This is a genomic window from Flavobacterium sp. GNP010 (genome assembly GCF_056428945.1).
This window is the reverse complement of sequence record NZ_JBWJVK010000009.1, coordinates 57,672-115,342: the sequence shown is the minus strand read 5'-3', so window position 1 is coordinate 115,342 and position 57,671 is coordinate 57,672. Positions and strand designations below refer to the sequence as shown.

The following is a 57,671-nucleotide window of genomic DNA, read 5'->3' as shown; positions in this document are numbered from 1 at the left end:
TGACAAATGTCTCTCCTCTTCGTGGAGATTCATGGTTGAATAAAATTCCATTACAGGCAAACATTCCGTAAGCTTCACGATAATTTTTGGTAATCCAAAATCCATAGATTTTTGCTGCACCATAAGGTGAACGTGGATAGAAAGGTGAGTTTTCATCATAGAAACCTGCAGCATTTTTATTTTCTGGCATACCACCATACAATTCAGATGTTGATGCCTGATAAATTCTTGTTTTCTTCTCAAGTCTCAAAATTCTTACTGCTTCAAGAATTCTCAATGTTCCTATTCCATCTACATTTGCCACATATTCAGGAGAATCAAAAGAAACTTTTACATGACTCATGGCTCCCAGATTGTATATTTCATCGGGCTGTACTTCCTGAATGATTCGAATAATATTAGTAGAATCGGTAAGATCACCATAATGCAATTTAAAATTGACATGTGCTTCATGCTGGTCTTGATAAATATGATCAATACGTTGCGTATTGAAAGAAGAGGCGCGACGCTTTACACCATGAACCATATATCCTTTTTCTAATAATAATTCTGCTAAATAAGAACCATCTTGACCTGTAATTCCTGTAACTAAAGCTATTTTCATTTTATTGAATATTAATTTCTTTACAACCGTGCAGAAAATTTAATTGCACATCTCTTACTAAACTATGTTATAATTTAATTTCTTTATACTTCCCCTCATTTTCTAAAAACCAATTATAAGTTTTTTGAATTCCTTCTTGCAAAACTACTTGATGTTTCCACCCTAGAGTATGCATTTTTGATATGTCCATGAGTTTTCTTGGTGTACCATCCGGTTTTGATGCATCCCATATTATTTCTCCTTTGTGCCCAACAATACTCTGAATGGTTTCAGCTAAATGTTGTATAGTCAAATCTTCACCAGTACCAATATTGTATAAGTACTCTGGCAATTTATTTTCTAATGCAAAAACAACTGCTTCCGCCATATCATCTACGAAAAGAAACTCGCGCATTGGTTTTCCGCTTCCCCACAGAGTTACTGGAGCATGATTATTTTCCTTTGCTTCGTGAAATTTGCGCATCATCGCTGGTAAAACATGAGAGGAAGTCAAATCGAAGTTGTCATGGGTACCATATAAGTTTGTTGGCATTAGACTCACGTAATCCTTATTAAATTGCTTTCGAATTGCTTCACAGGCTTTAACCCCCGAAATTTTAGCGATGGCATACCATTCGTTGGTCGGTTCCAAAGGACCAGTAAGTAAATACTCTTCTTTTAGCGGTTGAGCTGCCATTTTTGGATAAATACATGAACTTCCTAGAAAAATAAATTTTTCGATACCTCCTTGTAATGCGGTATTGATTAAATTATTTTGGATTTGCATGTTCTCCATTATAAACTGATACGGATAGTTGTTGTTCGCTAATATGCCGCCTACTTTTGCTGCTGCATCAATAACTACTTCGGGTTTATGCTTTGCAAAAAACGAAGTCACATCATTTTGATTTCGCAAATCCATTTCTTTACTTGATGAACCAATTAGATTCGTATATCCATTAACAGACAATGTTCTCCAGATAGCACTACCTACCATGCCGTTGTGTCCTGCTATATAAATTTTAGCATCTTTATTCATATCCTTTCTAATTTAACAAATCTGGATTTTCTCTTTCCAACTGATTATACACACTCTTGACATCCTGAGAAAATTCTTTTTTCAAAATTAAATTAGCGGTATCGGTATGTACAAAAATAGTATCCTTGACCCCAACAAAAGCAGTGTAATTAGTAGTTCCAATGACCATATTTCCGTTTTCGTCTACCGGATGATCTATCTTAATCAAATAATCATATACCGATTCAAAAGATCCTAAATCAGACCACTCAAATTGAGACGACACTACTTTTATTTTTTTACTGCGTTCCATTACGGCATAGTCAATACTAATAGAAGGAATAGCCATAGAGAGCTCTAAATCTAAATTACCTGCCTGGTTGTTTTCCCAAGCTATTTTAGAGGTTTCGTATACTTCAGGGGCATACAATTTTAATTCCTCTAAAAACACCCCTGCTTTAAAGCAGAACATACCGCTGTTCCATAAAAAATTGCCTCTAGCTATAAATTCTCTGGCCATCACTTGATTTGGCTTTTCTCTAAAGGAAACCACGTCATCGCCTTTGCGTTCGATATACCCATAGCCTGTTTCAGGTTTTGTAGGAATGATTCCAAAAGTTACTATAAACCCATTAGCTGCTTTTGCAATAGCTTCTTGAATGGAGGCTTCGTACAACTCCATCCCGCCAATAATGTGATCTGATGGTGTAACAATTAAAATGTCATCTGGCCCCGATGCAAAAGCGGCAAAAGCGATAGCTGCAGCGGTGTTTCTTGGTGTAGACTCAATGATATCAATATAATGGGTACTTGACTTTTCTAATACTTGTTTACTCAAGTGGCAATTGTCGATATTACCCACAACCAAAATTGTATCGGCAATAGCGCGATTGCGGTCTACCGTCATTTCAAACAAAGACTTTCCATCAAAAATAGCAAGATATTGCTTGGGTTGACTTTTACGAGAAAGTGGCCATAACCTACTACCAACGCCTCCTGTGAGTATAACATGTTTTATTAAATGCTTTTTCATAAAATGTATTTATTAAACTATGATTTTGTTTTACAAGGACTACAGTCTACCATCTGCTACAGTGCCCAATACTCCTTTTACATCATACAACAAACTCGTTGGTTTTTGCAAAAGCGAATAATCCAATCCTAAAAACTGATCGTGCGCTACTCCAAGTATGACAGCATCAAATTGCTGTTTGGGCAATTCATTTTTGGTAACTAAGTTGTATTCTTTTTTTACTTCCAAGGGATTAGCAATAGGATCATAAGTAGTTACTGCAATACCATAATCGGTTAAGGCAGCAATTACATCCACTATTTTTGTATTGCGAACATCGGGACAGTTTTCCTTAAAGGTAATTCCTAGCATCAGAACAGTAGCACCATTTACCGAAATTCCTTTTTTGATCATCAGTTTCACCACTTGAGCGGCCACATATTCGCCCATGCTGTCATTCAATCGCCTTCCGGCTAATATAATCTCGGGATGATATCCAAATTCTTGTGCACGTTGTGCAAGATAATACGGATCAACTCCTATGCAATGCCCTCCTACCAAACCCGGTTTAAAGGGTAGAAAATTCCATTTGGTTCGAGCTGCTGCCAAGACGGCTTGCGTATCAATTTGCATTAAATTGAATATTTTAGCCAACTCGTTTACGAACGCAATATTAATATCACGCTGTGAATTCTCGATTACTTTGGCCGCTTCAGCCACTTTTATCGATGGTGCCAAATGCGTTCCCGCAGTAATAACCGATTGATATAATTCATTGACTAGACGACCTGTTTCTAGTGTAGAGCCCGATGTGATTTTCAAAATTTTTTCAACCGTATGTTCTTTGTCGCCCGGATTAATGCGTTCAGGAGAATAGCCTGCAAAGAAATCAACATTGAATTGCATTCCTGATACCCGCTCTAAGACGGGCACACATTCTTCCTCAGTAACGCCGGGATATACGGTAGATTCATAAATAACAATATCCCCTTTCTTTAAAACTCTACCAACGGTTTCACTCGATTTATATAAAGGCGTTAAATTGGGACGGTTGTTTTTATCAACCGGAGTAGGAACGGTTACAATATAATAGGTACATGCTGCAATAGCATTTACATCTGTGGTGCAATACAAACCTGCGGCATCAGTTGGGGCAGAAACTAAAACGTTTTGCAGTGTGACCGCATCGACTTCAAACGTACTATCTGAACCAGACTGTAGCGCAGCAACTCTAGTGTGGTTAATGTCATACCCAACCACAGCGTATTTTGTTGCGAATAATCGTGCCAATGGCAAACCAACATAACCCAAACCTATTACTGCTATTTTTATATTTGAATCCATTTTTGAATAATTAAAAGCAGCGTTTATTCACTTTATCCTACTGCTTCGCAATCCATACCCACATAAAAAGCAGCGTACAGAAAATTATAAGTGGGCAAAGATAGAAACATTATGCCATTTTTTGTTGTATAATTTACAGTTGATCGTCTAGCCATTTTTTCTCAAACAAAGTACACATTATAAACGATTGAAATTCACAAAGAAAGAGGCAGTAACTTGCTTTAATCTACAGTCAAATATCACCTAAATTAGTGATATAAAAATCTAAGAAGAGCAATTGAAAATGGTTTACCGTTGTATTTGTTTCAACCGAACCCGTACTCAATTTTGTCACATTGAGCGCAGTCGAGATGCTTACTAAATAGCATCCCATTAACATTAACTGTTTTCGTAAATTACTTGATTTTCATTTTTAAAACACATCCCAAAGACTCCAAAACGAGCACATAATGCGTATTTGTTACTTCTTGAACAATTGCTTTTTGACTTGAAAAAGGCCCGGATTCTAATTGTATGGCATCCCCTACTTGAAAAGAGTGTAGGCTTACATCATTGGCCTGAGCTGGATCCAACCATTTTTGTATGGTGTCAATTTCTTCGTCACGAACAATGGCAGGCTTACCCAACCAAAATAAATAACGCACCACTCCAACCGATTGAAAAACCATATTTCGTTGTGCTTCGGGCAACTGGACAAAAACATACGAATTAAATAGCGGCACTTCTACCTTTTTCTTTCGATCAGACCATTGCCGAACCTGCGTAACCAAGGGGCAATAGCAAGCGATCCCTTTATTTTTTAATTGTTCTGCAACTTTTTTCTCCCATTTGGGCTTTGTATACACTACATACCAATTCATCATTTTCTTTGTATTGAAATAACATCTTCTTGTTATTTCGTTATTTTATAAACTATCTATTTATTGTTCGCTAACTATTTTTAGCCACGAATTACACAAATCGGCACTAAATTATCTGTTAACGAAGCTACTTGACTCGCTTATACCCGTTTTAACCGCAAAGTATCACAGTACTATTTAAACTACTTTCAATAGCGATTGCGCTTTTAATATTCCAGTACGATTTTACTTTTTTAGGGCAATCACTTTTATTTAAGTGGTGTTCGCTACATCTTCAATTTGTCATGATCAAAAAAAATAAAAACGGAATGCATGGTAATACGAAGTAAAATACGTTGGCATAACAATAAAATGTTCCTTTTTTTACTATTATTTTTTGGGTATTAATTAATCTTCGATTTCACTGTCAGATCCCGATAGCTGCCTAACAAACAATGTCATTAAGTTAAGGAATAATCCCTACGATTGTGTCATTCCGACGAAGGAGGAATGGCAACAAACGTGCGCTACAAACAGAAATTCCTCCTTCGTCGGAATGACAAATAAACACTTAACTTAATGACATTGACCGAGCGCTTCGAGAAGTTTTTTATAAAATAGCCAAAGCATTTTTATAAAATGTATCGAGAATCGCTACCTGAAACTACTTTTAGTAGCTATCTAACGTGTACAAATCTATTTAATAAACAAACTCCTTTATTTCACTTAACCTCTCTCTCCTTCGGAGAGGGCTGGGGTTAGGATTTAAGAACCAATGGCCTGATAAACAAAGCCCATTTCTTGTAATGCAGGGCCATTCAACAAATTTCTTCCATCAAAAATAAAAGCTGGTTTTTGCATCGAATCGTATATTTTCTGCCAATCGTAGGTTACAAACTCATCCCATTCAGTAAGCACGGCGATGGCATGGGCATTTTGACAGGCCTCGTAGGGGTTTTCAAAAGAAAATACGCTACTGGCATTGGCTTCACTAGTTCTAGAATTCAGATAATTTAAATCATCTTGTATCTTTTTAAGGGATACTTTAGGATCGTAAACCGCTATTTGCGCATGTTCATTTACCAAATCATCCGCAATATAAATAGCTGCTGATTCTCTTGTATCATTAGTATCTTTTTTAAAAGCCCATCCTAAAAAAGTAATTTTTTTGTCGGACACTGTATTGTATAGTGTTTGGACAATACGGTTAGAAAAACGCCTTTTTTGATGATCGTTCATAATAATGACCTGCTCCCAATAATCCGCTACCTGATGTAATCCGTATGATTTTGCAATGTACACTAAATTCAGAATGTCTTTTTGGAAACAAGAACCACCAAAACCTACCGAAGCTTTCAGGAATTTAGATCCAATTCGGCTATCCATTCCTATTGCTTTTGCAACTTCATTTACATTTGCTCCTGTTTTTTCGCACAGTTCAGACATTGCATTTATAGATGAAATTCGTTGTGCTAGGAAGGCATTTGCGGTCAGCTTAGACAATTCTGAAGACCAAACATTAGTGGTCAATATTTTATCAACGGGAACCCAATTTGCGTACACATCAACCAACGCTTGTATTGCTTTTTGTCCGTCCTCAGAGGAATCTCCTCCAATCAATATTCGGTCAGGATGTAGTAAATCATCCACAGCAGTTCCCTCGGCTAAAAACTCTGGATTTGACAAAATTTGGAATTGCACGCCATTGCCCGTATTATCTAGAATGCTTTTGATAGCCTCAGCAGTGCGCACAGGAAGCGTCGATTTTTCGACTACTATTTTGTTGTCTTTGGCAACCTTTGCAATTTGTCTGGCACACAATTCAATATATTTCAAGTCAGCTGCCATTCCTTTTCCTTTTCCATAGGTTTTGGTTGGCGTATTCACCGAAATAAAAATGACTTGCGCTTCTTCTATTGCTTTTTCAACCTGGGTAGAAAAAAACAAGTTTCTTCCTCTCGCTTCGGCAACAATTTCGCTCAAACCAGGCTCATAAATAGGTATATTATTTACATCTTCATCATTCCAGGCCGCGATTCGCTCTTCATTTAAATCGACTACTGTGACTTGAATTTCTGGACATTTTTGCGCTATTACTGCCATGGTTGGACCTCCTACATATCCCGCTCCAATGCAACATATTTTTGTAATTTTCATTTCTAAATTTTCTATTTTATACTACTATTCTAATTTTCATTTACTACCCATTAATCACACTCATCACTTCTCACTATCCACTCCTCACTATTCACTTCTCACTCCTCACTCCTCACTTCTCACTTCTCACTCCTCACTATTCACTTCTGACTATTCACTTCTCACTATTCACTTCTCACTCATAACTACTCACTATTCACTCCTCACTTCAAATTATTCCAATACCACTCTACCGCTTCCTTTAATCCTTCCTGCATCGAATATTTTGGATCATAGTCCAATAGAATTTTTGCTTTATCTATACTTGCCAAAGAGTGTGGGATATCGCCCGCTCTGTTGGGTCCATAAACAATCGGAACAGCTCCAATTCTTTCATCGTATGCCGCGAGATACTCTTTCAGACACCCTACTAGATTGTTCAATGTATTCCGATCGCCATACGCAGTATTGTAAACCGTATTAATGGCTTGTGGATTTTGGGTTAGCATGGCCAAAGCATTCATCTGGATCACATTATCGATATAGGTAAAATCACGGGAATAATTTCCATCACCGTTTATTTTTGGACTTTCTAATTGCATCAACTGCATTACAAATTTAGGAATAACTGCAGCATAGGCACCGTTTGGATCTTGTTTTCGACCAAAAACATTAAAATACCGCAACCCAATCGTTTCTAAACCAAAGGTTCTACTAAATATATCCGCATACAATTCATTCACATATTTCGTAATGGCATAAGGCGAAAGCGGCTTTCCAATCACGTCTTCCACTTTTGGTAACGCTTCAGAATCACCGTAAGTCGACGAACTTGCCGCATACACAAACCGTTTTACTTTGGCATCCCTAGAGGCTACTAACATATTCAAAAAACCAGCAATATTAACATCATTGGTGGTAACAGGATCATTAATCGATCTGGGTACAGAACCTAAGGCGGCTTGGTGCAAGACATAATCTACTCCCTGCACTGCTTTATTGCATTCGCTAGCATTACGTATATCTCCTTCAATCAAATTGAAATTAGGATGATTGATAAAGTCTTTTAAATTATGCCTGTGACCTGTTGCAAAATTATCAAAACAAATCACTTTATAGCTTTGGGACAAAAAATACTCACACAGATTAGAACCTATAAATCCTGCGCCTCCTGTTATCAAAACCGTACTTTTGGTTGCTTCTTGCATGTGCTTTTTTTATAAAAAAATTACTTAATTTGCTTCTTTAGGATTTTCTCTCCAATTTTTTGATACCACTTTTTGGATCTCTCTTCTTCATAATATCCATTTGCATAGTTTCCATAGCCGTACCCATAGCCGTATCCTGTACCATATTTTGCTTTGTTTTCTAAACCATTCAAAATAATACTGGCATTTTGCAATTCGCCTCTTTTTACTCTATTGTTTAATAAAGTAATCATGTCTTTTTTAGTGAAATTCTGCCTTACGATATATAAGGTTACATCACAATATTGAACCAACTCTAAAGCGTCAGACACCAAACCTACCGGTGGTGTGTCTAGAATAATATAATCGTATTTTTTCTTCAGCTCTTCTATCAATTCGCCCATACCTTCGCTCAGGATCATCTCTGAGGGATTTGGCGGAATTGGTCCCGACAATATAACGTCCAGAAACGGAATATGCGTATGGTTTGTTATTTCCTCGATCGTTTTTTGTTTGATTAAATAATTGACTATCCCCACTTCATTAGACAAATTAAATTCGGCAAATAGCTTTGGTTTTCTTAGATCTAATCCTAATACAACCGTCTTTTTATCGCTCAAGGCAAAAACGGTAGCTATGTTTATAGCGCAAAATGTTTTTCCCTCCCCACTTACTGAAGAGGTGATCATTAGCGTTTTTGCACCGTCTAAATTTTGTTGCTTGTATAAAAATTGTAGCGAAGATCGAATGGCTCTAAAAGATTCTGATAACGCCGATTTTGGTCTGTCAAAAACAGCTAAGTCGGAGCTTTCCTTATTTAAACCAACAATTCCTATCAACGGAATTTTTGTCATTTTACTGACATCCTCTGCATTTTGAACAGCGTTATTGATAAAGAAAATAGTAAATACAAAAAGTAATGGAATCAATATTCCCAGAAACAAAGCCAAGATATAATTAACAGAAGTTTTGGGCCCGATAAGACCACCTCCTACATCCTTTGCCGGATCAATAAAATGTACATCTGATAAGTTGGCCGCTTTTACAATATCTGCTTCGCTTCTTTTTTGAAGGAACGTGCTGTAAATATTATCACTTAAATCATATTTCCGTTTGATTTTAATAAGTTCTTGCTGATCCTCGGGAAGTTGTTTTATCGTGCTTTCAGTTTCATTTATTTTACTGCTTATCATAGCCAAATCATATTGTAAAGCCGATTTGGCCGAAGCAATATTTTCTAACAAAACATTTTTAATGGCCTCCATTTGATTATCAAAATCCTTGAATATTTTATCGCTTTTTACAGCATAAGCCATTTCAGAACGTTGCGTAGATAAAGCGATTAACTTAGACACATTCACAACAATATTGGGATCGTCAATCCCTGCTACAGTCGGCGCAGGTAGTTTAGCATAGTTTACGCTACTTTTTAAGTATGCCTTCAACGAATTGTAATAGGCTATTTTACGATTTATCTCATCTTTCTGCACATCAAAGCCCAAAATCTTTTCAGAAAATTTAGAACCACCTTCCTCTATGTCGTAGATGTTTTTACCTTTTCTAAAGGATTTTAATTCGTTTCCCGTTTCCTTAAGCTGCGACTCCATGGCCACTAAAGTGCTATCAATAAAAGCTATCGTATTGGTAGCAAATTGGTTCTTACCATCCAACTGCCTTTTTATCAACATCTTGACGGTGGCATTCAAATATTCGACCATTCTGGCTTTATTTGGGCCTTGCATTGCTAAAGTGATTATCGAACTGCCTTTGTCATCTGATTTCACATTGATCCCTCTATAGGCACCAACGGTTGCGTCAAAATCATTAAACTGTACAAAATATTCATTTCCTTTATAAAAACCAGGATTTTCATTTATTTCTAACGTCCAATTCAAAAAAGGCAACGACACTTTTTCGCCTACTTTATATCGTTGAACAAAATCTTCTGCCGCTACTGCTGTAGTACTGTATGAATGATCAGCATACGTAATTAAAGAAGCACTCTGACTCTGAAATGGAATGTTAATTTCATACGTGTTTTCATTAATAAATTTAATCCCAATTAAAGTGCCTGATACTTGTCCTTTTGATTTATCTATGGTTACATGAAAGGGAAACGATCCATATCCATCTATTAAATTGTATTCTCCTTGTACCAGATAATTAATGTAGAATTGTAATTTATCGACCACCAGTTCATTATGAGATCTGGACTGCAAAGTAGTGGTAATGGTCTGAACTTGATCTGAAGTCCCACCCCAATTAAAGACCAAACTGGTATTGGATGTAAACAAAGGATTGCTTTCTTCTTTCACAGAAATAAGCGTATCCATGCCGTATATTTTTTCTTTACGAACATTCACCTGATACGCAATGGTAAAAGTAATGAGTAGACTTATCAAAAACCACTTCCAATAACTCCCGATTTTTATTAAGAACCCCTTAAAGTCAAAACTGACTTGGTTTTCAAAAATCGAAAAATCTTTTAAATCTAACATATTTAGGGCGCTGTTTTAATTTTTCAAAAGCAAAAAAGTAGTTGTTGCCAAAGACAACACGGTAATAATAGTTCCTAGAGATTCTATTCCGGTCTTTCCAGTCCCCCAAGATTTTTGCTTGAGTGGTTTTATGTAAATATAATCATTGGGCTGCAAATAATAAAAAGGAGATTTCATTGCATTAATATCTGTAAGGTCTATATCTTGCATAACAACTCCGGTAGGTGTTTTTCGCATCACGGTTACGGCTTTTCGATCGCCAGTAATGGTGATGTCACCAGCATTTGCAATAGCTTCCATGATAGTGACTTGCTCTTGAAATAGCGTTTTAGTACCTGGACTTCCTATTTCTCCGTTGATGGTAAATCTAAGACCTCCCAATTTAACGGTAACAAAAATATTAGCCTCTTTGTTAAAATAATCCGCTAGGAGTTGCTTTTCAATTCGTACTCGAATCTCTTCTAAGGTGTAACCAATAACATTTAGCTCCCCCAAAATAGGAATTCTAATAGCTCCATGATCATCAACTGTAAAACCATCAAAATAAAGTCCTGATTCTGATTTACCCTGCAAATTTCCCTCATTAGTAGGATTAAACATCGCAACTAATTTGGGATCTATAGCTTTGATAGTGATGCTTAGAATGTCATTGGTTTGCAATCTGTAGGGTTTTGACTCTACAGCCGAAATGGTATTCGCAACATCGGAATTGTTCTTATTTTGAAGGTAAATTAAATCCTGAGTTGGAATACAAGAAGTAAACAACAGACTAACTAACAACAAATAGAGTACGGATTTGCTCATTTTTTACTATTTTATAAACAAATATAGCTTTTCATTTAGTATTTAAAAAGCTTCGCTGCTCATTATCTGGATTAATTATTTTTGAACGATTTTTCGAAAGGTACTCTTTGCAAAATACTTCTTCCTAAGGTAACTTCATCAGCATATTCCAGTTCGTCTCCCACTGAAATTCCTCTAGCTATTGTAGACATGATTATGGCACTATCCCCAATTTGTTTGTAAATATAAAAATTAGTGGTATCACCCTCCATGGTGGAGCTCAGAGCAAAAATCACTTCAATCACACTACCTGATTTTACTTTTTCAACAAGCGTAGTGATGTTCAACTGACTGGGACCTACTCCGTCAATAGGAGATATTTTGCCACCTAAAACATGATAAATCCCTCTAAACTGTCCGGTGTTTTCAATGGCCATAACATCCCGAATATCTTCTACAATACAGATAATTTGGTGGTTCCTGCTTTGATTGGCACAAATCTCACACCGCTCACTATCTGAGATGTTATGACAGCTGTTGCAATACTTAATATCTTCCCGCATCGCAACCAAGGCTTGCGATAAAAAACCGGTTTGTTCCTTGGGTTGTTTTAATAAATGCAATACCAATCGCAGTGCTGTTCTCTTACCAATTCCTGGCAACTGAGACATTTCATTGACTGCTTTTTCTATGAGTTTTGAAGAGAATTCCATAACAACAAAAGTAGTTAATTAGTTTATTTGTTCCATTGGTTTTTGTTTAATAGAAGCTGTAAATTGATACTATTTCAAACAAACGAAATAACCAATAAACGAATTAACCAAAAAATCGTATTTTGGCTTCAAATAAAAACTGCAATGACTCCAAGCACCATTTTAACTCTCATAATCGTTTATTTTGGAATTTTATTCTTCATCTCCTACACCGTAAGCAAAAAAGACAACGGAAATGAAGCGTTTTTTAAAGCCAATAAAAACTCTAAATGGTACTTAGTCGCTTTTGGGATGATTGGAACAGCACTTTCGGGAGTGACTTTTATCTCTGTTCCAGGGGAAGTTGGTGCTCCAAATGGGGAACAATTTAAATATTTTCAATTTGTTTTAGGCAATGCCATTGGCTTTATTATCATTGCAAAAGTACTACTACCCTTGTATTACCGTATGAATTTGACTTCGATTTACGGATATATCGAGCAACGGCTAGGCATGTATTCTTATAAAACTGCGGCCACTATTTTCTTAATTAGCAGAACCATAGGATCGGCTTTCCGACTGTATCTAGTGGTGATTGTTTTACAACGTTTTGTTTTTGATTTCTATGGTATTCCTTTTGCCATGACGGTGCTCATTTCCTTGGCATTGATATTTGCCTATACCTATCGTGGCGGATTAAAAACGATCATTATCACCGATACTTTACAAACATTTTTTCTGGTTACTTCGGTTTTCTTGACGATTGTATTTATTTGCGACAGTTTAGATTTCTCTGCTATTGAAGCTTTTGAAGCGGTGAAAAATAGCAACTACTCTAAGGTATTCTTTTTTGAAGATTTCATTAGCAGTAAATTCCATTTTATAAAACAGATCGTGGGTGGAATATTTGTTACCATCGCCATGGTAGGTTTGGATCAGGATTTAATGCAGAAAAATTTAAGTTGTGCCACCATTGGCGAAGCCCAAAAAAACATGTTCACTTTTACAGGGATATTTGTCGTGATTAATATATTCTTTCTTAGCGTAGGGGCTTTACTTTATATTTATGCAGCTAAAAACGGAATTGAAGTACCAACAGATTTAGTTACTGGAAAGCCCAGAACCGATTTGCTTTTCCCTGAAATAGCTTTTAACCATTTGGCGCTAATTCCATCTATAATTTTCTTATTGGGTTTAACCGCAGCAACTTTTGCTACAACAGACTCTGCCTTAACGGCACTTACAACCTCGTTTTGTATTGATTTTTTAGGAATGGACAAAGAAGAGAATCGAAGCAAACCCAATGTGGTGCGTACGAGACATGTTGTTCACATCACTTTTTCGTTACTCATGTTTTTGGTCATTATTTTATTTAATGCGATCAACGATAGTTCTGTGGTGGGTATGATTTTTCGGGTTGCATCGTATACCTATGGTCCACTTTTAGGATTGTATTGCTTTGGATTATTAGTACAATCAAAAACAGTGAAAGATAAATTTGTCCCTTTAGTTTGTTTAGCATCACCAGCTATTACGTTCTTGATCAGCGAGAATTCAAAAACGTTATTATGGGGTTATGTATTCGATAATGAATTGATTCTTATAAACGGACTGATCACATTTCTGGGACTCCTGCTGATTAGTAAAAAAGCCACAATTGCAACTCGATTTTAAGTACGAGTTCATCGATGAAATTTGCTAGTAATTAAAAAATTCCTATTGGTAATTGTAATCTAGGCTTACTTTTAAGTTACTACATTCATTTAGAAATTTTCACTATCTCCTTCAGAAAACAGTACACTGAAAGAATTGTTTCTCTACTAATTGTGTTGCATACTTGAGCCCTAGCCCTGATAAAAATGGAAATCCTTTTGAATAAAACAGTTGTTTTTTCTCATAAAAAAAGAGCGACCAACGGAAGCTCCTTTATTTATATAGAAAAATACTGTTTTATCAAAAGATTGAAATGGATAGCAGGAAATAGCTTCGAAAAATTCTAATACTGATTGGTGGTTAACAAAACTAATGTACACGCAACTTCTACTTTTATGTCATTCAATTTCAATAATTGATAGAATTCTGGATTTTCAGTACCTGGATTGAAGATTACACGTTTGGGTTTGGCCTCTACGATATAATTGTAATAATCGCGCTGGCGAGTTGGGTTTAAATATAGGGTAACCGTATCGATGTTTTTTAATGGAATGGCTTTCGTCTGGATTTTGACACCTGCTACTTCGCCCGCATTTTGTCCCAATGCAAGCACTGAATGTCCTTTATCGACCAACATGCTTACCGCTTTGAAGGCGTAGCGTTCCGGTTTCGTTGTCGCTCCAAGTACTAGTGTTTTTTTATTCTTTGTCATTTTTAAGTAATATATTTGACAAAAGTAATCAAAAAGGTTTATTCGATTGGTAATTTTAAGGTTTAGTTGCTGCTGTAATAAAAACATTAGCCTAACATTAAAAAACAAAAAAAGAGTATTTTTACAATCTCAAATAACAATTATGGACCTATTTATTTATCTGTTCGTGGCTCTTTTCTCTGTTTTAAACCCAATAGGGACTGTGCCTATTTTTGTGGGCCTAACGCAAAATGATACCAAAAAAGAGCGTTCTAGAATTTCATTATGGACAGCTATAAATGTATTTATAATTCTAATTGTATCCTTTTTTATAGGACAATACGTCCTGCTTTTTTTCGGAATCAGTATTGATGCATTGCGTATTGCGGGCGGAATTATTATTGTAAGCTCGGGTTTTTCACTACTTTCAGGGAAATTTACTAAGAAACGAGGTATCAATAAAAAAGCCGAAACGGATGCACAACAACGAAATGATATTGCATTGACACCACTGGCAATACCCATGCTAGCTGGACCTGGATCAATCTCATTACTAATCGCATTTTATCAAGAACACAACACTACAATGGAAATTATTATTTCCTCGATTGCGATTCTTGCCATTGCAATTGCCATTTTTATCATTCTAAAAAGTGCTCATTATCTCGCTAAAATACTGGGAGCATCTGGGATCATAGCGATTTCAAGAATTGTAGGATTCATTGTAATTGCGATAGGAATACAATATATTGTGAGTGCAATTATCAATATTATAAAAGGGAATCTCTCGATATAGAAATAAAAAAAAGGCGGATAAGAATTAAATTCTTATCCGCCTTTTTTTATTATTTTCTTGGCAAGAAAATTTCAGCCATCATGCATCGGGCACTTCCTCCGCCACAGGCTTCAATGGTATCTAAACTAGAACTCAAAATTTCTGCGTGTTTTTCAAGCTGTTCGATCTGCTTGGGAGTTAATACTTGATGTGCCGCAGCACTCATAACCAAATAGCGTTTGTCATTTGCTCCACGAAGTTCCAACATGTTCCCAGCAAAATTATTCATTTGAGACTCGGTAATTAAAATGACTTCCTTCCCGTTTTCTTTTAGGTTATCCAGCACCATTTTACGTTCTTTCTTATCATCGATACAATCCGAACAAATTACGGCAAACGTTTCTCCCAAACACATCATGACGTTGGTATGATAAATCAATTTTCGTTCTGAATCTACAGTTTGAAACGCTTCAAAAATAACGGGTGCATAATCAAAATCTTCACAGAATTCAATAAACAATTCTTCGTCTGCTCGCGGTGAAAGAGCGCAATATGCTTTTGAATTTGTTCGGTCTAAGAGCAAACTTCCTGTTCCTTCTAAGAAAAAACCATCTTCCTCAGCACTTGTATAATCAACGATATTATTTATCACAAAACCTTTGTCTTCAAGCAGATCTAATATATCTTCACGACGTTCTGCTCGGCGATTCTCAGCAAACATTGGGTATAAGGCTACATCGCCATTTTCATGAAATGAAATCCAATTGTTCGGGAAAATACTGTCGGGAGTATCTATATCAAGGCTGTCATCAACAACCGTGACATCAACCCCAACAGCAGTCAATTTTTCTACAAAAGCATCAAATTCTTGTTGTGCTTTAGCATTTACTGTTGTTGGTAAAAGTCCATCTAGTACTTTTTGATAATAATTATTGACTGTAGTTTGCTCATTCATTCTAAACGCAACTGGGCGAATCATCAAAATAGAATTGGTAGTTTGTTTCATGATATTTTATTTTTTTTATTATTGTAGAGACGCACAAGTAGTGCGTGTCTACAAAATTATTCTCTAATTAAAGGCAAAGTAGTGCATCTCAGCAATCCTTCTTGTTTCGCAATTTCGGCATATGGAATTTCTTCGACCACAAAACCATTGTCACGCAACCAATTATTGAGTCGCGTAAAATTTCGTTCAGAAACCACAACATGGGTATCAATGGAGAAAATATTAGAATTCATATGGTACATTTCATCTCTCGTAATATGAAATAAGTTTTCTTTTCCAAAAAGACCAACTAGAAATAAGTAATCAGCCTCTTCCCGAAAACCATTTTTATAAATTATCCCTTTATCTTTTCCTACAGGTTGAAAACAACAATCTAAATGCAAGGCGTTGTCTCTAGCTTCAATTTTTGACTTTACGAGGTCAAATTCTTTAACAATTTTATGTGGAAATAAATCCTTGAGGTACTGCACACCTTGTAAATTGGTTCGTGCAGTAATGTATTCTTTATAGTCGCTTCCTTTATAAGTTCCCACGAAAATATAATTATTCCACAACATCACATCACCACCTTCTATATGAACCTCCTCTGGTGGACGAACCACTTTTTTTGGATTAATTGTTTCTATTAGATATTGAATAGCATCGAGTTCTCGTTCACGATCTGGCAAAATATTAGACTTTATAAAAATATCATCAATTACAAAACCGATGTCTCTGCTAAAGATTTGGTTGTAATTTTCAATCATTTCAGGTCGATACACCTTTACGTTATATTTTTTTAAAACAGCACTAAAAGCTTCCATTTCATCTACCATATCTTTCTCTATTGGATATGTACCTGCTATAATATGCTCTAATGATTTTGGATCGTACGCTTCTTCAACAGTCGGTGTCGGTCCATTATTATTTGCTAAACCTAGCACTACAGCTCGAAGCCGCGATGTTTCATTATGTACGTTTAACTCTAACATGTGTAATAGCTTTTGACAAATATAAAAAAAGCTTCACAAAATAGTGAAGCTTTTTAAAGTGAATTTATCTTTTGTCGGATGTTTTAAAATCCCTCAAAGGGTGTCCAGTATAAATCTGTCTTGGTCTTCCTATTGGTTCTTTATTTTCTCTCATTTCTTTCCATTGTGCAATCCAACCTGGTAAACGCCCAATAGCAAACATAACTGTAAACATATCAGTAGGAATTCCTAAAGCTCTGTAAATAATTCCAGAATAGAAATCCACGTTTGGATATAATTTTCTTGAAACAAAATACTCATCAACAAGTGCAGATTCTTCTAATTTTTTTGCAATAGCAAGAATTGGATCATCAACCCCTAAAGTAGACAACACTTCATCAGCTGCTTTTTTGATAATCTTTGCTCTTGGATCGAAGTTCTTGTAAACTCTGTGACCAAAGCCCATCAAACGGAATGGATCATTTTTGTCTTTGGCTTTGGCCAAATATTTATCTGCATCACCACCAGTTCTATGAATCTCTTCTAACATTTCCAGTACTGCTTGGTTCGCTCCACCGTGCAAAGGTCCCCAAAGTGCTGAAACTCCTGCTGAGATAGAAGCAAATAATCCTGCATGTGAGGATCCTACCATTCTTACTGTAGAGGTAGAACAGTTTTGTTCATGATCTGCGTGAAGAATAAATAATTTATCCAAAGCATCAATAACTACCGGATTTGGCGTGTAAGGTCCAGTAGGCAATTCAAACATTAATCGCATAAAGTTTTCTACATATCCTTTGGTATTGTCATAATAATTCAAAGGATAACCCATACTTTTTCTATAGGTCCAAGTTGCAATAACCAAGAATTTACCCATGGTTTTACACACTGCCTCATACATTTCCTTTTCATTCTCTACATTTACTGACTTTGGATTAAAAGCCGTTAATGCGCTTGTCAATGCAGACAAAACACCCATTGGATGTGCTGTTTTAGGAAAACCATCAATGATGCTTTTCATTTCCTCATTGACTAGAGTATATTTTCTGATGTTGGTTTCAAAATTTTCTAATTCCGCTGCAGTTGGCAACTCACCAAAAATAACTAAATAAGATACTTCTAGAAAATGTCCTTTTGCTGCTAAATCTTCTATTGAATATCCTCTGTAACGAAGAATTCCTAATTCACCGTCAAGAAAAGTAATTTCGCTAGTACAGGCACCTGAATTTTTGTATCCAGGATCAAGAGTGATCACTCCAGACAAATCACGTAATTTGTTAATATCAACGCCAACTTCATTTTCACTCCCTACAATAACAGGAAGTTCAAATTTTTGACCATCAATTTCTAATGTTGCTATTTTTGACATAATATAATTGGAAATAAACTTTTAAAATAATAATTTCCCAAATCTAAGGAATTAAACAATAATTAAAAAGAGAATACAACAATGAAACTGTTAAATATTACAAAAAAAAGCCACTCACGAGAAGTGAATGGCTTTCATCAAGAAATAATTAAAATTATTTTATCTTAAATGCATTTTTACCAGGGAAATAAGCAGAATTACCTAATTCTTCCTCAATTCTAAGCAATTGATTGTATTTTGCCATACGATCTGAACGAGATGCTGAACCTGTTTTTATTTGACCACAGTTTAGCGCTACCGCTAAATCAGCAATTGTATTATCCTCCGTTTCACCAGAACGATGAGACATAACAGAGGTATACCCAGCATTTTTAGCCATATTTACCGCAGCTATTGTTTCTGTTAAAGTTCCAATTTGATTCACTTTAATAAGGATGGAATTTGCGATTCCTTTATCGATTCCTGTTGACAAGCGTTCTACGTTTGTAACAAACAAATCATCTCCAACTAATTGTACTTTATCACCTATTCTTTCCGTAAGCATTTTCCACCCGTCCCAATCATTCTCATCCATTCCGTCTTCGATAGAAATAATTGGATATTTAGCTGCCAATTCGGCTAAATAATCTACTTGCTCTGCAGAAGATCTCACTTTGCCCGTTTCTCCTTCAAATTTAGAATAATCATATTTCCCATTTGAGTAAAACTCAGCAGCTGCACAATCTAAGGCAATCATAATTTCATCCCCAAAAGTATATCCTGCAGCTTCAACAGCTTTTTTAATCGTGTCTAAAGCGTCTTCTGTTCCTCCAGCTAAGTTTGGTGCAAAACCTCCCTCATCACCAACAGCCGTTGAAAGTCCTCTATCGTGCAAAACTTTTTTCAAGCTATGAAAAATTTCAGTACCCATTTGCATCGCGTGAGAAAATGAAGTCGCTTTTACAGGAAAAATCATAAATTCTTGAAAAGCAATTGGCGCATCAGAATGAGAGCCACCGTTGATAATGTTCATCATAGGCACTGGCAAAGTATTTGCAGAAACACCGCCAACATAACGATACAAAGGCAATCCTAATTCATTTGCAGCAGCTTTGGCTACAGCCAAAGAAACACCTAAAATGGCATTTGCTCCTAAGTTTGATTTGTTTGGAGTACCATCTAAATCAATCATCATCTGATCAATTTGATTTTGCTCAAAAACAGAAACACCTACAAGTTCCTCAGCGATAATCGTATTTACATTCTTCACCGCATTCAATACTCCTTTTCCGAGATATGCTTTTCCACCATCACGAAGCTCTACAGCTTCATGCTCGCCAGTTGATGCGCCCGAAGGTACTGCAGCTCTTCCTAAAACTCCGTTGTCTGTAATTACATCTACTTCAATAGTAGGATTTCCTCTTGAATCAAAAATTTGTCTTGCGTGAATTTTGATAATAATACTCATATACTAAATTTTAAAATATTTTACAAATACAAATATATTCTAACTTTTGGAATCATATTATGAAAATAATGAATGTTATTAACGAAAACGTTATAATTAGTCTACAAACAAATATTTAAATACTTTTTAAGTTAATTAAAAAAAATATGCTTCTGAATTAAAAAACAAAACCGAAAGAAATAATTAAAAACTACCAATAGAAACAAATAAAGTCACCACACAATAAAAAAAATAATTCAATTGAATTTAACTATCTAATTCTAATTCATACAAAAAGAAAAGAGTTCAATGACAGAAAAAACTTATAAATAAAAAAATATAAAAAAAAGAGATCGACTCAAATTCAAGTCAACCTCTTTTCTATCTATAAATTATAAAATATTAACCTTTCATATTCTCAATAAATTGATCAAACAAATACGATGAATCATGGGGTCCCGGACTTGCTTCTGGATGGAATTGTACCGAGAAACAATTCTTGTTTTTCATGCGCATTCCAGCAACCGTTCCATCATTGAGATGAAGATGTGTAATTTCTAAATCAGGATGATTATCCAATTCTTCTTTGTTAACAGCAAAACCGTGATTTTGAGAAGTAACTTCCCCTGTTCCCGTCAGTAAATTTTTTACAGGATGATTAATCCCTCTGTGCCCATTAAACATTTTGTAAGTTGAAATACCGTTGGCCAAACCAATTACTTGATGACCAAGACAAATTCCAAATAATGGCTTATTGTTGGCCAATATTTCCTTTGCAACTTGAATTGCACCCAAAAGCGGCTCAGGATCACCAGGTCCATTAGATAAGAAATAACCATCAGGATTAAACGCTTGTAAATCTTCAAAAGTAGCATCATAAGGAAAAACCTTAATATAACAGTCCCTTTTAGCTAAATTACGAAGTATATTTTTTTTAATCCCCAAGTCTAAAGCTGCGATTTTATATTTTGAATTTTCATCGCCATAAAAATATGGAATCTTAGAAGATACTTTAGAAGCCAGTTCAAGACCTTTCATGTCAGGAACTTTCGATAAGGCTAACTTAAGATCATCAACAGAAGTTCCATCTGTACATATTACAGCATTCATTGCACCATTATCTCTTATATAATTTACTAGAGCTCTAGTATCAACATCGGAAATACAAATTAGATTTTGTTTTTTAAAGTAAACTTCTAAACTTTCTGAAGCATCAGGGCGAGAATAATTAAAACTAAAATTTTTGCAAATTAAACCTGATATCTTAATAGAATCTGATTCAACTTCATTTTCATTAACACCGTAGTTACCAATATGTGCATTAGTAGTAACCATTAACTGTCCGTAATAAGAAGGATCGGTAAAAATCTCTTGATATCCAGTCATACCAGTATTAAAACAAACTTCTCCAAAAGAAGTTCCACTAATCCCGATTGATTTTCCATGAAAAATGGTTCCATCACTTAGTAAAAGAATAGCAGAATGTCGTGTAGTGTATTTCATTAGTGTTGTGTTTTCGTAGTGAACTAAAATTCAAAGGTGTTAAAAACTTGATTCCTTTAAAAAAAAACTTTAAGTACCTCTTTTAAAAAATTAAATATATAAGGATAAAAAAAAAGGATAAACTATAAATAGCTTATCCTTGATTTTTATTGAATGATTATTTTCATAATTACTCAGCAGACTCAGTAGTAGATTCTGTTTCAGCAACAGGAGCTTCAGTAGCTTCGTCAGCTTTTTTAGCTTTACCACCACGACGGCTTTTAGCTTTTTTCACTTCTTTTTTACCTCCATTGTAAAGTTCATTGAAATCTACTAATTCGATCATTGCCATATCAGCATTATCTCCTAAACGATTTCCAACTTTAATGATACGTGTGTATCCACCTGGACGATCTCCTACTTTTGCAGCAACATCTCTGAATAAATCAGTAACAGCATATTTACTACGCAAGTAAGCAAAAACGATACGACGATTGTGTGTAGTATCAGCTTTAGATTTTGTAATTAAAGGCTCAACAAATTGTTTAAGCGCTTTCGCCTTAGCAACTGTAGTATTAATACGTTTGTGCTCAATAAGAGAACAAGCCATATTAGCTAACATAGATTTTCTATGTGCAGTTTGTCTGCTAAGGTGATTGAATTTTTTTCCGTGTCTCATGACGTGTTTTTTTATACTTTCATCTTGATACTATCCACTCTGGAGATCAAAATATGAAGTAATTTATTCTTTATCTAGTTTGTATTTTGCTAAATCCATACCGAAGTTCAAATTTTTAACTGCAACAAGTTCATCAAGCTCAGTTAAAGATTTTTTACCGAAATTTCGGAATTTCATTAAATCATTTTTATTAAAAGATACTAAATCACCAAGTGTATCAACTTCAGCCGCCTTCAAACAATTTAATGCTCTTACAGAAAGATCCATATCAACTAGCTTAGTTTTAAGCAACTGTCTCATGTGTAATGACTCTTCATCATACGATTCCGTTTGTGCGATTTCGTCAGCCTCGAGTGTAATTCTTTCATCAGAAAACAACATGAAATGGTGAATTAAAACTTTTGCAGCTTCAGTAAGGGCATCTTTTGGATTGATCGAACCATCAGTTTTGATTTCAAAAACTAATTTTTCATAATCTGTTTTTTGCTCTACACGGAAGTTTTCAATAGCATATTTTACATTTTTTACTGGAGTAAAAATAGAATCAGTAAAAATAGTTCCAATTGCAGCGTTTTGTTTTTTGTTCTCTTCAGCAGGAACGTATCCTCTACCTTTTTCGATAGTTAAATCAAAATTAAGTTTGATTTTACTGTCAAGATTACAGATAACTAGTTCTGGATTCAAAACTTGGAAACCTGAAATAAACTTTTGAAAATCACCAGCTGTTAATTGGTCTTTACCTGAAACAGATATAGTTACTGATTCATTATCGATATCTTCAATTTGACGTTTAAAACGCACCTGTTTAAGATTAAGGATAATTTCAGTAACGTCTTCAACAACTCCTGAAATAGTAGAAAACTCATGATCTACACCTTCAATGCGAACAGATGTTATTGCATAACCTTCTAATGCTGAAAGCAAAACTCTTCTAAGTGCATTACCAACGGTCAATCCGTAACCAGGTTCTAAAGGTCTGAATTCAAACTTACCTTCAAAATCGGTTGAATCGATCATGATAACTTTATCGGGCTTCTGAAAATTAAATATTGCCATAAATTTCGACTAAGTCAATTATTATTTGTTGTACAACTCTACGATTAATTGTTCTTTAATGTTTTCTGGAATTTGAAGTCTCGCAGGTACAGAAACGAATGTTCCTTCTTTGATATCATTATTCCAAGTAATCCATTCATAAACATGACTTGAATTAGATAAAGAACGTTCGATAGCTTCTAATGACTTAGATTTTTCACGAACTGCAACTTTGTCACCAGGTCTAAGGTGGTAAGAAGGAATATTAACTACTTCACCGTTAACTGTGACGTGTCTGTGAGAAACGATCTGACGTGCACCTCTTCTAGAAGGAGCGATACCCATTCTAAAAACAACATTATCTAATCTAGCTTCACACAACTGTAATAAAACCTCACCAGTAACACCTTTCGTAGCTGATGCTTTTTTGAACAACCCTCTGAATTGTTTTTCTAAAATTCCGTAAGAATATTTAGCTTTTTGCTTTTCCATTAACTGAATAGCAAACTCAGATTTTTTTCCCCTTTTTTTAGCCATCCCGTGTTGCCCAGGAGGGTAATTTCTTTTTTCGAAAGCTTTATCGTCTCCGAAAATCGCCTCGCCAAATTTACGAGCGATTCTTGTACTAGGACCAGTATATCTTGCCATTTTAAATTGTTTAAGATTGAGATTATGAATTCAGGTCTGATCCTTCAATAATCGATATTCAATCTTGGTTATACTATATTTTTTTTTGAGTATTAAACTCTACGTCTTTTAGGAGGACGACATCCGTTGTGAGGCATTGGAGTAACATCAATAATTTCTGTAACTTCAATTCCACCATTATGTAAGGAACGAATAGCAGATTCACGTCCGTTTCCTGGTCCTTTTACATACACTTTTACTTTTTTCAATCCAGCTTCAAGAGCTACTTTACTACAATCTTCTGCTGCCATTTGGGCTGCATATGGAGTGTTCTTTTTAGAACCTCTAAAACCCATTTTTCCAGCTGAAGACCAAGAAATAACTTCACCTTTTTTATTAGTTAAAGAAATGATGATATTGTTAAAAGTAGCAGAAATATGAGCTTCTCCCGTTGATTCAACGATAACTTTACGTTTTTTTGCAGTTGCTTTAGCCATATTACTTATTATTTAGTTGCTTTTTTCTTGTTTGCAACAGTTTTTCTTTTACCTTTTCTAGTTCTAGAGTTGTTCTTAGTTCTTTGTCCTCTTAAAGGAAGACCAGTTCTATGACGAATACCTCTATAACAACCAATATCCATTAAACGTTTGATGTTTAAAGAAACTTCAGAACGTAATTCTCCTTCAATTTTAAAAGTAGATACCGCTTCACGAATTGCTCCGATCTCGTCATCATTCCAATCTTGAACTTTTTTATCTTGGCTAACTTGAGCTTTTTCTAAAATCTCAACAGCTCTACTTTTTCCTAATCCGAAGATATAGGTAAGTGCAATAACACCTCTCTTATTTTTTGGGATATCTACCCCTGCTATTCTTGCCATAATTATCCTTGTCTTTGTTTAAATCTAGGATTCTTTTTGTTTATTACGTACAATCTCCCTTTTCTTCGCACAATTTTGCACTCGGGACTTCTCTTTTTTACTGAAGCTCTAACTTTCATTTTGAATATCCTTTAATATCTATAAGTAATTCTTGCTTTTGACAAATCGTAAGGGCTCATTTCTAGTTTCACTTTATCACCAGGTAATAACTTGATATAATGCATACGCATTTTTCCAGAAATATGTGCGATCACAATATGTCCATTCTCTAACTCTACACGGAACATCGCATTTGATAATGCTTCGATGATGGATCCGTCTTGTTCTATTGCTGATTGTTTTGCCATAAATTAAGCTACTGCTTTTCTATTTTTACCACTTTTCATCAAACCATCATAATGCTTATTCAACAAGTATGAATTTATTTGCTGCATTGTGTCTATGGCAACACCAACCATAATTATTAATGAAGTACCTCCAAAAAACATTGCCCAAGATTGTTGAACATCCATAAGACTTACAACAATTGCTGGGAACACAGCTATTAAAGCAAGAAATAAAGATCCTGGAAAGGTTATCAATGACATCACTTTATCAAGATAATCTGAAGTTTCAACCCCTGGCCTGATGCCTGGAATAAAACCACCGCTTCTCTTTAAATCATCAGACATTTTATTAGTAGGAACCGTAATTGCAGTATAAAAGAAAGTAAATACAATTATTAAAGTTGCAAATACAAAATTATACCAAAACCCGAACATATTACTAAACGCACCAACAATTGATTGCGATGTATCTGATTTAGATAAACCTGCTAAGGCAGCTGGAATAAACATAATTGCTTGCGCAAAAATGATCGGCATAACTCCAGAAGCGTTAAGCTTCAAAGGAATCCATTGTCTGTTTCCACCCAGCATGTCTTGTTCAAAATCACCTGACGTTGTACGACGCGCATATTGAACAGGAATTTTCCTGATCGCCATAACCAATAGTACACAACAAATGATAACTAATAACCAAATGATAATTTCAATAACCAACAACATCGGACCACCATTATTATTGGTAACTCTTGTTGTAAACTCTTGAATAAAAGCTTGAGGTAATCTAGCTAAAATCCCAACCATGATTAACAAAGAAATACCATTCCCAATTCCTTTATCTGTAATCTTTTCTCCAAGCCACATAGCAAAAATAGTACCTGTAACCAGAATAACTACCGATGAAAATAAGAATTCAAATGAATTGAAACCCAATAAAAATGCATTACTAGGTAACGTTCTATATAAATTATAGATGTAAGTTGGGCCTTGAACTAAAGTAATTCCAATTGTCAACCAACGCGTAATTTGATTAATCTTTTTTCTACCGCTTTCCCCATCACTTTGTAGTTTTTGCAAATAAGGAATAGCAATTCCCATTAACTGAACAACAATAGAGGCCGAAATATAAGGCATAATTCCCAAAGCAAAAACAGAAGCTTGAGAGAATGCACCTCCAGTAAACATGTCAAGAATTGAACCAATTCCTTCTTTAGTTTGCCCAGCTAAATTACCTAACTGTGTAGCATCAATACCTGGAAGAGTAACTTGTGCACCAAAACGATACACTAATAGTAATCCCAATGTAATCAGGATTCTATTTTTTAATTCCTCAATTTTCCAAACATTGCTTATTGATTCAATAAATTTCTTCATATTAATTGAAAAATTACATTATTACAGCTTCTCCACCAGCAGCTTCAATAGCAGCTTTTGCAGTAGCAGTAAATTTGTGAGCGGTTACTTTTAATTTTGCTGTCAATTCACCTCTACCTAAAATCTTAACGATTTCATTTTTAGTAGCCAAACGATTAGCAACATAAACTGTCATATCAACAGTATCTTTAATAACACCATTATCAACCAAAAGTTGCAGTGTATCAAGATTGACACCTTCGTAATCTTTACGATTGATGTTTGTGAAACCAAACTTGGGTACACGTCTTTGAAGTGGCATTTGCCCTCCTTCAAAACCAATCTTTTTAGAATAACCAGAACGAGATTTTGCTCCTTTGTGACCTCTTGCAGAAGTACCACCTTTTCCAGAACCTTCTCCTCTACCTAATCTTTTATTTTGATTGTGTGTAGAACCTTCAGCAGGTTGTAAGTTACTTAAATTCATAACAGTATTTGTTATTTAGTTTCTTCAACAGAAACTAAGTGTTTAACTTTATTTATCATCCCAAGGATTGTAGGGTTTGAATCATGCTCTACAACTTGTCCCATTTTACGTAGACCTAAAGCTTCTAATCCTCTCTTTTGAGTAAGAGGACAGTTGATTTTGCTTCTAACTTGTTTTACTAATAATTTAGCCATAATTTCCTTGAATTAACCTTTAAAAACTTTTTCTAAAGAAACACCTCTTTGTTTTGCAACAGTATAAGCGCTTCTCATTTGTAATAAAGCATCAAAAGTTGCTTTCACTACGTTGTGAGGATTTGAAGATCCTTGAGATTTAGACAATACATCATGAATTCCTACTGACTCCAGAACTGAACGAACAGCTCCACCAGCAATAACCCCTGTACCATGAGAGGCAGGAATTAAGAATACACGTGCACCACCAAATTTACCTTTTTGTTCGTGAGGAACTGATTGACCATTCAAAGGAATTTTAACTAAATTTTTCTTAGCATCTTCTACTGCTTTCGCAATTGCTTCAGAAACATCTTTAGATTTTCCTAATCCGTGTCCAACCACTCCATTTTCATCACCTACAACTACAATAGCAGAAAAACCGAAAGCTCTACCACCCTTTGTAACCTTAGTAACACGATTAACACTTACCAAACGATCTTTTAATTCAAGACCACTTGGTTTTACTAACTCTACATTCTTGTATTTACTATTAGACATACTATATTAGAATTTAAGTCCAGCCGCTCTTGCGCCTTCCGCTAATGATTTAATACGTCCGTGATATAAATAACCTCCTCTATCGAAAGTTACTACGTCTATCCCAGCTTTTAAAGCTTTTTCAGCAACTAGTTTTCCAACCGCTGTAGCAACTTCAATATTCGTACCGTTACCTATTTCTTTTTCTCTTGAAGAAGCCGCCAACAAAGTAACTCCATTTACATCATCAATAAGTTGAGCATAAATTTCTTTGTTACTTCTAAATACAGATAGACGTGGATTAGTAGCAGTACCACTAATTGTTTTTCTAATTCTGAATCTAATACGTTGTCTTCTTTCAGGTTTTGTTAATGACATAATCTTATTTTTTAAGCTGATTTACCTGCTTTTCTTCTTAATACTTCACCTACAAATTTAACACCTTTTCCTTTGTACGGTTCAGGCTTACGGAAACCTCTGATTTTCGCAGCAACTTGACCTAAAAGTTGTTTGTCAAATGATGTTAATTTCACAATTGGGTTTTTCCCCTTTTCAGAAATCGTCTCTAACGTCACTTCTGGAGCAATGTCTAATACAATATTATGTGAAAAACCAAGTGCCAAATCTAATTTTTGTCCTTGATTGGAAGCTCTATAACCAACTCCAACTAACTCTAAAGATTTTGTAAAACCTTCGTTTACACCGATAATCATATTATTGATTAAAGATCTGTATAAACCATGCTTTGCTCTTTGATCTTTATGATCAGACGATCTTTCAACTTGAACTTGACCATCTTCAACTGTTACAGTAACGTCCGAGAACTCCTGTGTAAGCTGACCATTCTTTCCTTTAACTGTAATAATACCATTTGCAACTTCAACAGTTACACCAGCAGGGATTACAACCGGATTTTTACCTATTCTTGACATCTTCTACTATTTTAATGATTAGTAAACGTAGCAAATTACTTCACCACCAACATTTAACTGTCTGGCTTTTTTTCCTGTCATCAAACCTTTTGATGTGGAAACAATAGCAATTCCCAATCCGTTAAGAATTCTAGGGATTGATGAAGAACCTGAATACTTACGTAAACCCGGTTTACTAATTCTTTGGATATCTTTAATTACAGACTCTTTAGTATCTTTATCATACTTCAAAGCAATCTTGATTGAACCCTGTACAGCGTTGTCTTCAAATTTGTAACTCAAGATGTAACCTTGATCGAATAGGATCTTGGTTATTTCTTTTTTTAGATTAGATGCAGGAATTTCAACAACTTTGTGGTTTGCAGCCACAGCGTTACGAACTCTTGTCAAATAATCTGCAATAGGATCTGTATACATGTGCATTAATTTGCGGTTATGGTTTTCATAGGATACTCATCCTATGAACCTTTAACCAATTTATAAAAATGTTTTGTTAACGTAAATCAATTACGTCTACCAAGATGCTTTTTTAACACCTGGGATTAATCCGTTATTAGCCATCTCACGAAATGTAACACGTGAAATACCAAATTGACGCATATATCCTCTAGGTCTACCAGTTAATTTACAACGATTGTGCAAACGAACAGGCGAAGCGTTTTTCGGTAATTTTTGCAAACCTACGAAATCTCCAGCTTCTAACAAAGCTTTTCTTTTCTCAGCAAACTTTGCTACCGTTTTTTCTCTCTTAACCTCACGGGCTTTCATTGATTCTTTAGCCATATCTTAATTCTTTTTAAAAGGTAAACCTAATTCAGCCAATAATGATTTTGCTTCTTTATCTGTTTTTGCAGAAGTTACAAATGAAATATCCATTCCTGATATTTTGTTTACTTTGTCAATATCAATTTCCGGGAAAATGATTTGCTCCAAAACACCAAGATTATAATTTCCTCTTCCATCAAAACCAGTAGCTTTAATTCCGCTAAAATCTCTAACACGTGGTAAAGCAGAAGTAATAAGTCTATCTAAAAACTCATACATTCTTTCTCCACGCAAAGTAACTTTTGCTCCAATAGGCATTCCTTTTCTCAATTTGAATGACGCAACGTCTTTCTTTGAAATAGTAGATACTGCTTTCTGTCCAGTGATCTTTGTTAACTCTTCAACTGCATAGTCGATTAGTTTCTTATCAGATACAGCTGCACCAACTCCTTTACTTAAAACGATTTTTTCCAATTTTGGAACTTGCATTACGTTTACGTATCCGAATTCTTCTTTAAGAGCAGCAATTACTCTGCTCTTATATTCTTCTTTTAGTCTAGGTATATACGCCATTACTATAGTACTTGATTAGATTTTTTTGAAAATCTTACTTTCTTATCTCCTTCTACTCTAATTCCTACTCTAGTTGTTTCCTTAGTTTTAGGATCAATTAAAGAAATGTTAGATATTTGTATAGAAGCTTCTTTCTTTACAATACCACCTTGAGGGCTTTTTGCACTTGGTTTCGTATGTTTTGAAACCATGTTTACACCTTCAACAATCGCTTTGTTTTTCTCTTTGTACACACGTAAAACTTTACCTTCAGCACCTTTATGGTCCCCAGCAATTACTCTTACGGTGTCACCTGATTTTATTTTTAGCTTTATCATCTTAAAACGAATTAAAGCACTTCTGGTGCTAATGATACAATTTTCATGAATTGTTTTTCACGAAGTTCTCTTGCTACCGGACCAAAAACACGAGTTCCTCTCATTTCACCAGCAGCATTTAATAACACACATGCGTTGTCATCAAATCTAATGTATGAACCATCGGCTCTTCTTACTTCTTTTTTGGTACGTACAACAACTGCAGTTGAAACAGCTCCTTTTTTAACGCTTCCGTTAGGTGCTGTATCTTTGATAGAAACTACAATCTTGTCTCCAACAGAGGCATACCTTCTTTTGGTACCTCCTAAAACACGGATAGTTAAAACTTCCTTTGCTCCAGTGTTATCTGCTACTTTTAGTCTTGATTCTTGTTGTACCATAATTATTTAGCTCTTTCTAAGATTTCAACTAACCTCCAACATTTTGTTTTACTCAAAGGACGCGTTTCGCTAATCCTTACAGTATCTCCAATGTTACAGTCGTTCATTTCGTCGTGTGCATGATACTTTTTAGTTTTCAACACGAACTTACCGTATAATGGGTGTTTTACTTTACGCACTTCAGCAACTACGATAGATTTATCCATCTTGTCTGAAGTCACAACACCAACTCTTTCTTTTCTTAAATTTCTTTTTTCTTCCATCTTTCAGCAGATTACAATTATTGCAACTCTCTTTTAGTAAGTTCCGTAGCTAATCTTGCAACTGTTCTTCTTACACTTCTAATTTGAAGTGGGTTCTCAATTGGAGAAATAGCGTGAGCCATTTTTAGGTCGGCATATGCCTTCTTAGTCTGGCTAAGTTTTTCTTGCAACTCCGCTGCAGAAAGATCTTTTATTTCTGATTGTTTCATAATGTACTATAAATTATGCTTCGAAATCTCTAGCAACGACAAATTTAGTTTTTACTGGAAGCTTTTGAGCCGCAAGACGTAACGCCTCTTTTGCAACTGACAAAGGTACTCCTCCAACTTCAAACATAATTCTTCCGGGTTTAACAACGGCAGCCCAATACTCAACTGCACCTTTACCTTTACCCATACGTACCTCAAGAGGTTTCTTGGTGATCGGTTTGTCTGGAAATATTTTGATCCATAATTGTCCCTCTCTTTTCATAAAACGAGTTGCAGCAATACGTGCAGCTTCGATTTGACGAGAAGTTAAGAACATTCCATCTTCATGTACAGATTTAATACCAAACATTCCATTAGAAAGCTCATGTCCTCTTTGAGAATTCCCTTTCATTTTACCTTTTTGTACCTTACGGTATTTTGTTCTTTTAGGCTGTAACATTTTACTTTAGTTTAAAAATTTACTTTCGTTTACGAGCGTCTGGTTTACCACCTTTATTAAAAGGTTTTCTATCTCCTCTTGGAGAATCACCACCTTTACCACCAGTACCAGATTGTTTTTTGTCCATTCCAGCAAGCGGAGAAAGATCTCTCTTTCCATAAACTTCACCTTTCATGATCCATACTTTGATACCCATTCTACCATAAGTAGTATGAGCTTCAGCCAAAGCATAATCAATATCAGCTCTGAAAGTTGATAGAGGAATTCTACCTTCTTTGAAACCCTCTGAACGAGCCATCTCAGCACCATTCAAACGACCAGAAATCAAAACTTTGATACCTTCAGCGTTCATACGCATAGAAGCAGCAATTGCCATTTTGATTGCACGTCTGTAAGAAATTCTGCTTTCGATTTGACGACAGATGCTTGTAGCAACTAGATACGCGTCAAGTTCAGGTCTTTTAATTTCAAAAATGTTGATTTGAACCTCTTTGTCAGTAACTTTTTTAAGTTCTTCTTTCAACTTGTCTACCTCTTGTCCACCTTTCCCAATAATAATACCAGGTCTAGCAGTAGTGATAGTAACGGTTACAAGTTTTAAAGTTCTCTCAATAATTACTTTAGATACACTAGCTTTTGATAAACGAGCATGGATATACTTTCTGATTTTGTGATCTTCGGCAAGTTTATCACCGTAATCATTTCCACCATACCAGTTTGAGTCCCATCCTCTGATGATACCAAGTCTGTTTCCAATTGGATTTGTCTTTTGTCCCATACTGCTTAAGAATTGCTTTGTGTGTTATTGATAGCCCCAAGCACGATTGTTACGTGATTAGAACGTTTTCTTATTCTGTGTGCACGACCTTGTGGAGCTGGACGAAGTCTTTTCAACATCATTCCACCATCAACTGTAATCGTTTTAACAAATAAACCAGCCTCTTCCATATTAGCATCTGGGTTTTTTGCTTGCCAGTTGGCAATAACAGATAAAACCAATTTCTCTAATTTTCGTGAAGCCTCTTTAGAACTAAATCTTAAGATGTTTAATGCTCTTTCTACCTTCTGACCTCTTACTAGATCTGCTACTAAGCGCATTTTTCTAGGTGAAGTAGGGCAGTTATTTAACTTTGCGAAGGCCAAAGACTTATTAGCCTCTTTTCTTGCATCTGCTGTTTCTCTTTTACGAACTCCCATTGCTTCTTATTTTTTACCTTTATTTTTTGCTCCAGCATGACCTCTAAAAGATCTAGTTGGTGAAAATTCTCCTAATTTGTGACCTACCATGTTTTCTGTTACGTAAACTGGTACAAATTGACGACCGTTATGAACTGCGATAGTTTGTCCAACAAAGTCTGGAGTAATCATAGAAGCTCTAGACCATGTCTTAACAACTCCTTTATTTCCGCCTGCGATGTTTTCTTGAACTTTCTTGTCTAACTTATAATGAACAAAAGGTCCTTTTTTTAATGAACGTGCCATATCTTATTATTTCTTTCTACGTTCTACGATATACTTGTTACTCGGGTTTTTCTTAGAACGAGTTCTATAACCTTTAGCTGGTATTCCATTTCTTGAACGTGGATGTCCACCAGAAGAACGTCCTTCACCACCACCCATTGGGTGATCGACAGGGTTCATTGCAACAGGTCTTGTTCTAGGTCTTCTTCCTAACCATCTTGTTCTACCAGCTTTCCCTGATACAACTAATTGGTGGTCTGAATTAGAAACCGCTCCAATTGTAGCCGAACAAGTCAACAAGATCAATCTTGTTTCCCCAGAAGGCATTTTAATTGTAGCATATTTTCCATCTCTTGCCATTAATTGAGCAAATGTTCCAGCAGAACGAGCGATTACAGCTCCTTGTCCTGGTCTCAATTCGATACAAGAAATTACAGTTCCTAGTGGAACTCTACTTAAAGGTAAAGTATTACCAATTTCAGGTTGAGATTCTGGACCAGAAACTAATTTCTGACCAACTTTCAATCCGTTTTGAGCAATAACATACGTTTTCTCACCATCAGCATAAGCTAACAATGCAATAAAAGCAGTACGATTTGGATCATATTCAATTGACTTAACCGTAGCTGGAATTCCTTCTTTTGTACGTTTAAAATCAATGATACGATATCTCTGCTTGTGACCACCACCCGTATAACGCATGGTCATCTTTCCTTGACTATTTCTACCACCAGAGTTTTTTATCGGCGCTATCAAAGAGCGTTCCGGCTTATCAGTTGTAATGGCGTCATAACCATTCACAACTCTAAATCGCTGACCTGGGGTAATAGGTTTTAATTTTCTTACTGACATTTTATCTTAGATATTGTTGTAAAAATCAATTGTTTCTCCTTCTTGTACTTGAACAATTGCTTTTTTAATTGCATTAGTCTTTCCACTGATCAAACCACTTTTAGTGTATTTTGTAGTTCTATCCGGTCTTACGTTCATCGTGTTAACACTCAAAATAGTTACACCATAAGCAGCTTCAACAGCTTTCTTAATTTGCACTTTATTTGCTTTTTTGTCAACAACGAATCCGAAGCGGTTTAAAACTTCACTTTCTTTGGTTACTTTTTCTGTTACTATAGGCTTAATTATGATGCTCATATCCTATTATTTACTTAAATTTTCTTCAATTATCTCCAAAGAACTCTCTAAAAGCACTAAGTTATTAGCGTTTAATATAGCGTAAGTACTTAATTCTAAGCTACTTACTACGCTAGAGCCTTTTAAATTGCGTGACGACAAATATACATTTTTATTTACATCACCCAACACAAACAGGGATTTTTTATTCTCTAACTCTAAAGCTTTCAAAACGTTGATGAAATTTTTAGTGTTTGGAGTTTCAAAATTAAAGTCTTCAAGAACGATAATATTCGACTCTTTTGCTTTAATTGAGAAAGCAGACTTTCTAGCCAAACGTTTCAAGCTTTTATTCAATTTGAATGAATAACTTCTTGGTCTTGGTCCGAAAACTGTTCCACCACCTTTAAACAATGGATTCTTTGCACTACCCGCACGAGCTGTACCAGTCCCTTTTTGTTTTTTAATCTTACGAGTAGATCCAGCAACTTCAGCTCTTTCTTTAGCTTTGTGCGTTCCTTGACGTTGATTAGCAAGATATTGCTTTACATCAAGATATACTGCGTGATTGTTTGGTTCTATACCAAATACTGAATCAGAAAGTTGAACTTTTCTTCCAGTATCTTTTCCGTTGAAATCTAATACTTTTGCTTCCATTACTTCTGAATGATTACATAAGAGTTGTTATGCCCAGGAACACATCCTTTAATAACAAGTAGGTTCTTATCAGCAACTACTTTTAAAACTCTAAGGTTTTGAACTTTTACATTGTCTCCTCCCATTCTTCCAGCCATACGCATCCCTTTGAATACTCTAGATGGATAAGATGAAGCTCCTACAGAACCTGGCGCTCTTAAACGGTTGTGTTGACCATGAGTTGCTTGACCAACACCACCAAAACCGTGACGTTTTACAACCCCTTGAAAACCTTTACCTTTAGATACACCTTGTACATCTACAAATTCTCCTTCAGAAAAAATAGAAACATCAATAAGATCTCCTAATTTTTGCTCTGTTGCGAAATCTTGGAATTCAACGACTTTTTTCTTAGCTACAGTTCCCGCTTTTTTAAAGTGACCTAACGCCGCTTTAGTGGAATGTTTCTCGTTTTTGTCATCGAAACCTAGTTGCAACGCTTCGTACCCGTCAACACCTTTGGTTCTGACTTGGGTAACAACGCATGGACCAGCTTCGATTACTGTACAAGGAATATTCTTCCCGTTCTCGTCGAAAATGCTAGTCATGCCGATTTTTCTACCAATTAACCCAGACATAAATATTAATTATTAATTACTAAAATTCCCTTCAATTTAAAAACAACAGATGTTTCCAAACAGGGAGTGCAAAAGTAGAGATTAAAATTGAATATACCAAACCCTAATAAAAATTAAATCGCTCATAATCACAATTCAAGAAGCAAAAAGATCGATTACAGATTTTTGTTTCTTTTAAAATAAATTACAGGAGCTTCTTTTTAAAAATACTTCACTCCAAAAATCATAAACAAAAAAAACAACAAATACCCGTGATAGAGCTAAAATTAAGGCATTACAAAAACTACTTCCTTAAATTATAAAATCAAGAACCAGTTATTAGCAGTGGTTTATAAAATTCAACCCCATAAAAAAAGCGAGACAGAACAGCCTCGCTTTTTTTTATAAAATATAAAAAATTATACTTTTATTTCAACTTCAACTCCACTTGGCAATTCAAGTTTCATTAATGCATCAATAGTTTTTGAAGATGAAGAGTAGATATCAATCAATCTCTTGTATGACATAACTTCAAACTGCTCTCTAGCTTTTTTGTTTACGTGCGGAGAACGTAGAACAGTAAAAAGTTTTTTATGAGTTGGTAATGGAATTGGTCCTGTAACAACTGCACCGGTACTTTTTACCGTTTTTACAATCTTTTCGGCAGACTTGTCTACCAACATGTGATCGTAAGATTTTAATTTTATTCTGATTTTTTGACTCATTTTCTTAAAGATTATGCGTTTCCTTTTGCTTTTTTGATAACTGCTTCCGAAATATTAGAAGGCGTTTCAGAGTAGTGTGAAAATTCCATAGTAGATGTTGCTCTACCTGATGAAAGCGTTCTTAACGTAGTTACGTATCCAAACATTTCAGATAATGGCACATCTGCCTTAATAGTTTTAGCACCAGCTCTATCACCCATATCATTCACCTGACCTCTACGACGGTTGATATCACCTACGATATCTCCCATGTTTTCTTCTGGTGTAATCACTTCCATTTTCATGATTGGCTCTAATATAACAGCACCAGCTGCTTTAGCTACCTCTCTATAACCCATTCTTGCCGCAAGTTCAAAAGAAAGTGCATCAGAATCCACCGGGTGGAAAGATCCGTCTAATAAGGTTACTTTCAAACTATCTACTTGGTATCCTGCTAAAGGACCCGTTTTCATAGCTTCTCTAAAACCTTTTTCAACTGATGGAATATATTCTTTAGGAACGTTACCACCTTTCACTGCATTCACAAATTGCAAACCTACAGCAGCTTTACCGTCAACTTCATCAGCAGGCTCAAGTCTAAATACGATATCACCGAATTTACCACGACCTCCAGATTGTTTCTTGTATGTTTCTCTGTGTTGAGCAGACTTTGTAAAAGCTTCTTTGTACTCAACTTGAGGCTCACCTTGGTTTACTTCAACTTTGAATTCACGTTTCATTCTATCTACTAGGATATCTAAGTGAAGCTCACCCATACCCGAAATAATAGTTTGACCTGAAGCCTCGTCTGTTCTAACAGTAAACGTAGGATCTTCTTCAGCTAATTTAGCTAAAGCCATACCCATTTTATCTACGTCAGCCTTAGTTTTAGGCTCAATAGCAATACCAATTACTGGCGCAGGGAATTTCATTGACTCAAGAATAATTGGGTGTTTTTCATCACACAATGTATCTCCAGTTTTGATATCTTTAAATCCAACTGCCGCTCCAATATCACCTGCTTCGATATACTCAATTGGGTTTTGTTTGTTAGCGTGCATTTGGTAGATACGAGAAATTCTTTCTTTGTTTCCTGAACGCGTGTTCAAAACATAAGAACCAGCATCTAAACGTCCTGAATAAGCACGGAAGAAAGCTAAACGACCTACGAATGGATCAGTAGCAATTTTAAATGCTAAAGCAGCGAATGGCTCCTTAACATCTGGCTTACGCAAGATTTTAGTTTGATCTTCTTCTAATAATTCAGCATCATCAGGATGAATCCCTTCGATACCTTCTTTATCCATTGGAGATGGCAAATATTTACATACAGCATCTAACATGAATTGAACTCCTTTGTTTTTGAAAGAAGAACCAGCAATCATAGGAATGATAGCCATATCCATTACAGCAGCTCTTAATGCAATGTTGATTTCTTCCTCTGTAATAGAGTTTTCATCTTCCATGAATTTTTCAAGCAAAGTCTCATCATAATCAGCTACTGCTTCAATAAGAATCGATCTGTATTCTTTCACTTCATCGAGCATGTCTTCTGGAATAGGCACAATCTCGTAAGTTGCTCCCAAACCTTCTTCATCCCAAACAATAGCTTGATTTCTAACTAAATCTACAACACCTTTGAAATCATTTTCTTCACCAATTGGCAAAGTGATTGCTACAGCATTAGATTTCAACATATCTCTTACTTGTTGACATACCATCAAAAAGTTAGATCCTTGTCTGTCCATTTTATTAACGAATCCAATACGTGGCACTCTGTATTGATCTGCTAATCTCCAGTTAGTTTCTGATTGAGGCTCAACACCATCAACAGCACTAAATAAGAATACCAAACCATCAAGTACACGCAAAGAACGGTTTACTTCAACTGTAAAGTCAACGTGACCCGGAGTATCGATAATGTTAAAGTGGTAAGGCAATGTTTCAGGCAACACTTTACCTTGCGTAGTTGGAAAATTCCATTCACATGTTGTAGCAGCAGAAGTAATTGTAATACCTCTTTCTTGCTCTTGTGCCATCCAGTCCATTGTTGCAGCACCATCGTGCACTTCACCAATTTTATGTGATTTTCCCGTATAGAATAAAATACGCTCTGTTGTTGTTGTTTTACCAGCATCAATATGAGCAGCAATTCCTATATTTCTTGTATATTTAAGTTCTCTAGCCATTTCTTACAGGATTAAAATCTAAAGTGAGAGAATGCCTTATTAGCCTCTGCCATTTTGTGAGTATCCATTCTTTTCTTAACGGCAGCACCTTCTTCTTTAGCCGCAGCTAAACATTCTGAAGCTAACCTTTGAGCCATAGATTTTTCGTTTCTTCTTCTTGAATAAAGAATTAACCATTTCATCGCCATAGATATCTTTCTATCTGGACGAATTTGCATTGGAATTTGAAATGTAGCTCCACCTACTCTACGACTACGTACTTCTACGTGAGGCATAACATTGGTTAATGCATCTTTCCAAATTTCTAATGATGGTTTTTCAGCATCTTGTTTTTTAGACTCAATGATGTCAATTGCATCATAAAATACTTTAAACGCTGTCGATTTTTTTCCATCCCACATTAAGTTGTTCACAAAACGTGTTACCAGTTGGTCATTAAACCTTGGATCTGGTAAAAGTGGTCTTTTCTTTGCCGCTCTTTTTCTCATGTCTTTTTTTTAATAAAATGTCATACCAATATCAATGCGACGAATCGCGCTTCTACAAGAATAACTTTTTAAATTACTTTTTTACTTCTTTTGGGCGTTTTGCTCCGTACTTAGATCTTCTTTGCGTTCTTCCTGCTACTCCTGACGTATCAAGTGCACCACGAACGATGTGATATCTAACTCCTGGTAAATCTTTTACCCTTCCACCCCTAACTAATACTATCGAGTGCTCTTGTAAATTGTGTCCTTCACCAGGGATGTAAGCATTCACTTCATTACCATTTGTCAAACGTACACGCGCTACTTTACGCATTGCAGAGTTTGGTTTTTTTGGTGTTGTAGTGTAAACACGCGTACAAACCCCTCTTCTTTGAGGACAAGAATCTAAAGCAACCGATTTACTCTTCTTAGTTATCTGAGTTCTTCCTGTTCTTACTAATTGTTGAATTGTTGGCATAATTAATACTAAAAATTTCTTATTATATTAAATTCCCGCTTTTTACGGGGTTGCAAATGTAGAAAATATTTTTTACTCTACAAACGTTAATCAATTAATTTACAACAAGATTATTTTATCATTTGATTTTTATCTTAAAAAATAAATATTTGCATTACATTTATTTAAAATATGAACTCATTTGAAACCTTCTTTCAATTTAATATTCATCATGCTTTTTTGCCTTAATTGTTCGGCACAAAGTTTTCGTTTAATTATAAAAGGAAGTGATTCATTTGAAACAAAAACTATAGATTCTCTAAAATACGATACAAAACACCAAAACACAAAATCAATTAATGATGAGCTAATCCGAATTTCTCAAAAACTATCCGATATAGGGTACATCGACAATACGACACAAGGTTTTACTACTAAAAACGATTCCATTTTTGTCGCCAATTTAAAACTAGGACCTAAAATAAGTATTATTCATATAAATGTAGACTCGGATATAATTTTGCAAGAAATTCTAGAACTTAAAAATAAGGATACATTAAAAATAGCATATATTGAAATCAATTCTTTTCTAAATCAAACTATCCAACGATTGGAAGAAAGTGGTTTTGCACTTGCTAAAGTAAGTCTCACCAATATTTCAAGAAAGAAAAACGAAATCTACGCCGATTTAAGAGTTGAGTCTGATCAAAAAAGGATACTCAATACCATCATAATCAATTTTGAGAATGCAAATCAAAACGCAAAATTTCCCAAAGGACATTTATCACAGATTAATAGAAAATACAAAAACACTTTGTTTAACCAAAAAATGGTGAATCAAATCTATCAGGATTTCGAAAAATTTCAATTTACCACTCAAGTAAAATATCCAGAAATTTTATTCACAAAAGACTCCACAAAAGCTTACATATACTTGGAAAAAAGAAAATCCAATACTTTTGATGGTTTTATAGGATTTTCAAACAACGAAACAAATAAAATAAGACTTAACGGATATGCTGACATAAAACTAGAAAACATTTTAGGTTCTGGTGAACTATTATCAATATATTGGAAAAGCGACGGAAATGACCAAAAGACTTTTAATGCCAATATAGAATTACCATATATACTAAAATCACCGCTAGGACTAAAAGCTCAAATTCAATTATTTAGACAAGACAGTACCTTTCAAAATACAAAAACAGCTATTGATTTAAGCTACTTTGCAAATTACAACCTCCGATTCTATTTAGGATACCAAAAGACAGCTTCAAGTGACATACAAAAAGCAATAGAAACATCCGTAGGAGATTTTAACAATTCATTTGTTACTGCTAGTATGAATTACACAAAATTAGACCCAAATAATAATACATTTCCAATTAAAACAGTATTAAACTTTACTACTGGAACAGGTAATCGGCAGATATTAAATAAAACCGCAGAAAGAACTAAAAGCAATCAAATATTCGTTACCATCGAGGCAACACACAATTTTAATTTAAACAAAAAGAATAGCATAAACATAAAAAGCCAAAATTACTACCTACAAAGTAACCGATACTTAGACAATGAACTGTATCGTTTTGGGGGATTTAACAGTATTAGAGGCTTTACAGAAAATAGCTTGAGAGCATACTTCACAACATCTATACTTTCAGAATACCGATACATAATAGCCTCTTCTTTATATGTTCATTCAATATTAGATTACTGCTTTTATAAAAACAGAACCAACCTTGAAAAAGCAGACAATACCAATAAACTTTTGGCGGCAGGATTTGGCTTTGGATTACAAACTAAAAATGGTTTATTGAAGTTTGCACTTGCAAATGGAAAATCAGAAAAACAACAAATAGAATTTTATAACACAATTGTACATATTAGTTATAATGTTAAATTTTAATTTAAACAGTAATTATCAATTTATATATTAGGATAGTTAACAAATTATTAAGAGGTTTGCGAGACTAATTCAAAATATTATAAAATGAAACTAAAGTTTAATGGATTCTTAGTGCTTTTAGTAGTACTAATGGCGCAAATTACGTTCGCGCAAGAAAGAGCTGTTTCTGGTGTTGTTTCTGATAATGCAGGATTGCCTTTACCAGGTGTGAGCGTATTAGTAAAAGGAACTAAATCCGGGACACAAACTGATTTTGATGGAAAATTTTCTATCAAAGCAACACCAAGCCAAGTTTTGGTATTTAGCTACCTTGGAATGAAAACCCAAGAAATTGCTGCGTCTTCTTCTAATGTTAGCGTTAAGCTTATGGACGACTCAGTTCAACTAGAAGGAGTAATCGTTGGAGCATTAGGTATCAAAAGAAACAAGAATGCACTAACATCAGCTATGCAAGTAGTAGCTAGTAAAGAACTTACACAAGCTGCTAACCCTAACGTGGTACAATCTCTTGTAGGTAAAGTATCTGGACTTCAAATCAACAAATCTACAAATGGTGTTAACGCCACAAACAGAATTGTTCTTAGAGGTACTAGATCGATAACCGGTAACAACGAGGCTTTAGTTGTAATTGATAACTCTATCTCTTCCTCTGCAGCGCTACAACAATTACCACCTGAATTGATCGAAAGTATCAACGTGATCAAAGGTATGCAGGGTGGTGCTCTTTATGGTGAGCAAGGTGTTAACGGTGTTATTATCGTTACAACAGTAAAAGGAAAACAAAAAGGAAAAATCACCGTGAATGTAAATTCTGCTATTGATTTTGAAACCGTTTCTTTTATGCCAAAAACACAAAACAAATATGGACAAGGATGGGATGGGGTACACTATCCTGACGAAAATGGATCTTGGGGACTTCCTTTTGATGGCGTTTTAAGACCTACTGGTTTAGTGCAAGCTGACGGATTAGAATTAGAGTTACCATACTCATTCATAAAAGATAACGTTAAAGACTTTTATCAAACTGGAACTACATTCCAAAACGGATTTTCTATCAATGCAGGTAGTGAAGATTCTTACGCTTTACTTTCGGCGAACAAAGTAAATACTGAGTTTGTTGTTAACGGAGATCGTTTAGAAAGAAACAGCTTCCTATTCAAAGCAGGTAAAAAAGTTGGAAAGTTTAGCATTGATGGTAACTTAAACTACACCTACCAAAAATCGGCTGAAACATCTCCAGATTTACTTGATGATTTAATTCAAACACCTGGAAACATACCTTTAGATTTATTCAAAAATTCAGGGAATGAAGGGAATTATAATATCTATTTCAAGAATCCATATTGGACTATTGACAACAATCGCAATGATTCAAGAAGAACATTTATTAATGCAATCGCTGCATTAAAATATGAAATCAACAAAAACATCAACGTAACCTACACAGGGAACTTGCAATTGACAAACAGAGAAGCACAATCTCACATCAATGCATACACTGAGCCTGCTGCTTTAGCTGGTGTAGGTGCCAATAGAAACCAACCATCTGAATTTTTTGCAAGTCAATCTTCATTAAGAACCTATTACGGCGATTTATTGGTGAATTTTGATTACGACCTAACAGAAGACTTAAATCTTAAAGTTAATACGGGTGTCAATACACAAGATCGTTATTTTAGAGCAACTTCTCAAGGTGGTCAGAATCTTGACATTCCTGGTTTGTATGCAATAAACAACGTCAAAAGTCCAGCTAATCCATCTACTTTAGATAACAGATTATTAAAATCAAACAGAGCAGCAGTTTTTGCAAATGTTGATTTGGGTTATAAAGATTATTTGTTTTTGAATTTAACTGGAAGAAACGAATGGAGTTCAGTTTTACCAAAGGAGAATAACAATTTTTTCTTTCCAAGTGCAGGTGTATCTTTCATACCAACAGTAGCATTTGAAGGATTAAAAAGTGAAACTTTAACTTACTTAAAAGTGGCTGCCAATATTGTTAAAGTGGGTAACTCCTCTGCAATACAACCATTTGCACTTACTGAAATAGGAGTATTCCCAACTGGCTTTCCATACGGACAACTTGGATCGTATATCATTAACCAAAGACCTACGGATAAAAACATAAAACCTGAATTTGTAACAACCAAAGAGGTGAATGTAAACATAGGACTTTTTAACAATAGAATCACAATAGACGGTTCAGCATATATCTCTGATACAAAAGATTTGATAACCTTTGCTAATACCTCTTCTGCAAGTCAACTTGCAGCATTCCAATCAAACATTGGTGATATGACAACTAAAGGTCTTGAAATAGATTTAGGATTAGTACCTGTTAAAACAGAAGATTTTACTTGGAACTTAAGAGCGAGCTACGCAACAAACAAATCTGTAATTAATTCTTTAAAAGGTGGTATAACAGAAGTTAACCTTTTCTCTGACGCAACTGCAGGAGCAGGAATTTTTGCACAAGTAGGTCAAGAATTTCCATTGATTAAAGGAACAACATTTGTAAAAGATGCAAACGGAAGTGTAATACTTAATCAGTTTGGACTTCCAACAAGAACTTCTTCTAACTCCATTTTAGGTAAAGCAACACCTGATTATATTTTAGGACTGTCTAACTCTTTTGCATACAAAGGATTTACTTTAACTGCAGTTATGGATTACAGAACAGGTCACCAAATCATTTCTGGAACAAAAGCTGACTTAACATGGCCAGGGCGTTTAGAAGAGTCTGCAGCTTTTGATAGAGAAGTTGGTTTTATTATGCCAAATTCAGTAATAGAAACTACACCAGGTTCTGGTGTATACACACCAAATACTACTGTATTTACAGCAGCTGGACATGGACCAAATGGAATTATTGATTATTACGATTCATTAAGAAGATCAGGACAACACAATGTTATCAATGCAACTGCTTTTAAAGTAAGAGAACTTGCTTTGAGTTATTCAGTACCAACAACATTGATTTCAAAAATAGGTTTAACTTCACTTAGATTCGGAGTGAATGCGAGAAACCCATTTACTGTATTAGCTAAAAGCAATAAAGGCTATACAGATCCAGAAGCTTCAGATAGTACTGCAAACAACGGAAATGGACAAGGATATTCTGGTACAGGACAATATCCTAATACTAGAACCTTTGGTGGAAGCATGAATTTAACATTTTAATTACAAACAATGAAAAAAATATTTTTAATACTAGCAGTAGCAGCTGTATCACTTTCTTCATGTAGTGATTACTTAGTTGACAACACCAACGTAAATAGTCCACTAGAGTCAGCTTTGCCTCCAAGACTAATTTTACCAGGTGCACAAGCACAAGCTTTTAGAACGCAAGCTATCAACATGAATAGACTTGGTAGCGTAATGACAAATGCTTGGGCTGGTAACATTTATCAATTTACCAATCCTTTACAAGTTGAATATTCTTATAATTTTGACAACAATACCTATGCAGCGATATGGGATGGGCTGTACAGAAGTGTAGGTAACTTTCAAAAAATAATAGAAACTGATTTGCCTAATCAAGGAAATTATGTAGCTATTTCTAAAATAATGAAAGCGCACTACATGCAATATATTGTCGACCTTTACGGAGATTCTCCATATTCTGAAGCTTTTAAAGGACAAGAAAACCTTACTCCAGCTTATGATGATGATGCAGTAATTTACAAAGAATTAGTAAAAGAATTGGAAGAAGCTCGTGCTCTTATTCAAAATCCATCCGCTACAGCTGAATCTGTAAGTACAGATGTGGTGTTTAGTGGTGATATGAGTAAATGGTTGCAATTAGCAAATACTATTGAATTGAGAATTTTATTGAGACAAAGTAAATTATCTGATGCTGCTACTGTAACTTATTTGAACAGTAAATATGCAACTTTACAATCCTTAAATAACTTTGTTAGTGCAGATGTTTTAATCAATCCAGGGTACTCTTCTGGTAATGATGCACAACAAAGCCCATTTTTTGGTTCTTTCGTAAGAGACGCAGCAGGTCTTACAACAAATACTACTTTTACTTTCTTCACTTCATCAAAGCATTTTGCTGACGTATTAAACGGAGAAGCAGGAGGACCTACAGCAGGTGTAATAGACGGTAGACGTTTTAGATTTTTTACAAATCCACTAAAAAACAACGTTCCTCTAGGCAAAGTCGTAGGTACGGATCAGGGACAAAAACCAGTTCCAGGACAAAATAACGAATCAAATCCAACTTCAAGATTTGGCGTAGGATTAACCAACTATGTAGGAGCTAATACAGCAGCTAGAACTGCAGCTGGTTCATCGAAAGCTGGTGTACTAATGTTGCTTTCTGAAAGCAAATTTCTTCAAGCTGAAGCGGTACAAAGAGGATTCCTTACTACTGGAGTTGCTCAAACATTGTTCAACGAAGGTGTTCAAGCATCATTCACTTACTTAGGAGCAACTGTAGGGACTTATGCTACAGAAATAGAAGCTGTTCCAAATTTTGGATGGGCAGCATCAACGGATAAAATCCGTGCAATTTTAACACAAAAATGGATTGCCTTAAGTGGTATTCATGGAGTTGAAAATTATATTAATTACACAAGAACTGGATATCCAGTAATTCCTGGGTCAATTAATGGATTCAACTTGCAACCTTCAAGACCAAAAAGATTGATTTATCCTTTGTCTGAGTATAATGCAAATTCAGGTAATGTGCCAATCTTGACATCAGCTCAAATTACAACACAAGGGCCATTCTGGTATGTGCCGTAATTAATATTCTGGTTTATTATTTTAAGAGGCTGTCCAAATGGACAGCCTCTTTTTTTGTGTCTAATATTGCTAATAAGCAAATCGTTTGTTGGAATTCGGGCAGCAAATAAAAGTTCCAGATATATTGTAAATCTAAAATACAAGTTATTAAACTAAATAACTAATTAGGCTCCTCAGCTATAAAATGAAAACTATTCAATTCTATTCATAAAATGAAGTCTAAATTTGTTTGTGCTATATTAATGTAAGTACAAGACTAAAAATCAATAGTACTCTAAAGCATATTAATACGTACAAATATAAATTTTAGTACGATTTGAAACAATAAAATATTAATCCAATATAATACTATGCTGACCCCCAAAATTCGGACAATATATCCCGACTAATTTAGATAGGAATAAAAACCTTAAATTAGCACGAATATGTCAAAAACAAGAAGAATCTTCGGAAAAGACTTCAAAGCCAAAGTTGTTTTGGAAGCCTTAAAAGAGAAAGATACCATCGAGGTATTAGCAAAAAAATACGAGTTGCTGCACAACCAAATTTCAATGTGGAAGTCCGAAGCTATACGGAATCTTTCTGCGGTTTTTTCTGCTGAAAAAACGGTCGTTGCCAAAGATGAAATCCCAACAGAGAAACTCTATGCTCGAATAGGTCAGCTGACTTTGGAGAATGACTTTTTTAAAAAAAAGTCTGGGTTAGTATCGATCTGTGGGCGAGTGAAAATGGTCGATACCCAAAATAAATTGAGCATTGTCAAACAATGTCGATTATTAGAAATTCATCGTGGCGGTCTTTATTATAAAGCAAAACAGGAAAGTTTAGAGAACCTAAAAATAATGCAATTATTAGACCAACAGTATTTTAATACTCCATTTTATGGCTGCAGGAAACTGACGTTTTGGCTCAAGGATTTAGGTTTTAAAGTGTATCGCAAACGGGTAAAACGATTGATGCAAATCATCAATTAGCAAACCATTTTTAGAGAACCTAAAACAACAGTGAGTAATAAAGAACATGAGAAATACCCTTATTTACTCAAAGGTTTGAAGATTAACCATAAAAATCAGGTTTGGGCAACAGATATCACCTATATTCCTATGGCAAAAGGATTTATGTATTTAACTGCGATTATTGATTTGCATACAGGATTTGTTTTGAACTGATGTGTAAGCAATACAATGAGTGCCGATTGGTGTGCCATTATTTTGCAAGAAACTATACAAAAGTATGGTGTGCATGAAATTTTCAATACAGATCAAGGAAGACAATATACCAATGAGGTTCACACCAATGCACTATTAAACAATGAAATAAAAATTTCTATGGACGGTAAAGGAAGAGTTATTGACAACATTTTTATAGAAAGATTATGGAGGACAGTCAAATACGAGAATGTATATTTACAAGCATATACTGATGGAATCAGACTTTATAGAGGACTCAAAGATTATTTTGAATTTTATAATAAACGACGAATTCATCAGTCACTAGATTATGGAAACCCTTATAATAATTATTACAAAAAAGAAGTGGCATAAAATCGGAATAACTTTTTTTGGCTTCTTAAAATAGCCAAAAGTTATCTCCAATTTTAACCAAGATAATAGAATATAAAACTAAAAACCTATCTTAAATCGTTGAGATTTCTGTCTGAAAAATGGGTATTGCATATACATTCGAAAATAATCACAAACGAACGTAAAGAGTTATTGTGTTAATGATTTCAACCGAACCTATCTATTCGAAAAAAATGCAATACAAACTAAAATAATCTATTGTATTAAAGTATCTATTTTAATAGCGCTAATTCTTAATACTTCATCGACAACAAAGGTAAATATTAAATTTACAAGCTACAAAAACTTCTATATACTTACTTTTATGTTTTCCATAAAGCAATATTGACATGCAAGGGTTTAATGCAAACAAAAAAATTGCACTTATAAATTAAGAATACATAAAAGATTGCTAATATGACTAATATATATAAACACCTTTGATCATAAAAACTAATAAAAACCTACATACTTCAAAAATTATTACAATTTTTTACATAAAATAAATTATTTTAACAAAATCATAGTGATAACTATAATTTTTATATTAAATAAAATTATTACTAGTTATATTAACAAATTATTATGAATTTTGTTTTACAAATCAAAAATAATAAAGATGAAACTAAAGTTTAATGGATTCTTAGTACTTTTAGTAGTACTAATGGCGCAAATAACTTTTGCGCAAGAAAGAACCGTTTCAGGAACAGTTACTGACAATGCAGGATTGCCTATGCCAGGTGTGAGTGTATTAGTAAAAGGAACTAAATCTGGGACACAAAGTAATTTTGATGGAGGCTATACTATTAAAGCAAGCCCAAATCAAATCTTAATATTTAGTTATATTGGGATGAGAACACAAGAAGTACCAGCTACTTCATCTACTGTTAATGTAAAGCTTAAAGACGAAGCTAATGAACTTGAAGTTGTTGTTGTGACAGCATTGGGAATCAAAAAACAAGAACGAGCTTTAGGTTATTCTACTTCTGTTGTTGGAAAAAACGACATAACAAAAGGTGGAAATCAGAATTTTGTAAATGCACTTGGCGGAAAAGTTGCTGGTGTGCAAGTAATTGCTTCTGGCGGAGCGCCAGGGCAAGCAAGTAGATTAGTTATAAGAGGTGGGAATAAGTCTCTTACTAACTCTAATGAGCCTCTTTACGTTATCGACGGAGTTCCCATTTCAAATTCAAATGATGGAAATGGTAATACAGTTACAGGTTTTGCAAGTCCAAACAGAGCGTCAGATATTAATCCAAACGACATAGAATCAGTAACAGTTTTAAAAGGCTCTGCTGGAGCGGTACTTTACGGAAATAGAGGTTCTAATGGTGTGGTTTTAATAACAACTAAATCTGGGAAAAGTAATAGTGGAGTACCTGTAATCGAATTCACTAGCCAATTTGCAGCTGACGAGGCTTTAGTGTTACCTGACTATCAAACAGAATTTGCTCAAGGTACCAATGGCGTAACTTACAGAGAGGGAACATCGCGATCTTTTGGACCTCGCATAACAGGACAAACAGTGAACAGTGCTGGAGCTGGTGCAGCAAGAGGATTAGGTCCACAACCCATCCAATTAAAAGTATTTGATCCAAGAAAAGATTTTTTGAATACTGGATATACAAATAATAATAATTTATCATTGTCTAGTTCTTCAGATAAGTATAGTATGTTTGTTTCGCTAGGAAATTCTAGACAAACGTCAATTATACCAAATCAAGGTTTTAATAAAATTAATGCTCGTTTTAACGGGAATTATAAGTTTAATGATAAATTTAGTGCTGGAGTTAATTTCTCCTATAATATTTCTAATGGCGATCTACCTTTTACAGGTCAAGATGGAAACAACCCAATTTTCGCCTTGTTCCATGCTCCTGTATCTTGGGATTTGTCTGGATATGGATATGAAAGACCAGACGGAAGCCAAATCAACTTTCGTGGCGGATCTTTTGACAACCCATTTTGGACAGTTAATAAAAACTCCGCACTTAGTGATAGTCAAAGATATATAATGGGCGTAAATTTAGCTTACGACTTAGCTCCATGGATGAAACTTAACTATCGATTGGGTAACGACAACTTGGTTGACAATAGAAAAATTTTCAGAGATAAAAATAGTGGAAGTGCTCCAAATGGGTTTCTTTCATTTGATGATGTATCAAGAAACGAGATTACATCAACCTTAACTTCAACATTCAACAAGAAGTTTGCTAATAAATTTGAGGCGACTTTATTAATAGGCCAGGATATAAACACCAGAACATTTAGACAAACTGTTATTACAGGATCTCAGTTAGTTCTACCTGGAATTCAAAACACTAATAATATCCAAACCTTTGACCCTGCATTTAATTCTACAAGTAAACGTAATTTAATAGGTGCTTTTGGAAATTTAACCTTGAACTATAATAATTATTTATTTTTAGATGTTGTAGGAAGAAATGAGTGGAGTTCTACACTTCCACAACAAAATAGAAGTTTCTTTTATCCAGGGGCAAGTGCATCGTTCATATTCTCTGAAGCATTGAATATTAAAGGCGACACGTTTAATTATGGTAAATTACGTGTTGGAGCGTCAAAAACCGCTCGTGATGCAGGAGTTTACTTAACACAACAAACGTTTCAGTTAGGTCAATTTGCAGATGGCTTTACTACAGGAATAGTTTTCCCGTTCAATGGCCTTCCGGGATATACCGTTGATAATACAATTGCAAACGCTAATTTAAAACCAGAATTTACAACGGAATATGAAGTTGGTGTTGAATTAAAAATGTTTAAAAATAGACTTGGATTAGACGCATCTTATTTTAGAAATGTAAACACAGGTGGAATCATTCCATTAGATATTTCTCCAACTACTGGCGCTCAACAAACCATTATAAACAGTGGTAAAACCAATTCTAGAGGTGTAGAATTATCTTTACGTGCAACACCAATTCAAACAAAAGATTTCAAATGGGACATAAATGTTAACTTTAGTAAGATAAAATCTAATGTTGACCAAACTTTCCCAGGTATCGACAAAATATTCTTAGGTGGATTTGGAGGAAATCCTGCAATTTACGCTGTACAAGGTGAACGTTACGGAAGCATTATTGGATCTGGTTATGCTAGAAACGATAATGGACAAGTATTAACTGATGATGATGGATACCCTATTTTTGAAGACGGTTTAAATCTAGGATATGTTGAACCAGACTGGACGGGTGGATTAACAAATACTTTCACTTATAAAAATCTATATATTTCTGCTCAATTTGATACCAGACAAGGTGGATCTATCTACAGTGGAACTGAGGAATTATTGGATTTTTACGGAGTAAGTGCAAAAACTGCAAGTAGAGAAGAAGATTATACCTTTCCTGGTGTTAACCAAACCACCGGAAATCCAAATGATGTTGTCGTTAAACGCGATGCAGTATGGTACGGTAGTGCTTATCCTAATGAAGAATACGTTTACGAAAACAATTGGGTCAAATTGCGTGAAGCTTCTATTGGATATACATTTAAATTGAATAACAGCAGCATCAAAGCATTAGACGTAAGTCTATATGGTCGCAATTTAGCTTTATGGACAAAAGTACCTCACATAGATCCAGAATCAAGTTCTTTTGGAACTGGTAATGCTCAAGGTGTTTCTAGATTTGCTTTTCCTACAACTAGAACAATTGGTTTTAATCTAAGAGTTCAATTTTAAAAATATAAAAAGATGAAAAAAATAAAAATTTATGATGGAATAATAAATACTAAAAATCTTTTTGTTGGGGTTTTTACAAGTTTATTATTACTCTCGTCATGCACAAGTGAATTAGATATAAATAGTGATCCTAATGCACCAACTGCCGTTCCTAATTCCACATTACTTACCTCTTCCGAGGTAAATTTAGGGTACATAATTGGAGGCGAAGCTACACGTATGCCATCAAGTATCGTACAGTATTATGCTGGACATAGAGGTCAACCAAACGAATATGCTCGTTATGACATTACTCCTTCAGCTACAGATGGCTTGTGGACTAATATGTACAATGTATTAATTGATTTAAAAACTATCGAAAATAACACAAGTACAACAAATGATAAACTATATTTAGGAATATCACAATTGTTGCAAGTGTACGCCTTTAGTGTATTAACTGATAATTTTGGAGACATTCCTTATTCGGAAGCTTTACAATTATCATCAATATTGACTCCTGCTTATGATAAGCAAGAGAATATTTACAATGACCTATTGGTGCGAGTTGACAATGGAATAGCAAATGTAACTACAAATGCAGGATCTAATCCTGGTGCTGCTGACGTAATTTACAAAGGGTCATCTACAAAATGGGCTGCCTTTGGAAACTCTCTTAAGTTAAGATTATTAAACCACTTAAGTTTAAGAAGACCAACAGCAGCATTAACTTTTTTGCAAACAAACCCTACTTTAATTAGTAATAGTGCTAATGACGCGAAATTAGTTTTTGGAATAAGCGCTTCAAACTCAAATCCAATCTATCAGTTTGACGTACTATCTGGAAGAAAAGATAACGCAGTTGCCAATACTCTCGTTAACAAGATGAAATCATTGTCAGATCCTAGAATAGCTGTGTATTTCAAACCTGTAGTAAATGGAGCCCTAGCAGGGCAAGTTTTAGGTAATATTCCAGGCGATGATACTGACGACTCAGGTGAAAGTTTGTTTTCAAGAACTGGATCAGCATACGCATCGACTGATTCACCAGTTATTTTAATAAGTGCCGCAGAAGTAAATTTCATTAAGGCAGAAATTTATTTCAGAGCTTCTGACGCAACTAACGCTCTATTAAATTACAACAACGCAATTACTCAAGATTTAACATCTCTTGGTTTAGCAGCATCAGCGACTACTTACTTAGCTAATCCTCTTGTAACATACAACAATACCTTACAGAGAATTATGGAACAAAAATGGATTACAATGTACCAAGGAGCGTACGAATCATTTGTTGATTGGAGAAGAACTGGTTTCCCAGCACTAACTCCTTCAATAAATAACAGAACCACAAATGCTATTCCAGTTAGGTTATCTTATCCTCAAATTGAGATTAATGTTAACACTGCATCACTTCAAGCAGGTCCTGGTATTCCGCAACCATATGTATCATTAAGTAACAAAGTTTGGTGGGATTTGTAATAAAATCTTAACTATAAAAACCATCAGCGCAGCTGGTGGTTTTTTTTTATATATTTGCACCATGGAAAAAGAACATCAAATATTTGGGATTAGAGCAATTATTGAGGCAATACAATCTGGAGCTACTGTTGACAAAGTCTATATTCAAAAGGAAGCAAGTAGCGAACTTATGAAAGACTTAATGAAGGTAATGAAGCGTGGGAATATAAACTTTTCTTATGTTCCAGTTGAAAAACTAAACAGATTGACTCCCAATAACCATCAAGGTGCTGTAGCGACAATATCCCCTATTTCATTTTTTGATTTAGAATCATTAATTGAATCCGTTATTGAAAACGGTAAAAAACCGTTGTTTTTAATATTAGATCAAATATCTGATGCACGTAATTTTGGTGCCATCATAAGAACGGCAGAATGTACAGGTGTAAATGGTATTATTGTTCAAAAGGCAGGATCAGCACCGGTAAATGGTGATACTGTGAAAACATCAGCTGGCGCAGTGTTCAACATTCCTATTTGTAAAGTAGAACACATCAAAGATGCTATTTTTCTATTGCAAGCGAGCGGCATAAAAACAGTAGCGGCAACAGAAAAAACGGATCAAACTATTTATGATTTATCTCTAAACGAACCTGTAGCAATTATCATGGGATCTGAAGATCGAGGTGTAAACCCGTCTGTATTGAAAATTGTTGACGAAAAAGCGAAGCTTCCAATGTTTGGAACAATTGGTTCGTTGAATGTTTCCGTAGCTTGTGGTGCTTTTTTATACGAAGCTGTAAGACAGAGAAACTAATCCTCCTAACGTATTCACCAACGTTAAAGGAAAGAGATAGCAAATAAAAAAGGAATCAAGACTTCGGTTTTGATTCCTTTTTTTCGTTTGAAACAATCTCGTAATCAACTGCTACATTTGAAGAATAATATGCTACAAATTCTTCTAATTCTGCATTTTCTTCCAATTTTGGTAAATTGACAAAATTACCATTCTCATCAAATCGCTGCATGAATTTATCCTCGGAAGAATCAAAATCTGAATGTTCCCAATCATACTTTAGCACTTTCATGTATTCTGGAGCTTTATAAATCAACGAGAGCAAAAATCCAGTTACCAATCCGCCTAAATGTCCTTCCCAAGAAATTGACTTCTCGCCAGTAATCTCTGGACTTGGAAAAACATACCAAACCATACCGCCATAGATAACTATTACTGCCAAGGAAAGCGCTACAAGTCTATTGTATTTTGTTTGTATGCCTTTAAAAAAAACAAAACTGAATAACACATAAATTAATCCACTTGCTCCTATGTGGTAATTGCTTCTGCCGATAATCCACGTAATCAATCCTGAAAATAAAATCCCAAATAAGATAACTTTCACGGTTTGATCTGGATAGAAAAATTGCAATGCAGCTAATAAAATAAGTAAAGGGACTGAATTGTTATAAAGATGCTCCATATCAGCATGAATAAACGGACTAAAAAAGACTCCTTGTAAACCTGAAAGTGTTCTTGGCAAAATTCCGTTTTCAATAAAATCAAAATCAAATCGAATTTCAAGCCAAAAAATAAACCAAAGGAATACAACAAAAAAAAGAGGGAGCGCAATAACTGCATTCGTAAATTTGAAATGCTTTTCCATGAATAGCGAAATATTTTATGTGAAATCTGTAGTTCAAAAACTTCACCAAAAGCAATTTAATGCTATTTTGTCATATTTAAACTGAAAACCTGTTTTTACTGCTACTCCATAGCCCAGATGATCCCGAAATCTCGGGAGGCATCCTTTTATATCTCGTTATTTTAACGAGGTATAAAAGATATAGTGTACAGCTGGAAATAGCTCCAAATAAAAATAGTAATTTTACAGGTGTCATATTTCTAATTTAGGATTACAATTTTTAGACCCTAATGCCAGCGGACTGACGCATCGTTTTAGATTTACAGAAAAAATGGAAGCACCACTTGCAGAACGCATACGACCACAAAAATTAGAAGACTATATCAGTCAATCCCATCTCGTAGGACCAAATGGCTCCTTGACGCAACAAATCGCTAAAGGAATTATTCCTTCCATAATTTTTTGGGGTCCACCCGGAACTGGCAAAACCACATTGGCACAAATTATTGCACAAGAATCGAAACGTCCCTTTTATATTTTGAGTGCAATTAATTCAGGCGTTAAAGATATTCGTGATGTGATTGAAAAAGCAAAGCAAAGTGGTGGTTTATTCACCGCTAAAAATCCTATTCTTTTTATAGATGAGATTCACCGTTTTAGTAAATCACAACAAGATTCTTTGTTGGGCGCCGTAGAAAAAGGTTGGATAACACTAATTGGCGCCACCACAGAAAACCCAAGTTTTGAAGTTATTCCTGCATTGCTTTCCCGTTGTCAGGTATATATTTTAAACGCTTTTACAAAAAAAGATTTAGAGTCTTTGCTGGAACGCGCCATGAAAACAGACCGCTATTTGTCTACAAAAAATATTGTTTTGAGCGAGACAGAAGCGCTTTTGAGACTTTCTGGTGGGGACGGACGTAGGCTATTAAATATTTTTGAACTCGTTGTAAATGCCTCTAATGAAGCCGAGATTATAATTACAAATGATTTGGTTTTTTCCTTAGTACAACAAAATACGGTTTTGTATGATAAAACCGGCGAACAGCATTACGACATAGTTTCGGCTTTTATAAAATCGATTCGAGGAAGTGATCCTAATGGTGCCGTATATTGGCTCGCACGAATGATTGAAGGTGGCGAAGACGTAAAATTTATTGCCCGAAGAATGCTCATTCTAAGCAGTGAAGATATAGGAAATGCAAATCCAACAGCTTTTATCATGGCCAACAATACTTTTCAAGCAGTGACAACCATTGGTTATCCTGAAAGCAGAATACTATTGAGTCAATGTGCGGTTTACCTTGCTACTTCTCCTAAAAGTAACGCCTCGTACTTAGCCATAGGAACAGCGCAACAATTAGTGAAACAAACAGGAGATCTTCCAGTTCCTATTCATTTACGCAACGCCCCAACAAAATTAATGAAAGAGTTAGGATATGGTGAAGAATACAAATATGCTCATGATTACAACAATAATTTTGCCGATCAAGAATTTTTACCAGATGCACTTAAAGAAACACCTATTTATATTCCTGGCAACAATTCTAGAGAAAACAGCATCAGGGAATTTTTAAAGAACAGATGGAAAGATAAATATGGTTACTAAAGCGCATAAAAAAGTCCAGATTGCTCCAGACTTTGCTATACTTTTATAAATTTTATAACCTAAAATTTAACGGCAATTTTTTCTGAAATTAATGTGTCATTTTGATAATATTCAAAAAACCATTGATTGTCTTTTAAAATCAAAGAACCTTGCACTGTGTCTTTTATCGCAATAAAAGAATTGGCTTGTGATGTTTTTAATAATTTCATTACAACTTTTGGCGTGCTGTCTATTAACTGATAACCCGTAGATGTGGCTTGAGCATAAAGTAAATTGACATCCTTTGTATCAAGGAATACAGTAGCCTCAGCAGATATAGATTTTTCAACTACTGTAGTAGCAACAGGGTTTTGTACCATTGCGGTTTGAACTTGAACTTTGGCTCCGTTATATTTATATTTCAATGCGCAAACTGATGCAAAAGCTTCGGTAAGCGCTTCTGTATAAGCAACTCGATACTCTTTTTCCTTACTTTTACCAACTGCGGATTTAAAAACAACTTTGCCATTACAATCTTTTAATGTAATGTACAATTTAGTCACCAAAAAACCGCTTTCGTTACTAACATCAGCATATAAAATACTGCAACGGTCATTGTATTCTGCAGGAATGGAATCATTAGTATAAAAAGCCGTAAAACCTGCCTTACCTAAATTAAATTTTGTTAGCGTATTCAATCGGTATTGATTTTCTGCTTTTAAAAAAGTAAATTTTAATGGAACGATTACGGCTTTATAGTCATTAACCGACTGCGCGTTCGAATAACCCACCATTAAGATTAGTAGTACTAGGAATGTCTTTTTCATTTTATAAATATTTTTTTAGTTCTAATAAATGATTTACTTGCTTGATGTGATTTGCTACTTGTAGGTTACTTTCATTAAAAAAAATTGCATCCAATCCTGCGTCTAAAGCTCCTTGAACATCAGCATCTAGGCTGTCACCAATCATGATACTGTTCTCTTTTTTTGCTTTTGCCAAATCTAAAGCATAATCAAAAATTATGGGATTCGGTTTTTTGACTCCTGCCATTTCAGAATTAGTAACCGTTTGAAAATAACTACCGAGGTTAGAATTATTTATTTTTTTATATTGAACAGCGGCAAATCCGTTGGTAATGATATGCAGCTTGTATTTTTGATTTAAATAGTCCAAAACCTCAAAAGTACCATCAAAAAGATGATTGTTTTCTGGTAAAAATCGAATGTAATCCTCCGCAATAACATCAATTTCCGAATCAGAAATAGAATAATTAATGGCGTCAAAAGAATGTTTTAATCGATTGTAACGTAGTTCTTCGTGCGTGATTTTATCGTACTGATAGAGTTTCCAGCACTCTTGGTTGATGGGCACGTATTTTTCTATAAACAATTTTATTTCTACTGATGGATGATTATTTTTGAAAATAGTATCAAAAGTAATTTCAGAATTTTTATCAAAATCCCAAAGTGTATGATCTAAATCGAAAAATACATCTGTTATATGTGTTTGTTTCATTTTTTAATTTAAAATATTCCTTCGTCTACAAAGCTAAAATAACTAGTTTCAGTTACAATTAAATGATCTAACACTTTAATTTCTAAACTGTCGCCTGCCAATTTTAGTTTTTTTGTTATTTGCTTATCAGCATCACTTGGTATTAAAGTCCCCGATGGGTGATTGTGACATAAGATTAATCCCGTTGCTCCCATTTCGAGCGCTGTTTTAAATACAATACGCACATCTACAAGTGTCCCGGTAATGCCACCTTTGCTCAATTGTGCTTTTGAAATTACTTTGTTGGAATTATTTAAATAAATAATCCAGAATTCTTCATGTGGTAATTCGCCAATAATTGGCTGCATGATTTCAAAAATTATTTTGCTCGAGGTGACTTTTTTTAATTCGACAACCTCCTCCGCTCTCCTACGCCTGCCTAACTCTAATGCTGCTATTATTGAAATCGCCTTAGCCTCGCCTATTCCTTTAAATTGAATGA

64 protein-coding genes (2 of these 64 cut by a window edge) are annotated in these 57,671 nt (G+C 34.9%); 12 read left to right on the top strand and 52 right to left on the bottom strand.

Going from position 1 to position 57,671, the window contains the following annotated elements:
• From gmd to recR, 10 genes are all read right to left on the bottom strand, one after another.
• Positions 1-604, bottom strand: the 5' portion of a protein-coding gene (gene gmd / locus AC061C_RS05775; RefSeq protein WP_478290371.1) for a GDP-mannose 4,6-dehydratase. The gene continues 476 nt to the left of window position 1, outside the view; 604 of the gene's 1,080 nt are visible here — the first part of the coding sequence; its start codon is at positions 602-604; its stop codon lies off the left edge, out of view.
• A gap of 67 nt (positions 605-671) precedes the next feature.
• Positions 672-1,622, bottom strand: coding sequence for a GDP-L-fucose synthase family protein (locus AC061C_RS05770; RefSeq protein ID WP_478290370.1), 951 nt, complete (start codon positions 1,620-1,622; stop codon positions 672-674).
• Between the two features lie 7 nt (positions 1,623-1,629).
• Positions 1,630-2,634 carry a mannose-1-phosphate guanylyltransferase gene (locus AC061C_RS05765; RefSeq protein WP_478290369.1) on the bottom strand — a complete coding sequence of 335 codons (1,005 nt, stop codon included), beginning with the start codon at positions 2,632-2,634 and terminating at the stop codon, positions 1,630-1,632.
• Positions 2,635-2,673: 39 nt separating this feature from the next.
• On the bottom strand, positions 2,674-3,957 hold the full coding sequence (locus tag AC061C_RS05760) for a nucleotide sugar dehydrogenase (protein ID WP_478290368.1): 1,284 nt from the start codon (positions 3,955-3,957) through the stop codon (positions 2,674-2,676).
• A gap of 395 nt (positions 3,958-4,352) precedes the next feature.
• The gene (locus tag AC061C_RS05755; protein ID WP_478290385.1) at positions 4,353-4,817 is read right to left on the bottom strand and encodes a UpxY family transcription antiterminator; all 465 of its coding nucleotides are present in this window, start codon (positions 4,815-4,817) and stop codon (positions 4,353-4,355) included.
• A gap of 744 nt (positions 4,818-5,561) precedes the next feature.
• Positions 5,562-6,953 (bottom strand): UDP-glucose 6-dehydrogenase, encoded by a 1,392-nt coding sequence (locus AC061C_RS05750; RefSeq protein WP_478290367.1) that lies wholly within the window; start codon positions 6,951-6,953, stop codon positions 5,562-5,564.
• Positions 6,954-7,156: 203 nt separating this feature from the next.
• The gene (locus AC061C_RS05745; protein ID WP_478290366.1) at positions 7,157-8,140 is read right to left on the bottom strand and encodes an SDR family oxidoreductase; all 984 of its coding nucleotides are present in this window, start codon (positions 8,138-8,140) and stop codon (positions 7,157-7,159) included.
• 20 nt (positions 8,141-8,160) lie between these two features.
• Complete coding sequence (locus AC061C_RS05740) at positions 8,161-10,617, bottom strand: polysaccharide biosynthesis tyrosine autokinase (RefSeq protein ID WP_478290365.1); 2,457 nt, start codon at positions 10,615-10,617, stop codon at positions 8,161-8,163.
• Between the two features lie 15 nt (positions 10,618-10,632).
• Positions 10,633-11,421 carry a polysaccharide biosynthesis/export family protein gene (locus AC061C_RS05735; RefSeq protein WP_478290364.1) on the bottom strand — a complete coding sequence of 263 codons (789 nt, stop codon included), beginning with the start codon at positions 11,419-11,421 and terminating at the stop codon, positions 10,633-10,635.
• A 71-nt stretch (positions 11,422-11,492) separates the two neighbouring features.
• Positions 11,493-12,113 (bottom strand): recombination mediator RecR, encoded by a 621-nt coding sequence (gene recR / locus AC061C_RS05730; protein ID WP_478290363.1) that lies wholly within the window; start codon positions 12,111-12,113, stop codon positions 11,493-11,495.
• Positions 12,114-12,257: 144 nt separating this feature from the next.
• Between recR and AC061C_RS05725 the strand changes: the two genes are divergently transcribed.
• Positions 12,258-13,766, top strand: coding sequence for a sodium:solute symporter (locus tag AC061C_RS05725; RefSeq protein ID WP_478290362.1), 1,509 nt, complete (start codon positions 12,258-12,260; stop codon positions 13,764-13,766).
• A 322-nt stretch (positions 13,767-14,088) separates the two neighbouring features.
• Here AC061C_RS05725 and AC061C_RS05720 read toward each other — a convergent pair whose 3' ends face one another.
• A complete protein-coding gene (locus tag AC061C_RS05720) occupies positions 14,089-14,457 on the bottom strand; it encodes a CoA-binding protein (protein ID WP_309759605.1) in 369 nt (122 codons plus the stop codon).
• 142 nt (positions 14,458-14,599) lie between these two features.
• Here AC061C_RS05720 and AC061C_RS05715 point away from each other — a divergent pair, with 142 nt between their 5' ends.
• Positions 14,600-15,232 carry a MarC family NAAT transporter gene (locus AC061C_RS05715; protein ID WP_478290361.1) on the top strand — a complete coding sequence of 211 codons (633 nt, stop codon included), beginning with the start codon at positions 14,600-14,602 and terminating at the stop codon, positions 15,230-15,232.
• Between the two features lie 49 nt (positions 15,233-15,281).
• On the opposite strand, the gene ctlX is transcribed toward AC061C_RS05715, so the two are convergent.
• The 37 genes from ctlX to rpsL all read right to left on the bottom strand — a co-directional run bounded on the left by ctlX (position 15,282) and on the right by rpsL (position 39,099).
• The gene (ctlX, locus tag AC061C_RS05710) at positions 15,282-16,217 is read right to left on the bottom strand and encodes a citrulline utilization hydrolase CtlX (RefSeq protein WP_478290360.1); all 936 of its coding nucleotides are present in this window, start codon (positions 16,215-16,217) and stop codon (positions 15,282-15,284) included.
• 56 nt (positions 16,218-16,273) lie between these two features.
• A complete protein-coding gene (locus tag AC061C_RS05705; RefSeq protein ID WP_478290359.1) occupies positions 16,274-17,188 on the bottom strand; it encodes a dimethylarginine dimethylaminohydrolase family protein in 915 nt (304 codons plus the stop codon).
• Between the two features lie 64 nt (positions 17,189-17,252).
• A complete protein-coding gene (locus AC061C_RS05700) occupies positions 17,253-18,536 on the bottom strand; it encodes a citrate synthase (protein ID WP_309758283.1) in 1,284 nt (427 codons plus the stop codon).
• 154 nt (positions 18,537-18,690) lie between these two features.
• Positions 18,691-19,983: a phosphopyruvate hydratase gene (gene eno, locus AC061C_RS05695; RefSeq protein WP_478290358.1), complete on the bottom strand. Its 1,293-nt coding sequence runs from the start codon at positions 19,981-19,983 to the stop codon at positions 18,691-18,693.
• Positions 19,984-20,364: 381 nt separating this feature from the next.
• On the bottom strand, positions 20,365-21,465 hold the full coding sequence (carA, locus tag AC061C_RS05690; RefSeq protein ID WP_478290357.1) for a glutamine-hydrolyzing carbamoyl-phosphate synthase small subunit: 1,101 nt from the start codon (positions 21,463-21,465) through the stop codon (positions 20,365-20,367).
• A 169-nt stretch (positions 21,466-21,634) separates the two neighbouring features.
• Entirely contained in the window at positions 21,635-22,123 is a 489-nt protein-coding gene (gene rplQ / locus AC061C_RS05685) for a 50S ribosomal protein L17 (RefSeq protein WP_309758277.1), read from the bottom strand.
• 63 nt (positions 22,124-22,186) lie between these two features.
• A complete protein-coding gene (locus AC061C_RS05680) occupies positions 22,187-23,179 on the bottom strand; it encodes a DNA-directed RNA polymerase subunit alpha (protein ID WP_039110214.1) in 993 nt (330 codons plus the stop codon).
• Positions 23,180-23,200: 21 nt separating this feature from the next.
• Positions 23,201-23,806, bottom strand: coding sequence for a 30S ribosomal protein S4 (gene rpsD, locus AC061C_RS05675; RefSeq protein WP_282711735.1), 606 nt, complete (start codon positions 23,804-23,806; stop codon positions 23,201-23,203).
• 92 nt (positions 23,807-23,898) lie between these two features.
• Positions 23,899-24,282, bottom strand: coding sequence for a 30S ribosomal protein S11 (gene rpsK, locus AC061C_RS05670; RefSeq protein WP_024981527.1), 384 nt, complete (start codon positions 24,280-24,282; stop codon positions 23,899-23,901).
• Between the two features lie 8 nt (positions 24,283-24,290).
• Positions 24,291-24,665, bottom strand: a complete 375-nt coding sequence (gene rpsM, locus AC061C_RS05665; protein WP_091203660.1) for a 30S ribosomal protein S13 — start codon at positions 24,663-24,665, stop codon at positions 24,291-24,293.
• Positions 24,666-24,667: 2 nt separating this feature from the next.
• The gene (ykgO, locus tag AC061C_RS05660) at positions 24,668-24,784 is read right to left on the bottom strand and encodes a type B 50S ribosomal protein L36 (RefSeq protein ID WP_008992256.1); all 117 of its coding nucleotides are present in this window, start codon (positions 24,782-24,784) and stop codon (positions 24,668-24,670) included.
• A 12-nt stretch (positions 24,785-24,796) separates the two neighbouring features.
• The gene (infA, locus tag AC061C_RS05655; protein WP_007136545.1) at positions 24,797-25,012 is read right to left on the bottom strand and encodes a translation initiation factor IF-1; all 216 of its coding nucleotides are present in this window, start codon (positions 25,010-25,012) and stop codon (positions 24,797-24,799) included.
• A gap of 3 nt (positions 25,013-25,015) precedes the next feature.
• A complete protein-coding gene (gene secY / locus AC061C_RS05650; protein WP_417969099.1) occupies positions 25,016-26,362 on the bottom strand; it encodes a preprotein translocase subunit SecY in 1,347 nt (448 codons plus the stop codon).
• Positions 26,363-26,375: 13 nt separating this feature from the next.
• Entirely contained in the window at positions 26,376-26,828 is a 453-nt protein-coding gene (gene rplO / locus AC061C_RS05645; RefSeq protein ID WP_417944008.1) for a 50S ribosomal protein L15, read from the bottom strand.
• A gap of 11 nt (positions 26,829-26,839) precedes the next feature.
• Positions 26,840-27,022, bottom strand: a complete 183-nt coding sequence (gene rpmD / locus AC061C_RS05640) for a 50S ribosomal protein L30 (protein WP_035668100.1) — start codon at positions 27,020-27,022, stop codon at positions 26,840-26,842.
• Between the two features lie 12 nt (positions 27,023-27,034).
• Positions 27,035-27,562 carry a 30S ribosomal protein S5 gene (gene rpsE, locus AC061C_RS05635; RefSeq protein ID WP_035668102.1) on the bottom strand — a complete coding sequence of 176 codons (528 nt, stop codon included), beginning with the start codon at positions 27,560-27,562 and terminating at the stop codon, positions 27,035-27,037.
• A 6-nt stretch (positions 27,563-27,568) separates the two neighbouring features.
• Positions 27,569-27,919, bottom strand: coding sequence for a 50S ribosomal protein L18 (gene rplR, locus AC061C_RS05630; protein ID WP_039110219.1), 351 nt, complete (start codon positions 27,917-27,919; stop codon positions 27,569-27,571).
• Positions 27,920-27,930: 11 nt separating this feature from the next.
• Positions 27,931-28,473, bottom strand: a complete 543-nt coding sequence (rplF, locus tag AC061C_RS05625) for a 50S ribosomal protein L6 (protein ID WP_417944006.1) — start codon at positions 28,471-28,473, stop codon at positions 27,931-27,933.
• An 18-nt stretch (positions 28,474-28,491) separates the two neighbouring features.
• Positions 28,492-28,890 (bottom strand): 30S ribosomal protein S8, encoded by a 399-nt coding sequence (gene rpsH / locus AC061C_RS05620; protein WP_039110221.1) that lies wholly within the window; start codon positions 28,888-28,890, stop codon positions 28,492-28,494.
• A gap of 96 nt (positions 28,891-28,986) precedes the next feature.
• Positions 28,987-29,256: a 30S ribosomal protein S14 gene (gene rpsN, locus AC061C_RS05615; RefSeq protein ID WP_413999343.1), complete on the bottom strand. Its 270-nt coding sequence runs from the start codon at positions 29,254-29,256 to the stop codon at positions 28,987-28,989.
• Between the two features lie 3 nt (positions 29,257-29,259).
• Positions 29,260-29,811, bottom strand: coding sequence for a 50S ribosomal protein L5 (gene rplE / locus AC061C_RS05610; RefSeq protein WP_309609082.1), 552 nt, complete (start codon positions 29,809-29,811; stop codon positions 29,260-29,262).
• Positions 29,812-29,813: 2 nt separating this feature from the next.
• Positions 29,814-30,128 (bottom strand): 50S ribosomal protein L24, encoded by a 315-nt coding sequence (rplX, locus tag AC061C_RS05605; protein ID WP_478290356.1) that lies wholly within the window; start codon positions 30,126-30,128, stop codon positions 29,814-29,816.
• 11 nt (positions 30,129-30,139) lie between these two features.
• Positions 30,140-30,508, bottom strand: a complete 369-nt coding sequence (gene rplN / locus AC061C_RS05600; protein ID WP_026717863.1) for a 50S ribosomal protein L14 — start codon at positions 30,506-30,508, stop codon at positions 30,140-30,142.
• 2 nt (positions 30,509-30,510) lie between these two features.
• Positions 30,511-30,771 carry a 30S ribosomal protein S17 gene (gene rpsQ / locus AC061C_RS05595; protein WP_066081027.1) on the bottom strand — a complete coding sequence of 87 codons (261 nt, stop codon included), beginning with the start codon at positions 30,769-30,771 and terminating at the stop codon, positions 30,511-30,513.
• A 17-nt stretch (positions 30,772-30,788) separates the two neighbouring features.
• Complete coding sequence (gene rpmC / locus AC061C_RS05590; RefSeq protein WP_035668115.1) at positions 30,789-30,980, bottom strand: 50S ribosomal protein L29; 192 nt, start codon at positions 30,978-30,980, stop codon at positions 30,789-30,791.
• A 13-nt stretch (positions 30,981-30,993) separates the two neighbouring features.
• The gene (rplP, locus tag AC061C_RS05585) at positions 30,994-31,419 is read right to left on the bottom strand and encodes a 50S ribosomal protein L16 (protein WP_007803637.1); all 426 of its coding nucleotides are present in this window, start codon (positions 31,417-31,419) and stop codon (positions 30,994-30,996) included.
• A 19-nt stretch (positions 31,420-31,438) separates the two neighbouring features.
• A complete protein-coding gene (rpsC, locus tag AC061C_RS05580) occupies positions 31,439-32,197 on the bottom strand; it encodes a 30S ribosomal protein S3 (RefSeq protein ID WP_417944005.1) in 759 nt (252 codons plus the stop codon).
• A 5-nt stretch (positions 32,198-32,202) separates the two neighbouring features.
• Positions 32,203-32,616, bottom strand: coding sequence for a 50S ribosomal protein L22 (gene rplV / locus AC061C_RS05575; protein WP_309609085.1), 414 nt, complete (start codon positions 32,614-32,616; stop codon positions 32,203-32,205).
• 6 nt (positions 32,617-32,622) lie between these two features.
• On the bottom strand, positions 32,623-32,901 hold the full coding sequence (rpsS, locus tag AC061C_RS05570; RefSeq protein ID WP_007136562.1) for a 30S ribosomal protein S19: 279 nt from the start codon (positions 32,899-32,901) through the stop codon (positions 32,623-32,625).
• Between the two features lie 6 nt (positions 32,902-32,907).
• On the bottom strand, positions 32,908-33,732 hold the full coding sequence (gene rplB / locus AC061C_RS05565; RefSeq protein WP_035668122.1) for a 50S ribosomal protein L2: 825 nt from the start codon (positions 33,730-33,732) through the stop codon (positions 32,908-32,910).
• Positions 33,733-33,738: 6 nt separating this feature from the next.
• Entirely contained in the window at positions 33,739-34,029 is a 291-nt protein-coding gene (gene rplW / locus AC061C_RS05560) for a 50S ribosomal protein L23 (RefSeq protein WP_035668124.1), read from the bottom strand.
• A 6-nt stretch (positions 34,030-34,035) separates the two neighbouring features.
• A complete protein-coding gene (rplD, locus tag AC061C_RS05555; protein WP_091173690.1) occupies positions 34,036-34,665 on the bottom strand; it encodes a 50S ribosomal protein L4 in 630 nt (209 codons plus the stop codon).
• The gene (gene rplC / locus AC061C_RS05550) at positions 34,665-35,282 is read right to left on the bottom strand and encodes a 50S ribosomal protein L3 (RefSeq protein WP_099713444.1); all 618 of its coding nucleotides are present in this window, start codon (positions 35,280-35,282) and stop codon (positions 34,665-34,667) included. Before rplC ends, rplD begins: the two co-directional genes overlap by 1 nt.
• A 398-nt stretch (positions 35,283-35,680) precedes the next feature.
• On the bottom strand, positions 35,681-35,986 hold the full coding sequence (gene rpsJ, locus AC061C_RS05545) for a 30S ribosomal protein S10 (RefSeq protein WP_011963470.1): 306 nt from the start codon (positions 35,984-35,986) through the stop codon (positions 35,681-35,683).
• 11 nt (positions 35,987-35,997) lie between these two features.
• Positions 35,998-38,154, bottom strand: coding sequence for an elongation factor G (fusA, locus tag AC061C_RS05540; RefSeq protein WP_417944002.1), 2,157 nt, complete (start codon positions 38,152-38,154; stop codon positions 35,998-36,000).
• Between the two features lie 11 nt (positions 38,155-38,165).
• Positions 38,166-38,642 (bottom strand): 30S ribosomal protein S7, encoded by a 477-nt coding sequence (rpsG, locus tag AC061C_RS05535; RefSeq protein ID WP_035668130.1) that lies wholly within the window; start codon positions 38,640-38,642, stop codon positions 38,166-38,168.
• A gap of 73 nt (positions 38,643-38,715) precedes the next feature.
• Entirely contained in the window at positions 38,716-39,099 is a 384-nt protein-coding gene (rpsL, locus tag AC061C_RS05530; protein ID WP_144893908.1) for a 30S ribosomal protein S12, read from the bottom strand.
• A gap of 211 nt (positions 39,100-39,310) precedes the next feature.
• On the opposite strand from rpsL, the gene AC061C_RS05525 reads away from it, so the two are divergent.
• From AC061C_RS05525 to rlmB, 9 genes are all read left to right on the top strand, one after another.
• Positions 39,311-40,987: a BamA/TamA family outer membrane protein gene (locus tag AC061C_RS05525; protein ID WP_478290355.1), complete on the top strand. Its 1,677-nt coding sequence runs from the start codon at positions 39,311-39,313 to the stop codon at positions 40,985-40,987.
• An 84-nt stretch (positions 40,988-41,071) separates the two neighbouring features.
• Positions 41,072-44,167, top strand: a complete 3,096-nt coding sequence (locus AC061C_RS05520; protein WP_478290354.1) for a SusC/RagA family TonB-linked outer membrane protein — start codon at positions 41,072-41,074, stop codon at positions 44,165-44,167.
• A gap of 9 nt (positions 44,168-44,176) precedes the next feature.
• Entirely contained in the window at positions 44,177-45,742 is a 1,566-nt protein-coding gene (locus tag AC061C_RS05515; RefSeq protein ID WP_478290353.1) for a SusD/RagB family nutrient-binding outer membrane lipoprotein, read from the top strand.
• Positions 45,743-46,167: 425 nt separating this feature from the next.
• A complete protein-coding gene (locus AC061C_RS05510; protein WP_478290352.1) occupies positions 46,168-46,716 on the top strand; it encodes a transposase family protein in 549 nt (182 codons plus the stop codon).
• A gap of 30 nt (positions 46,717-46,746) precedes the next feature.
• Positions 46,747-46,911: a hypothetical protein gene (locus AC061C_RS05505; RefSeq protein ID WP_478290351.1), complete on the top strand. Its 165-nt coding sequence runs from the start codon at positions 46,747-46,749 to the stop codon at positions 46,909-46,911.
• Positions 46,912-46,926: 15 nt separating this feature from the next.
• Positions 46,927-47,286 (top strand): integrase core domain-containing protein, encoded by a 360-nt coding sequence (locus AC061C_RS05500; protein ID WP_478290350.1) that lies wholly within the window; start codon positions 46,927-46,929, stop codon positions 47,284-47,286.
• A gap of 637 nt (positions 47,287-47,923) precedes the next feature.
• A complete protein-coding gene (locus AC061C_RS05495) occupies positions 47,924-51,004 on the top strand; it encodes a SusC/RagA family TonB-linked outer membrane protein (RefSeq protein WP_478290349.1) in 3,081 nt (1,026 codons plus the stop codon).
• A gap of 12 nt (positions 51,005-51,016) precedes the next feature.
• Entirely contained in the window at positions 51,017-52,465 is a 1,449-nt protein-coding gene (locus AC061C_RS05490) for a SusD/RagB family nutrient-binding outer membrane lipoprotein (protein WP_417943996.1), read from the top strand.
• Positions 52,466-52,526: 61 nt separating this feature from the next.
• On the top strand, positions 52,527-53,261 hold the full coding sequence (gene rlmB, locus AC061C_RS05485) for a 23S rRNA (guanosine(2251)-2'-O)-methyltransferase RlmB (protein ID WP_478290348.1): 735 nt from the start codon (positions 52,527-52,529) through the stop codon (positions 53,259-53,261).
• Positions 53,262-53,316: 55 nt separating this feature from the next.
• Here the strand turns inward: rlmB and AC061C_RS05480 are convergent, their stop codons facing one another.
• A complete protein-coding gene (locus AC061C_RS05480) occupies positions 53,317-54,105 on the bottom strand; it encodes a rhomboid family intramembrane serine protease (protein WP_478290347.1) in 789 nt (262 codons plus the stop codon).
• 310 nt (positions 54,106-54,415) lie between these two features.
• Here AC061C_RS05480 and AC061C_RS05475 point away from each other — a divergent pair, with 310 nt between their 5' ends.
• On the top strand, positions 54,416-55,693 hold the full coding sequence (locus AC061C_RS05475) for a replication-associated recombination protein A (protein ID WP_478290346.1): 1,278 nt from the start codon (positions 54,416-54,418) through the stop codon (positions 55,691-55,693).
• A 59-nt stretch (positions 55,694-55,752) separates the two neighbouring features.
• Here AC061C_RS05475 and AC061C_RS05470 read toward each other — a convergent pair whose 3' ends face one another.
• The 3 genes in view from AC061C_RS05470 to radC are tightly spaced (at most 8 nt apart) and all read right to left on the bottom strand, a layout consistent with a single transcriptional unit that may run on beyond the window.
• Complete coding sequence (locus AC061C_RS05470) at positions 55,753-56,499, bottom strand: hypothetical protein (protein ID WP_478290345.1); 747 nt, start codon at positions 56,497-56,499, stop codon at positions 55,753-55,755.
• Position 56,500: 1 nt separating this feature from the next.
• Positions 56,501-57,190: a YjjG family noncanonical pyrimidine nucleotidase gene (locus AC061C_RS05465; protein ID WP_478290344.1), complete on the bottom strand. Its 690-nt coding sequence runs from the start codon at positions 57,188-57,190 to the stop codon at positions 56,501-56,503.
• An 8-nt stretch (positions 57,191-57,198) separates the two neighbouring features.
• On the bottom strand, positions 57,199-57,671 hold the 3' portion of the coding sequence (gene radC / locus AC061C_RS05460) for a RadC family protein (RefSeq protein WP_417943989.1). Its footprint extends 223 nt past the window's final position; 473 of the gene's 696 nt are visible here — the last part of the coding sequence; the start codon falls outside the window, past its right edge; it ends in the stop codon at positions 57,199-57,201.

Coding starts and splice junctions, on each gene's coding strand:
- AC061C_RS05510 (WP_478290352.1), top strand. CDS start 46,168: ATGTCAAAAACAAGAAGAATCTTCGGAAAAGACTTCAAAGCCAAAGTT.
- rpsH (WP_039110221.1), bottom strand. CDS start 28,890: ATGTATACAGATCCTATTGCAGATTATTTGACAAGAGTTCGTAACGCT.
- rpsQ (WP_066081027.1), bottom strand. CDS start 30,771: ATGGAAGAAAAAAGAAATTTAAGAAAAGAAAGAGTTGGTGTTGTGACT.
- AC061C_RS05495 (WP_478290349.1), top strand. CDS start 47,924: ATGAAACTAAAGTTTAATGGATTCTTAGTACTTTTAGTAGTACTAATG.
- rplO (WP_417944008.1), bottom strand. CDS start 26,828: ATGAATTTAAGTAACTTACAACCTGCTGAAGGTTCTACACACAATCAA.
- AC061C_RS05700 (WP_309758283.1), bottom strand. CDS start 18,536: ATGTCAAAAATAGCAACATTAGAAATTGATGGTCAAAAATTTGAACTT.
- recR (WP_478290363.1), bottom strand. CDS start 12,113: ATGGAATTCTCTTCAAAACTCATAGAAAAAGCAGTCAATGAAATGTCT.
- AC061C_RS05765 (WP_478290369.1), bottom strand. CDS start 2,634: ATGAAAAAGCATTTAATAAAACATGTTATACTCACAGGAGGCGTTGGT.
- AC061C_RS05705 (WP_478290359.1), bottom strand. CDS start 17,188: ATGTTAGAGTTAAACGTACATAATGAAACATCGCGGCTTCGAGCTGTA.
- ctlX (WP_478290360.1), bottom strand. CDS start 16,217: ATGAAACAAACTACCAATTCTATTTTGATGATTCGCCCAGTTGCGTTT.
- AC061C_RS05490 (WP_417943996.1), top strand. CDS start 51,017: ATGAAAAAAATAAAAATTTATGATGGAATAATAAATACTAAAAATCTT.
- AC061C_RS05525 (WP_478290355.1), top strand. CDS start 39,311: ATGCTTTTTTGCCTTAATTGTTCGGCACAAAGTTTTCGTTTAATTATA.
- rplV (WP_309609085.1), bottom strand. CDS start 32,616: ATGGGAGTTCGTAAAAGAGAAACAGCAGATGCAAGAAAAGAGGCTAAT.
- rpsJ (WP_011963470.1), bottom strand. CDS start 35,986: ATGAGTCAAAAAATCAGAATAAAATTAAAATCTTACGATCACATGTTG.
- rplQ (WP_309758277.1), bottom strand. CDS start 22,123: ATGAGACACGGAAAAAAATTCAATCACCTTAGCAGACAAACTGCACAT.
- rpsK (WP_024981527.1), bottom strand. CDS start 24,282: ATGGCTAAAGCAACTGCAAAAAAACGTAAAGTTATCGTTGAATCAACG.
- rplF (WP_417944006.1), bottom strand. CDS start 28,473: ATGTCAAGAATAGGTAAAAATCCGGTTGTAATCCCTGCTGGTGTAACT.
- AC061C_RS05500 (WP_478290350.1), top strand. CDS start 46,927: ATGAGTGCCGATTGGTGTGCCATTATTTTGCAAGAAACTATACAAAAG.
- rpsS (WP_007136562.1), bottom strand. CDS start 32,901: ATGGCACGTTCATTAAAAAAAGGACCTTTTGTTCATTATAAGTTAGAC.
- AC061C_RS05480 (WP_478290347.1), bottom strand. CDS start 54,105: ATGGAAAAGCATTTCAAATTTACGAATGCAGTTATTGCGCTCCCTCTT.
- secY (WP_417969099.1), bottom strand. CDS start 26,362: ATGAAGAAATTTATTGAATCAATAAGCAATGTTTGGAAAATTGAGGAA.
- rplB (WP_035668122.1), bottom strand. CDS start 33,732: ATGTCAGTAAGAAAATTAAAACCTATTACCCCAGGTCAGCGATTTAGA.
- AC061C_RS05470 (WP_478290345.1), bottom strand. CDS start 56,499: ATGAAAAAGACATTCCTAGTACTACTAATCTTAATGGTGGGTTATTCG.
- ykgO (WP_008992256.1), bottom strand. CDS start 24,784: ATGAAAGTTAGAGCTTCAGTAAAAAAGAGAAGTCCCGAGTGCAAAATT.
- fusA (WP_417944002.1), bottom strand. CDS start 38,154: ATGGCTAGAGAACTTAAATATACAAGAAATATAGGAATTGCTGCTCAT.
- rpsE (WP_035668102.1), bottom strand. CDS start 27,562: ATGTCTAATAGTAAATACAAGAATGTAGAGTTAGTAAAACCAAGTGGT.
- AC061C_RS05475 (WP_478290346.1), top strand. CDS start 54,416: ATGGAAGCACCACTTGCAGAACGCATACGACCACAAAAATTAGAAGAC.
- rpmC (WP_035668115.1), bottom strand. CDS start 30,980: ATGAAACAATCAGAAATAAAAGATCTTTCTGCAGCGGAGTTGCAAGAA.
- rpsL (WP_144893908.1), bottom strand. CDS start 39,099: ATGCCAACAATTCAACAATTAGTAAGAACAGGAAGAACTCAGATAACT.
- rpsC (WP_417944005.1), bottom strand. CDS start 32,197: ATGGGACAAAAGACAAATCCAATTGGAAACAGACTTGGTATCATCAGA.
- rplX (WP_478290356.1), bottom strand. CDS start 30,128: ATGATAAAGCTAAAAATAAAATCAGGTGACACCGTAAGAGTAATTGCT.
- AC061C_RS05740 (WP_478290365.1), bottom strand. CDS start 10,617: ATGTTAGATTTAAAAGATTTTTCGATTTTTGAAAACCAAGTCAGTTTT.
- rpsG (WP_035668130.1), bottom strand. CDS start 38,642: ATGAGAAAAAGAGCGGCAAAGAAAAGACCACTTTTACCAGATCCAAGG.
- rplE (WP_309609082.1), bottom strand. CDS start 29,811: ATGGCGTATATACCTAGACTAAAAGAAGAATATAAGAGCAGAGTAATT.
- AC061C_RS05745 (WP_478290366.1), bottom strand. CDS start 8,140: ATGCAAGAAGCAACCAAAAGTACGGTTTTGATAACAGGAGGCGCAGGA.
- AC061C_RS05520 (WP_478290354.1), top strand. CDS start 41,072: ATGAAACTAAAGTTTAATGGATTCTTAGTGCTTTTAGTAGTACTAATG.
- rplR (WP_039110219.1), bottom strand. CDS start 27,919: ATGTCATTAACAAAACCTGAAAGAAGACAACGTATTAGATTCAGAATT.
- AC061C_RS05515 (WP_478290353.1), top strand. CDS start 44,177: ATGAAAAAAATATTTTTAATACTAGCAGTAGCAGCTGTATCACTTTCT.
- rlmB (WP_478290348.1), top strand. CDS start 52,527: ATGGAAAAAGAACATCAAATATTTGGGATTAGAGCAATTATTGAGGCA.
- AC061C_RS05770 (WP_478290370.1), bottom strand. CDS start 1,622: ATGAATAAAGATGCTAAAATTTATATAGCAGGACACAACGGCATGGTA.
- rplD (WP_091173690.1), bottom strand. CDS start 34,665: ATGGAAGCAAAAGTATTAGATTTCAACGGAAAAGATACTGGAAGAAAA.
- AC061C_RS05760 (WP_478290368.1), bottom strand. CDS start 3,957: ATGGATTCAAATATAAAAATAGCAGTAATAGGTTTGGGTTATGTTGGT.
- rplW (WP_035668124.1), bottom strand. CDS start 34,029: ATGAGCATCATAATTAAGCCTATAGTAACAGAAAAAGTAACCAAAGAA.
- AC061C_RS05720 (WP_309759605.1), bottom strand. CDS start 14,457: ATGACAAAGAATAAAAAAACACTAGTACTTGGAGCGACAACGAAACCG.
- AC061C_RS05750 (WP_478290367.1), bottom strand. CDS start 6,953: ATGAAAATTACAAAAATATGTTGCATTGGAGCGGGATATGTAGGAGGT.
- rpmD (WP_035668100.1), bottom strand. CDS start 27,022: ATGGCTAAATTATTAGTAAAACAAGTTAGAAGCAAAATCAACTGTCCT.
- AC061C_RS05680 (WP_039110214.1), bottom strand. CDS start 23,179: ATGGCAATATTTAATTTTCAGAAGCCCGATAAAGTTATCATGATCGAT.
- rpsD (WP_282711735.1), bottom strand. CDS start 23,806: ATGGCAAGATATACTGGTCCTAGTACAAGAATCGCTCGTAAATTTGGC.
- rplC (WP_099713444.1), bottom strand. CDS start 35,282: ATGTCTGGGTTAATTGGTAGAAAAATCGGCATGACTAGCATTTTCGAC.
- AC061C_RS05735 (WP_478290364.1), bottom strand. CDS start 11,421: ATGAGCAAATCCGTACTCTATTTGTTGTTAGTTAGTCTGTTGTTTACT.
- rplN (WP_026717863.1), bottom strand. CDS start 30,508: ATGGTACAACAAGAATCAAGACTAAAAGTAGCAGATAACACTGGAGCA.
- carA (WP_478290357.1), bottom strand. CDS start 21,465: ATGAAATACACTACACGACATTCTGCTATTCTTTTACTAAGTGATGGA.
- AC061C_RS05755 (WP_478290385.1), bottom strand. CDS start 4,817: ATGAATTGGTATGTAGTGTATACAAAGCCCAAATGGGAGAAAAAAGTT.
- AC061C_RS05725 (WP_478290362.1), top strand. CDS start 12,258: ATGACTCCAAGCACCATTTTAACTCTCATAATCGTTTATTTTGGAATT.
- AC061C_RS05465 (WP_478290344.1), bottom strand. CDS start 57,190: ATGAAACAAACACATATAACAGATGTATTTTTCGATTTAGATCATACA.
- eno (WP_478290358.1), bottom strand. CDS start 19,983: ATGAGTATTATTATCAAAATTCACGCAAGACAAATTTTTGATTCAAGA.
- infA (WP_007136545.1), bottom strand. CDS start 25,012: ATGGCAAAACAATCAGCAATAGAACAAGACGGATCCATCATCGAAGCA.
- rpsM (WP_091203660.1), bottom strand. CDS start 24,665: ATGGCAAGAATAGCAGGGGTAGATATCCCAAAAAATAAGAGAGGTGTT.
- AC061C_RS05715 (WP_478290361.1), top strand. CDS start 14,600: ATGGACCTATTTATTTATCTGTTCGTGGCTCTTTTCTCTGTTTTAAAC.
- rpsN (WP_413999343.1), bottom strand. CDS start 29,256: ATGGCTAAAGAATCAATGAAAGCCCGTGAGGTTAAGAGAGAAAAAACG.
- rplP (WP_007803637.1), bottom strand. CDS start 31,419: ATGTTACAGCCTAAAAGAACAAAATACCGTAAGGTACAAAAAGGTAAA.